This is a genomic window from Pseudomonas sp. LB-090624 (assembly GCF_003205205.1).
Classification (GTDB): domain Bacteria; phylum Pseudomonadota; class Gammaproteobacteria; order Pseudomonadales; family Pseudomonadaceae; genus Aquipseudomonas.
This window is the reverse complement of record NZ_QJRL01000019.1, coordinates 1-57,671: the sequence shown is the minus strand read 5'-3', so window position 1 is coordinate 57,671 and position 57,671 is coordinate 1. Positions and strand designations below refer to the sequence as shown.

The 57,671-nt window shown below is 63.3% G+C and carries 39 protein-coding genes (1 of these 39 running past the window's edge); 8 read left to right on the top strand and 31 right to left on the bottom strand.

What is annotated here, in order from left to right; all coding sequences use genetic code 11:
- Both DMX11_RS17610 and DMX11_RS17605 read right to left on the bottom strand, forming a co-directional pair.
- On the bottom strand, positions 1 to 969 hold the beginning of the coding sequence (locus DMX11_RS17610) for a non-ribosomal peptide synthetase (protein ID WP_110745661.1). 2,421 nt of this gene lie to the left of the window's left edge; 969 of the gene's 3,390 nt are visible here — the first part of the coding sequence; its start codon is at positions 967 to 969; its stop codon lies beyond the left edge, outside the window.
- The gene (locus DMX11_RS17605; RefSeq protein WP_110745660.1) at positions 969 to 16,661 is read right to left on the bottom strand and encodes a non-ribosomal peptide synthase/polyketide synthase; all 15,693 of its coding nucleotides are present in this window, start codon (positions 16,659 to 16,661) and stop codon (positions 969 to 971) included. The genes DMX11_RS17610 and DMX11_RS17605 overlap by 1 nt, the downstream gene beginning before the upstream one ends.
- 250 nt (positions 16,662 to 16,911) lie before the next feature.
- Here DMX11_RS17605 and DMX11_RS17600 point away from each other — a divergent pair, with 250 nt between their 5' ends.
- On the top strand, positions 16,912 to 18,108 hold the full coding sequence (locus tag DMX11_RS17600) for a PepSY domain-containing protein (RefSeq protein WP_110745659.1): 1,197 nt from the start codon (positions 16,912 to 16,914) through the stop codon (positions 18,106 to 18,108).
- The gene (locus tag DMX11_RS17595) at positions 18,105 to 18,647 is read left to right on the top strand and encodes a thiamine pyrophosphate-binding protein (protein ID WP_110745658.1); all 543 of its coding nucleotides are present in this window, start codon (positions 18,105 to 18,107) and stop codon (positions 18,645 to 18,647) included. The genes DMX11_RS17600 and DMX11_RS17595 overlap by 4 nt, the downstream gene beginning before the upstream one ends.
- 24 nt (positions 18,648 to 18,671) lie before the next feature.
- Here DMX11_RS17595 and DMX11_RS17590 read toward each other — a convergent pair whose 3' ends face one another.
- From DMX11_RS17590 to sdhC, 11 genes are all read right to left on the bottom strand, one after another.
- Complete coding sequence (locus DMX11_RS17590) at positions 18,672 to 19,421, bottom strand: DUF599 domain-containing protein (protein WP_110745657.1); 750 nt, start codon at positions 19,419 to 19,421, stop codon at positions 18,672 to 18,674.
- A 231-nt stretch (positions 19,422 to 19,652) separates the two neighbouring features.
- Positions 19,653 to 20,966 carry a branched-chain amino acid transport system II carrier protein gene (brnQ, locus tag DMX11_RS17585; protein WP_021784851.1) on the bottom strand — a complete coding sequence of 438 codons (1,314 nt, stop codon included), beginning with the start codon at positions 20,964 to 20,966 and terminating at the stop codon, positions 19,653 to 19,655.
- A gap of 383 nt (positions 20,967 to 21,349) precedes the next feature.
- Positions 21,350 to 22,234: a succinate--CoA ligase subunit alpha gene (sucD, locus tag DMX11_RS17580; RefSeq protein ID WP_003254203.1), complete on the bottom strand. Its 885-nt coding sequence runs from the start codon at positions 22,232 to 22,234 to the stop codon at positions 21,350 to 21,352.
- Entirely contained in the window at positions 22,234 to 23,400 is a 1,167-nt protein-coding gene (gene sucC, locus DMX11_RS17575) for an ADP-forming succinate--CoA ligase subunit beta (RefSeq protein ID WP_003254205.1), read from the bottom strand. Before sucC ends, sucD begins: the two co-directional genes overlap by 1 nt.
- Positions 23,401 to 23,572: 172 nt before the next feature.
- Entirely contained in the window at positions 23,573 to 25,009 is a 1,437-nt protein-coding gene (gene lpdA / locus DMX11_RS17570; protein ID WP_110745656.1) for a dihydrolipoyl dehydrogenase, read from the bottom strand.
- A gap of 93 nt (positions 25,010 to 25,102) precedes the next feature.
- The gene (odhB, locus tag DMX11_RS17565) at positions 25,103 to 26,326 is read right to left on the bottom strand and encodes a 2-oxoglutarate dehydrogenase complex dihydrolipoyllysine-residue succinyltransferase (RefSeq protein WP_110745655.1); all 1,224 of its coding nucleotides are present in this window, start codon (positions 26,324 to 26,326) and stop codon (positions 25,103 to 25,105) included.
- Between the two features lie 42 nt (positions 26,327 to 26,368).
- The gene (locus DMX11_RS17560) at positions 26,369 to 29,200 is read right to left on the bottom strand and encodes a 2-oxoglutarate dehydrogenase E1 component (RefSeq protein WP_110745654.1); all 2,832 of its coding nucleotides are present in this window, start codon (positions 29,198 to 29,200) and stop codon (positions 26,369 to 26,371) included.
- A gap of 246 nt (positions 29,201 to 29,446) precedes the next feature.
- Positions 29,447 to 30,151 (bottom strand): succinate dehydrogenase iron-sulfur subunit, encoded by a 705-nt coding sequence (locus tag DMX11_RS17555; protein ID WP_012315348.1) that lies wholly within the window; start codon positions 30,149 to 30,151, stop codon positions 29,447 to 29,449.
- An 11-nt stretch (positions 30,152 to 30,162) separates the two neighbouring features.
- Entirely contained in the window at positions 30,163 to 31,935 is a 1,773-nt protein-coding gene (gene sdhA / locus DMX11_RS17550; RefSeq protein ID WP_110745653.1) for a succinate dehydrogenase flavoprotein subunit, read from the bottom strand.
- A gap of 3 nt (positions 31,936 to 31,938) precedes the next feature.
- On the bottom strand, positions 31,939 to 32,307 hold the full coding sequence (gene sdhD / locus DMX11_RS17545; RefSeq protein ID WP_008091903.1) for a succinate dehydrogenase, hydrophobic membrane anchor protein: 369 nt from the start codon (positions 32,305 to 32,307) through the stop codon (positions 31,939 to 31,941).
- Positions 32,301 to 32,687 (bottom strand): succinate dehydrogenase, cytochrome b556 subunit, encoded by a 387-nt coding sequence (sdhC, locus tag DMX11_RS17540; protein WP_008091902.1) that lies wholly within the window; start codon positions 32,685 to 32,687, stop codon positions 32,301 to 32,303. Before sdhC ends, sdhD begins: the two co-directional genes overlap by 7 nt.
- Before the next feature lie 352 nt (positions 32,688 to 33,039).
- On the opposite strand from sdhC, the gene gltA reads away from it, so the two are divergent.
- Positions 33,040 to 34,329, top strand: a complete 1,290-nt coding sequence (gene gltA, locus DMX11_RS17535; protein ID WP_003254218.1) for a citrate synthase — start codon at positions 33,040 to 33,042, stop codon at positions 34,327 to 34,329.
- Positions 34,330 to 34,445: 116 nt separating this feature from the next.
- Here the strand turns inward: gltA and DMX11_RS17530 are convergent, their stop codons facing one another.
- The 9 genes from DMX11_RS17530 to DMX11_RS17490 form a co-directional block, all read right to left on the bottom strand.
- Positions 34,446 to 35,051: an START domain-containing protein gene (locus DMX11_RS17530; RefSeq protein WP_110745652.1), complete on the bottom strand. Its 606-nt coding sequence runs from the start codon at positions 35,049 to 35,051 to the stop codon at positions 34,446 to 34,448.
- A 33-nt stretch (positions 35,052 to 35,084) separates the two neighbouring features.
- The gene (locus DMX11_RS17525) at positions 35,085 to 35,339 is read right to left on the bottom strand and encodes a YkgJ family cysteine cluster protein (RefSeq protein ID WP_110745651.1); all 255 of its coding nucleotides are present in this window, start codon (positions 35,337 to 35,339) and stop codon (positions 35,085 to 35,087) included.
- Positions 35,340 to 35,468: 129 nt separating this feature from the next.
- Positions 35,469 to 35,951: a hypothetical protein gene (locus DMX11_RS17520; protein WP_110745650.1), complete on the bottom strand. Its 483-nt coding sequence runs from the start codon at positions 35,949 to 35,951 to the stop codon at positions 35,469 to 35,471.
- A 64-nt stretch (positions 35,952 to 36,015) separates the two neighbouring features.
- The gene (locus tag DMX11_RS17515) at positions 36,016 to 37,458 is read right to left on the bottom strand and encodes a PLP-dependent aminotransferase family protein (RefSeq protein WP_110745649.1); all 1,443 of its coding nucleotides are present in this window, start codon (positions 37,456 to 37,458) and stop codon (positions 36,016 to 36,018) included.
- Between the two features lie 196 nt (positions 37,459 to 37,654).
- Positions 37,655 to 38,467 (bottom strand): OmpA family protein, encoded by an 813-nt coding sequence (locus DMX11_RS17510; protein WP_110745648.1) that lies wholly within the window; start codon positions 38,465 to 38,467, stop codon positions 37,655 to 37,657.
- On the bottom strand, positions 38,464 to 38,817 hold the full coding sequence (locus tag DMX11_RS17505) for a DUF4398 domain-containing protein (RefSeq protein ID WP_110745647.1): 354 nt from the start codon (positions 38,815 to 38,817) through the stop codon (positions 38,464 to 38,466). Before DMX11_RS17505 ends, DMX11_RS17510 begins: the two co-directional genes overlap by 4 nt.
- Positions 38,818 to 38,826: 9 nt before the next feature.
- Positions 38,827 to 39,648 carry an ABC transporter substrate-binding protein gene (locus DMX11_RS17500; RefSeq protein WP_110745646.1) on the bottom strand — a complete coding sequence of 274 codons (822 nt, stop codon included), beginning with the start codon at positions 39,646 to 39,648 and terminating at the stop codon, positions 38,827 to 38,829.
- A 75-nt stretch (positions 39,649 to 39,723) separates the two neighbouring features.
- Positions 39,724 to 40,653 (bottom strand): electron transfer flavoprotein subunit alpha/FixB family protein, encoded by a 930-nt coding sequence (locus tag DMX11_RS17495; protein WP_110745645.1) that lies wholly within the window; start codon positions 40,651 to 40,653, stop codon positions 39,724 to 39,726.
- On the bottom strand, positions 40,654 to 41,403 hold the full coding sequence (locus DMX11_RS17490; protein ID WP_110745644.1) for an electron transfer flavoprotein subunit beta/FixA family protein: 750 nt from the start codon (positions 41,401 to 41,403) through the stop codon (positions 40,654 to 40,656).
- 532 nt (positions 41,404 to 41,935) lie between these two features.
- Here DMX11_RS17490 and DMX11_RS17485 point away from each other — a divergent pair.
- Complete coding sequence (locus DMX11_RS17485) at positions 41,936 to 43,618, top strand: electron transfer flavoprotein-ubiquinone oxidoreductase (protein WP_110745643.1); 1,683 nt, start codon at positions 41,936 to 41,938, stop codon at positions 43,616 to 43,618.
- Between the two features lie 72 nt (positions 43,619 to 43,690).
- Here DMX11_RS17485 and DMX11_RS17480 read toward each other — a convergent pair whose 3' ends face one another.
- From DMX11_RS17480 to DMX11_RS17455, 6 genes are all read right to left on the bottom strand, one after another.
- Positions 43,691 to 44,092 carry a type II TA system antitoxin MqsA family protein gene (locus tag DMX11_RS17480; protein WP_110745642.1) on the bottom strand — a complete coding sequence of 134 codons (402 nt, stop codon included), beginning with the start codon at positions 44,090 to 44,092 and terminating at the stop codon, positions 43,691 to 43,693.
- A gap of 2 nt (positions 44,093 to 44,094) precedes the next feature.
- The gene (locus DMX11_RS17475) at positions 44,095 to 44,391 is read right to left on the bottom strand and encodes a type II toxin-antitoxin system MqsR family toxin (RefSeq protein WP_110745641.1); all 297 of its coding nucleotides are present in this window, start codon (positions 44,389 to 44,391) and stop codon (positions 44,095 to 44,097) included.
- Between the two features lie 94 nt (positions 44,392 to 44,485).
- Positions 44,486 to 45,811 carry an MFS transporter gene (locus DMX11_RS17470; RefSeq protein ID WP_110745640.1) on the bottom strand — a complete coding sequence of 442 codons (1,326 nt, stop codon included), beginning with the start codon at positions 45,809 to 45,811 and terminating at the stop codon, positions 44,486 to 44,488.
- Positions 45,812 to 45,882: 71 nt separating this feature from the next.
- The gene (locus tag DMX11_RS17465; RefSeq protein WP_110745639.1) at positions 45,883 to 46,362 is read right to left on the bottom strand and encodes a histidine kinase; all 480 of its coding nucleotides are present in this window, start codon (positions 46,360 to 46,362) and stop codon (positions 45,883 to 45,885) included.
- 167 nt (positions 46,363 to 46,529) lie between these two features.
- On the bottom strand, positions 46,530 to 47,006 hold the full coding sequence (locus tag DMX11_RS17460) for a sigma-70 family RNA polymerase sigma factor (RefSeq protein ID WP_110745638.1): 477 nt from the start codon (positions 47,004 to 47,006) through the stop codon (positions 46,530 to 46,532).
- 122 nt (positions 47,007 to 47,128) lie between these two features.
- On the bottom strand, positions 47,129 to 48,754 hold the full coding sequence (locus tag DMX11_RS17455; RefSeq protein WP_110745637.1) for a twin-arginine translocation signal domain-containing protein: 1,626 nt from the start codon (positions 48,752 to 48,754) through the stop codon (positions 47,129 to 47,131).
- A gap of 182 nt (positions 48,755 to 48,936) precedes the next feature.
- On the opposite strand from DMX11_RS17455, the gene DMX11_RS17450 reads away from it, so the two are divergent.
- The 4 genes from DMX11_RS17450 to DMX11_RS17435 all read left to right on the top strand — a co-directional run bounded on the left by DMX11_RS17450 (position 48,937) and on the right by DMX11_RS17435 (position 53,806).
- Positions 48,937 to 50,283, top strand: coding sequence for a dipeptidase (locus DMX11_RS17450; RefSeq protein ID WP_110745636.1), 1,347 nt, complete (start codon positions 48,937 to 48,939; stop codon positions 50,281 to 50,283).
- Positions 50,284 to 50,299: 16 nt separating this feature from the next.
- Positions 50,300 to 51,589, top strand: a complete 1,290-nt coding sequence (locus DMX11_RS17445; protein WP_110745635.1) for an aminotransferase class V-fold PLP-dependent enzyme — start codon at positions 50,300 to 50,302, stop codon at positions 51,587 to 51,589.
- Positions 51,590 to 51,653: 64 nt separating this feature from the next.
- A complete protein-coding gene (locus DMX11_RS17440) occupies positions 51,654 to 52,775 on the top strand; it encodes a cupin-like domain-containing protein (protein WP_110745634.1) in 1,122 nt (373 codons plus the stop codon).
- 74 nt (positions 52,776 to 52,849) lie between these two features.
- The gene (locus tag DMX11_RS17435) at positions 52,850 to 53,806 is read left to right on the top strand and encodes a siderophore-interacting protein (protein WP_110745633.1); all 957 of its coding nucleotides are present in this window, start codon (positions 52,850 to 52,852) and stop codon (positions 53,804 to 53,806) included.
- A gap of 40 nt (positions 53,807 to 53,846) precedes the next feature.
- On the opposite strand, the gene DMX11_RS17430 is transcribed toward DMX11_RS17435, so the two are convergent.
- The 3 genes from DMX11_RS17430 to DMX11_RS17415 all read right to left on the bottom strand — a co-directional run bounded on the left by DMX11_RS17430 (position 53,847) and on the right by DMX11_RS17415 (position 57,598).
- Positions 53,847 to 55,238 carry an aspartate aminotransferase family protein gene (locus DMX11_RS17430; RefSeq protein WP_110745632.1) on the bottom strand — a complete coding sequence of 464 codons (1,392 nt, stop codon included), beginning with the start codon at positions 55,236 to 55,238 and terminating at the stop codon, positions 53,847 to 53,849.
- Positions 55,239 to 55,595: 357 nt separating this feature from the next.
- Positions 55,596 to 56,918 (bottom strand): ATP-binding protein, encoded by a 1,323-nt coding sequence (locus DMX11_RS17420; RefSeq protein ID WP_110745630.1) that lies wholly within the window; start codon positions 56,916 to 56,918, stop codon positions 55,596 to 55,598.
- Complete coding sequence (locus tag DMX11_RS17415; RefSeq protein WP_110745629.1) at positions 56,915 to 57,598, bottom strand: response regulator transcription factor; 684 nt, start codon at positions 57,596 to 57,598, stop codon at positions 56,915 to 56,917. The genes DMX11_RS17420 and DMX11_RS17415 overlap by 4 nt, the downstream gene beginning before the upstream one ends.
- Between the last annotated feature and the right edge of the window lie 73 nt (positions 57,599 to 57,671).

Sequence of the window (57,671 nt, the reverse complement as noted above, 5' to 3'; positions counted from 1 at the left end):
AGCGATGGGCACACCCACGCGAATGTCCTGCTGCCCGCTGTAGCGCTGCAGCAAGGCCTGGAACGCGGCCAGTAACAGCACGAACAAGGTCACCCCTTCGTGGCGGGCCAGGTCTTGCAGGCGTTGGCACAGTTCGGCCGGCAAGCTGAAGTCGTGCCGTGCGCCGCGGTAGCTCATCAGCCCCGGGCGGGGCCGATCGGTGGGCAGTTCCAGCACCGGCTGCTGGCCACCCAACTGCGCTTGCCAATAGGCCAGCTGCCGCTCGCGCTCACCGGCCTCCATCCAGCGCCGTTGCCAGATGGCATAGTCGGCGTACTGGATGGGCAGGGGCCGAACAGCCACGGCATGCCCTTGGCAGCAGGCACTGTAACCCTGCAGCAGTTCATCGACCATGACCTTCAGCGACCAGCCGTCAGCGGCGATGTGGTGCACCACCAGGCTAAGCACATGGTCCTCGGCCGCCAGGCGCAGCAACGCCACGCGCAACACGGGGCCGTGTTGCAGGTCGAACGGCTGCTCCCGGTGGGCTTCGACGAAGGCTTGAACCTGCGCCTGCTCATCGCCCACACCGCGCTCACTGCATTCGATCGCTACCGTCAGCTGTGGGGCGATTCGCTGGCGCGGGCCACCGTCGCGGCTGTCATGGGTGAACGTGGTGCGCAAGCTCTCGTGCCGCGCCAGCAGCGCATCGAAACTGCCTTGCAAGGCCTGCAGGTTCAGCGGGCCATGCAGGCGCAGGCTGACCCCGATGTTGTAGGCAGTGCCCTGAGGCTCCATCTGCCACAGGAACCATTGGCGCTCCTGGGCAAACGACAACGGCACCACGGTGGTGTCGTCGCGCACCAGCGGAATGGGCAGGTTGGCCGGGGACACGCCCTCTTCAAGCATTTTCTGCAAGTATTGGCGACGCTTTTCCAGCGGCAGATTGATGAAGCGCTGGGCAATTTTCGTGGCGACTGCGGTGTCCATCACACGTCCTCCATTTCGTCCAGCAGAGCCGACAGCTTGCTGAGTGTTTGTGTGTCCGCCGGCGCAGATGCCTGGGCCAGCTGTTCGGCGAAGCTCGCCAGGGTTGGGTGCTGGAAAATCAGTTGCGGGGTCAGGCTCAGGCCGAGTTCCAGTTGCACCCGCGAAACCACGCTCACGGCCAGCAATGAGTGGCCGCCCAGTTCGAAGAAGTGGTCGTCCAGGCCCACTTGCTCAAGCTTGAGCACGTCCTGCCAGATGGCTGCCAGCTGCTGTTCAAGCTCGCTGCGTGGGGCGCGATAACCGTGCTGCAACAGGCTGGCATCGGCCTTGGGCAGGGCCTTGCGGTCGAGCTTGCCGTTGGCTGTCAGTGGCCATTGGTCGAGCAGCAGCAGGTGCGCCGGGACCATGTAGTCCGGCAGCGCTTCCTTCAACTGTTCGCGCAGCTGCGCGCGCAGCCCGGCCTGCTGCTCCAGCGCTACCTCGGCAGCGGGGATCAGGTAGGCCACCAGCTGCTGGCCGGTCGCGCCTTCCTGGGCCAGCACCAGGGCCTCGCGCACCTGCGGCTGGGCCTGCAGGCGGGCTTCGATTTCACCCAGCTCGATGCGGAAGCCGCGGATCTTCACCTGGTGGTCGATGCGCCCGGCGTATTCGATCACCCCGTCGGCGTGGTAGCGCGCCAGGTCACCGGTGCGGTACAGGCGCCCGCCAGGGGCACCGAACGGGTCCGGCACGAAGCGCGTGGCGCTCAGGTCGCTGCGCTTGAGGTAGCCGCGCGCCAGGCCGGCGCGGCCGACGTACAGCTCGCCGATGCAGCCTTTGGCTACCGGGTTCAGGTCGCCGTCGAGCACATACCAGGACAGGTCGGGGATCGGCACGCCCATCGGGCTGCTGGCCGCCTTGCCCAGGTCGGCCAGCGACAGCGGCCGGTAGCTGACATGCACGGTGGTTTCGGTGATGCCGTACATGTTCACCAGCTGCGGCTGGCGGTCGCCGAAGCGCTCGAACCACGGTGCCAGGCTGTTGACGTCCAGCGCCTCGCCCCCGAACACCACGCTGCGCAATGCCAATGGCCGCTGCGGCTCGGCCGTGGTGGCCACTGCCATCAGTTGCTTGAACGCCGACGGGGTCTGGTTCAGCACCGTGACCTGTTCATCGGCCAGCAACTGGTAGAAGGCCTCGGGCGAGCGGCTGGTGTGCTGCGGCACAATCACCAGGCGCCCGCCGTAGAGCAGGGCGCCGAAGATTTCCCACACCGAGAAGTCGAAGGCATAGGAGTGGAACAGGCTCCACACGTCGTCGCTGCCGAAGCGGAAGTCGGCGTCGGTGGCCGTGAACAGGCGCAGCACGTTGCGCTGCGGCAACAGCACGCCCTTGGGCTTGCCGGTGGAACCGGAGGTGTAGATCACATAGGCGAGGTTGTCCGGGCTGACGGTGACCGGCGAGCAGGCCAGCGGGTCGGCCTGGCTGCTGTCATCGTTGCTTTCCAGACTGAGCACGCGCACGCCTGCCGGCACCGGCAGGCTGGCCAGCACCTGGGGCTGGGCCAGCACGCGCTGCAGGCCGCTGTCTTCGATCATGTAGGCCAAACGGTCGGCCGGGTAGGCCGGGTCCAGCGGCACGTAGGCACCGCCAGCCTTGAGGATGGCGAAGATGCCAACGACCATGTCCAGGGAGCGCTCGGCAGCCAGGCCGACCAGCACGTCAGGCCCGACCCCGTCGTCGACCAGGCGCCGGGCCAGGGCGTTGGCACGCTGGTTGAGCTGGGCATAACTCAGGGCCTGGCCCTCGCAGGTGACGGCGATGGCATCGGGGGTGCGCTGCACCTGGGCCTCGATGCGGCTGTGCAGGGCCTGATCGGCCGGGTGCTCGGCGGGGGCCGGGTTCCACTGGGCGAAGGTGGCCTGCTGCTGTTGCGCATCGAGCAGCGTCAGGCTGCCCAGCGCCTGGTGCGCCGTGGCCTCGACAATCTGCTCGAGCAACTGTCGCAGGTGCCCAGCCAGTTGTTCGACCTGCACGGCAGCGAAGCAGCCACGGTCGTAGCCGAAGGTCACCGACAGCGTCTCGCCCTGGTTGACCGCCAGGGTCAATGGGTAGTTGGCCTGCTCATGGTTGTGCACCGCATCGAAACGCAGCCCCTCGGGTGCCGTTTGCTGGAGGATCTCCGAGACCGGGTAGTTCTCGAACACCATGATGCTGTCGAACAGCCCCTCGCCGCCGTGACCGGCCCAGCGCTGGATCTCGAACAACGGCGTGTGTTCGTGTTCACGCAATTGCAGGTTGAGGCTTTGCAACGCTTGCAGCCATTGCACCACGGGTTGTTCCGGGCGCGGGCTGGCAACCACCGGCAAGGTGTTGATGAACAGCCCGATGTGCGCTTCGACGCCGCGCAGCTCGGCAGGACGGCCCGCGACGGTGACACCGAATGCGACCGCCGCCTGCCCGGTATAACGCTGCAACAGCAACAACCAGGCCCCTTGCATCAAGGTGTTGAGCGTGACCTTGTGCTGCCGGGCGAAATCGCTGAGCTGGCGGGTTTGCTGGCGATCACGCAGCAATACAACCTGCCCCTGCCCGGCTACGTCGGCTTCGGCCAATGGCTCGCCGGTCGCCAGGCTGCGGCTGAGCAGTGTGGGCTGTTCCAGGTCCGCCAGGCGGGCTTTCCAGAACTGCTCGCTGGCCTGCGCATCCTGGCGCTGCAACCAGCCGATGTAATCGCGGTAGCGCCCTGCCGGCGCCGCTGGGCGAGGCTCGCCGCGGGCCTGGGCGCCGTATTGTTCGAGTACCTCCCCCAGCAGCTGCGAATAGCTCCAACCGTCCATGAGGATGTGGTGGTTGGTATCGATCAGGTGGTAGCGATCGTCGCCAATGCGGATGACCTGGATGCGTTGCAGCGGCGCCTTGCCCAGGTCGAACCCGCGCAGGCGTTCGGCGTTGGCCAACTGGTCGAGCGCGGTGGACAGCTCCCGCCGCTCGCGCCAATCCTGGTACACCAGCGCCACGGCCAGGTGCTTGTGAATGACCTGCAACGGTTGCTGCTGGCCCTGCCACAGCACACTGGCGCGCAGCACCTCGTGGCGGTCGTAGACTGCCTGCCAGGCGGCCCGCAGCCGTTCGGCATCCAGCCCCTGCACATCGGCACGCATCTGGTTGATGTAGTCACCACTGCCCTGCTCGTACAGCGAGTGGAACAGCATGCCTTGCTGCATCGGCGACAGCGCGTAGATGTCTTCGACTTGCGCCGCCGGTACCGGCAACGCATCGAGCTGGGCCTGGCTCAGGCCCGCCAGCGGGAAGTCCGAAGGTGTCATGCCCTGCTCACCGGCCTCGTTGGCCTGCAGGCAATGCTCGACCAGGCTGCGCAGCTCGCGCCCGTAATCGTCCGCCAGGTGTTGCACGGTCTGTTCGTCGAACAGGTCGAGGCTGAACGTCCAGCCCATGCGCAGCTCGCCGCCATAGACCTGGCCATTGAGGCTGAGCCAGTTTTCCAGCGGCGCGTCAGCGCTCTGTTCGGCGCCGACGCCCAGCCGGGAAGGTTGCAGCAAGGCATCACCGGCGCCATCGAAGCTGGCGTCGAACTGCCCCAGGTAGTTGAAGGTGATGCGTGGTGTTGCCAGGCTTTGCAGGGCCTGACGCTGCTCGTCACTGCCAAGGTAACGCAGCACACCGTAACCCAGGCCTTTGTTGGGGATGGCGCGCAACTGCTCCTTGACCTGCTTGATCGACGCGCCCAGCTCGCCCTCGACGCGCAGGCACACCGGGTACAGGCTGGTGAACCAGCCGACGGTTCGGCTGAGGTCAAGGTCGGCGGACAGTTCTTCGCGGCCATGCCCTTCCAGCTGAATCAGCGTCGCGGCCTGGCCGCTCCAGCGACCCACCACGCGCGCCAGCGCAGTCAGCAGCAAGTCGTTGACCTGCGTACGATAGGTGGCCGGAGCCTCTTGCAGAAGCTGCCGGGTCACTTCGCGGTCAAGTTGCGTGCTGACCGTGCGCGCACGTCGGCGTTGTTGCCCAGCACCCGGGTGGTCGCAGGGCAGCTCGGCGTGGTCGTGCTGCAACTGCGCCTGCCAGTACGCCAGCTCGCTGCCAAGCCCTGCGCTGCCAGCATAGGCTTGCAACTGCCCGGCCCAGTCCCTGAGCGAACTGGTCTTGGCCGGCAGCACCACCGCTTGGCCCGCCACGCATTGACGATAAGCACGCTGCAGGTCTTCCAGCAGGATCCGCCAGGACACCCCGTCGACCAACAGGTGATGGATCACCAGCAACAAGCGCTGGCACTCGCCCGGTTGCGTTACCAGCACCGCACGCACCAGGTCGCCGCTGCCCAGGCACAGGCTGGCCTGGGCCTGGTCGCACAGAGCCTCCAGCGCCTGCGCATCGGCACAGTCACGCTGCCACAACAGCGCGTGGCGCACGTGCGCTTCGCCGAAGCTGGCGCGCCAGCCCTGTTCGCTTTCGTCGAACTTCAGGCGCAAGCCGTCATGGTGCACCACCAACTGGTGCAGGGCGTGTTCCAGCCGGTCGGCATCCAGCGGCTGCAGGGCGTCCAGCAGCACCGACTGGTTCCAGTGATGGCGCTCGGGAATAGCCAGCGCGAAGAATTCGGCCTGGGCCGGCAGCAGGTGCAGCTCACCGCTGACCGGGCCCTGGTCGATCTGCTGCTGAGCGGCACCCCGCCGAGCGACACGCGCCAGGCCCTGTACCGTCTGCTGCTCGAAAACATCTTTGGGGCTGAAGGCGATGCCGGCCTGGCGGGCGCGCCCGACCACCTGGATGGAAACGATCGAATCGCCACCCAGTTCGAAGAAGTTGTCGTCCAGCCCCACCTGCTCAAGCTTGAGCACGTCCTGCCAGATCGCGGCCAGCTGCTGCTCCAGTTCACTGCACGGGGCAACATAGGCCTGGCGTGCCTGACTCATGTCCGGCAGCGGCAGCGCCTTGCGGTCTACCTTGCCGTTCGGCGTCAGCGGCAGACGCGCCATCAGCACCCAGTGCACAGGTACCATGTAGTCGGGCAGACGGGCTTTCAGGCTGGCTTTGAGCTGTTGCTTGAGCGCGTCGGCAGCCACAGCGTCATCCGCCACGCAATAGGCCACCAACTGCGGCCCGTTGGCGCCGGGCTGGGCCATCACCACCGCCTCGCGTACCTGATCGCTGTCGAGCAACGCGGCTTCGATCTCGCCCAGCTCGATCCGGAAGCCGCGGATCTTGACCTGGTGATCGACCCGGCCGACGTACTCCAGCACGCCGTCGGCACGGCGCCGGGCCAGGTCGCCAGTGCGGTACAGGCGCTCGCCGGGCGCCCCGCAAGGGTGCGGAATAAAGGCCTGGGCAGTACGCAGGGGGTCGCCGACATAGCCACGGCCCACGCTGGTTCCTGCCACGCACAGCTCTCCGGTGACGCCCAGCGGCGCCAGCTCCAGCGCGGCGTCCAGCACATACAGGCGGTTGTTGTCGGTCGGGCTGCCAATGGGCAGGTACACGCCTTGCGTGCTCGCCAGGTCGACCCGGAAGAACGCCACGTCATCGGAACATTCGGCCGGCCCATAGGCATTGACCAGCCCGACATCGGGATAGCGCTGCAACCATTGACGAGCGAGCTCCGGCGCCAGCGCTTCGCCAGTGGGCAGCATCCAGCGCAGCGACGGCACGGCAATGGCCGGGGCCTGGAACATACCCTGGATCAACGACGGCACACTCTCGAGCACACTGATGCGCTGCTCGCGCACCTGCTGCAGCAAGGCTTCGGGATCATGGGCCAGTTCGTTTGGCACAATCTGCACACAGCCGCCAAACAGTGGCGCTGCAAGGAACTGCCACACCGAAATGTCGAAGCTCTGCGACGCGGTCTGGGCGATCACGTCGTCCGGCCCCAAGCCCAGGTAAGGCACCTTGCTCAACTGGTTGTTGAGCATGCCCGCCTGCTCGACCATCACCCCTTTGGGCTGCCCAGTCGAGCCCGAGGTGTAGATCACGTACGCCAGATGCTGCGGGCCACTGTAGCGCTGCGGATCGTGCTCGGCGCTGCCAGGCCGGTCGAGGGTTTCCAGCACCAGCAGCTGCGGCCGCCGTGCTTCGTCCAGTGCGTCCAGCAAAGCCTCGGCCTGCGCCTGGCAAGCCTCGGTGCAGAGCAACACCGGGGTGCGGCTCAAGGCGACGATATGGCTCAGGCGTTGTTGTGGCAGCCCAGGGTCCAGTGGCAGGTAGCCGGCGGCGGCCTTGAAGGTGCCCACCATCATGCCCAGCAGCTCAAGGCTGCGCTGCGCCAGCAATGCCACCGGCTGGTCAGGCCCGACCCCCAGCGCAATCAGCCCATGGGCCACACGGTTGGCACGGCGGTTCAGCTCGCTGTAGCTGTACTGCCGGTCGCCGCAGCGCGCAACGACCGCCTGCGGGGTACGGGCCACCTGCGCTTCGAACAGCTCGGCATAACTGTGCTGCAGCGGGTAATCGGCAGCCGTCTGGTTGACGTGCTGCAACAGCCCCTCGCGGGTGGCAGGAGCTACCAGGCAGAACGCGCCCAGGCAGCTGTCCAGCGGCAAGCTCAGGCACTGCTGCAGCACATGCTGGAAGTTGTCGGCCAGCGCAGCCAGCGCCGGGCGCTGCAGATGCTCCAGCGCATGGCTGTAGTGCAACTGCAAGGTCTGCCCTTGGCTGATCGACAGGGTCAGCGGGTAATGCGTCTGTTCGCGGCTGTAGACCTCGCCGAAGCTCAAGCCTGCCGGGGCACCCTGCTGCAGCGCTTCGGAAACGGGATAGTTCTCGAAGACCAGGATGTTGTCGAACAGGGCCTCGCCGCCCTGCCCGCTCCAGCGCTGGATGTCGAACAGCGGGGTGTGTTCGAACTCGCGCATGGCCACGTTTTGCGCCTGCAGCTGCTGCAGGAATTGCGCGAACGGCAGCTGCGGGGCCGGGCTGGCAGTGACCGGCAAGGTGTTGATGAACAGGCCCACCTGCTGCTCGATGCCCTTGAGCGCCGCCGGGCGCCCGGCAACCGTGGCCCCGAACGTGACGCTGTCCTGCCCGGTATAGCGTTGCAGCAGCAACAGCCAGGCACCCTGCAGCAAGGTGTTGAGGGTGACCTTGTGTTGGCGCGCCAGTGCCACCAGCTGCCCGGTGGTGGCGGCATCGATCACCTGCACATGCTCAGCGTAGCCCTGCCCGGCTTCGGCCTGGGCCTCGTAGGCAATGGCCTGCGCCAGGCGGGTGGGCCCTTGCAGGTCGCGCAGGCAGTCTTTCCAGAACGCTTCACCGGCAGCGGCGTCCTGCCGGCCCAGCCAGCCGATGTAATCGCTGTAGCGGCTGGTGACCGGTGGCAATGCCGAGGGCTGCCCGTCGCCCAGCAAGGCGTACTGGTGCAGCACTTCGCCCAACAGCTGGGAGTTGCTCCAGCCATCCATGAGGATGTGATGGCTGGTATAGAGCAAGTGCTGTCGGGCCGGACCAGTGCGCACCAGCGCCAGGCGCAGCAACGGTGCCTGGCTGAGGTCGAAGCCCTGCTGGCGCTGGTCGAGTGCCAGTTGCTCGAGGGCAGCCTCAAGGCCTTCGCGCCCCTGCCAGTCGTGCACCACGAACGGCAGTTCAACGTGTTTGCGTACCACCTGCAGGGCCTGCTCGTGCTCCCAGTGGAACTGCGTGCGCAAGATATCGTGGCGCTGCAGTACAGCCTCCCAGGCACGGCGGAAACGCTCGACATCCAGGCCGGCGACATCGACGCGCATCTGGTTCACGTAGTCCCCCGCCTGCTGCTCGTACAAGGCGTGGAACAGCATGCCCTGCTGCATCGGCGCCAGCGGGTAGAGGTCGGCGATCTCGGCCGCGGGCACTGGCAGTTGGTCCAGCTGGGCCTGCGACAGGCGCGCCAGCGGGAAGTCGGACGGCGTCACACCGCACACCCCCGGTGTGCAGCAGTGCTCGATCAACGCCTGCAATTCGCGGGTGTAATCTGCGGCCAGGCGCTCAAGGGTGGCGCTATCGAACAGCTCGCGACTGAACGTCCAGCCCAGGCTCAGCTCACCGCCGTACACCTGGCCATTGAGGCTCAACAGGTTGCCCAGCGGCGCCTGCGCGTCGTGATCGGCGCCCTTGTCTTCCTTGGCCGGCACGAACAGCGCTTCGGCCTGATCGAAGCTGCCATCGAACTGGCCCAGGTAGTTGAAGGTGATTTCCGGCAGCGGTACATGGCCCAATTGCTGGCGCGCCTCGGCGCTGCCCCATTGGCCCAGCACACCGAAACCGATGCCGTTGTCGGGAATGCTGTGCAGGTGCTGCTTGACCTGCTTCAAGGTGTGGGAACGCTCACTGGGCACCGCCAGCTTCAGCGGGAACACCGTGGTGAACCAGCCGAGCGTGCGGCTGAGGTCCAGGTCGTCGAACAGCGCTTCACGGCCATGACCTTCCAGCAGCACCGACACTTCGTCGCGCCCGGTCCAGCCTGCAATCACCCGCACCAAGGCTGCCAGCAGCAGGTCGTTGACCCGTGTGCGGTAGGCGGCCGGCGCCTCGCGCAGCAGCCGCTCGGTCCAGGCGCGGTCCAGGCGGCTGTAAACCGTGTGGGCGTGGCACTGCTGATTGGCTGCGGCCAGGTCGCTGACCTGCCGGTGTGGCAGTGCGGCGCGCCCCTGCAACTGCTCGCACCAGTAGCCAAGCTGGCCCTGCATGTGCGCTGCATGCCCCTGCAAGCGCTTGGCCCATGCCTGCATGGAATGGCTCTTGGCGGGCAGGTTCGGCTGGTTACCCGCAAGCACGGCAGCGTAGGCCTGTTGCAGGTCCTCCAGCAGGATGCGCCATGACACCCCATCCACCACCAGGTGATGAACGACCAACAGCAAGCGCTGGCTGCCGTCCGCCAGCGTTGCCAGCAAGGCACGCAGCAATGGCCCGTTTTCCAGGTCAAGGCTGCGCTGCGCTTGCTCGAGCAAAGTGTGCAACCCACCTTCATCATCCGCCGCGGCCTGCCACAGCAGTGCCGCCTGGGCGCACTGTGCAGGGCTGCGGTAGCGCGCCTGCCAGCCGTCATCGGCGGGCGCAAAGCTCAGGCGCAAGGCATCATGGTGCTCGACCAGGGCGTGCAGGGCCCGCTCCAGATCAGCAGCGTTCAAAGGCTGCCGTGGTTCAAGCAGGATCGACTGGTTCCAGTGGTGACGTGCCGGAATCTCCTGGGCAAAGAACAGCTGGTGCACCGGTAGCAGCACCTGCTCGCCACTGAGCGGCCCCTGGTCGGCTTGCACCTCGCATGCGCCAACCTGGGCAACGCTGGCCAGTGCGGCCACGGTCTGATGCTCGAACAGATCACGGGCACTGAACAGCAGGCCGTCCTGACGCGCCCGACTGACCAGCTGGATCGAGATGATCGAGTCCCCCCCGAGCTCGAAGAAGTTGTCACTCACGCCCACCTGCGGGAGCTTCAGCACGCGCTGCCACAACGCGGCAAGACGCTGCTCCAGGGCATTGCGTGGCGCCACGTAGGCCTGCTGCAGGGCGCTGAAGTCGGGTGCCGGCAGTGCTTTGCGGTCGAGCTTGCCATTGGGCAGCAACGGCAGTTGCTCCAGCACCAGCCAGTGGGTCGGCAGCATGTAGTCCGGCAGGCTCTGGCGCAGTGCCGCCTTCAGCTGCTCGCGCTGCTCGGCCGGCCCGTGTGCGGCAATGCTATCGGCCAGCACCAGGTATGCCGCCAGCTGCTTGCCGCTTGGGCCGTCGACGGCTACCACCACGGCCTCGCGCACCTCGGCGCAGGCCAGCAGGCACGCCTCGATTTCGCCCAGCTCGACGCGGAAGCCACGGATTTTTACCTGGTTATCGATCCGCCCCAGGTAATCGAACTGCCCGTCGGCGCGCAGGCAAACCTGGTCACCGGTGCGGTACAGGCGTGCACCCTCGGTGCCAAACGGGTCGGGCACGAAGCGCTCGGCCGTCAGCCCCGGGCGTCCCAGGTAGCCACGGGCCAGGCCGGCACCGCCCAGGTACAGCTGCCCGGCCACGCCTGCTGGCAGCAGGCCCAGGGCGGCGTCCAGCACACACGCACTGCGCTCGCCGACAGGCTGGCCGATCGGTGCATAGGCGCTGTCGCAATGATCCCCGGCGCGGGTACGCCAGACCATCGGCGTGACCACGGTCTCGGTGGGGCCATACCCATTGATCATCACCTGGGGTTGCAGGCTTTGCTGCACCCGCTCGTAAGTCGCCCGCGGCATGGCATCGCCGCCAAAGCTGTAAAGACGAACCGGTGGAGGGTTACCGGCATGCGCCGCATGCTCGGCCAGCTGTTGCAGGTAAGCCGGCGGGAATCCGGCCATGGTCACCCCATGCCGGCGTATCTCCTCGTAGGTGCGCTCGGGGCTCCACAGCTCATCGTCGCGCAGCAGCAGGCTGCCACCCATGACCAGCGAGGTCAGCCAGCGTTCATGAGCACCGTCGAAGGCAAACGACAGGAAATGCAGCTCACGGTCCGCCGGGGTCATTTCGTACCATTGGCCCGTGGCCAGGCAGTGCATGGCCAGCGGCCCGTGTGCGACCGCAACGCCTTTGGGCTGGCCGGTAGAACCCGAGGTGTAGATCACGTAGGCCAGGTTTTGCGGGCTCAATGCCACGGTGGGCGCATGGTCGGCGCCCGGCTGCTCAACCCGTTGGTCGAGCAGCAGCGTACGCATGCCGGCCGGCACTTCCAGGCCCGGCAGCACCCGGCTGTGACTGAGCAACAGGTCGATGCCGCTGTCCTGCATCATGTAGGCCAGGCGCTCTGCCGGGTACTGCGGGTCCAGCGGCAGGAACGCGCCCCCGGCCTTGAGAATGCCCAGCAAACCGACAACCATGTCGAGCGAACGCTCCAGGGCGATGCCCACCAGCACGTCGGGGCCGACACCCAGCGCCCGCAGGCGGTGTGCCAGCTGGTTGGCCCGGGCCTCGAGCTGGCCGTAGCTCAGTTGCTGGTCGCCGACCAGCAACGCTACCGCTTGCGGTTGGCGCTGGGCCTGTTCGGCAATCAGCTGGTGGACCGCCCCCGGCGCGGCCGCGAGCCCCGCCTGTTGCCAGCCCTGCAACAGTGCCGCCTGCTCCTGGGGCGCCAACAACGGCAGCTCGCCGACAGCCTGGGCTGGGTCGGCGGCAAGGCCGCGCAGCAAGTTGCACCAGTGCTCAGCCATGCGTTGCAGGGTAGCGGCTTCGAACAGCTCGGCAGCGTAGAGGAACGACACGTTGATCGCCGCGTCGGTCTCTAGTGTTTCCAGGGTCAGGTCGAATTGCGCGGTGCCACCCTGCAGGGTCATTTCTTCGGCATGCAAACCTGCCAGGCTGGTGCTGCCAACCTGCTGGCCGGCAATGCTGAGGTGGTTGTACATCACCTGGAACAGCGGGTTGCGGTCCAGCGAGCGTTGCGGGTTCAAGGCTTCGACCAGGCGGTCGAACGGCAGGTCCTGATGCGCCTGGCCGGCCAGCGCCGTGGCCTTGACCTGGCTGAGCAGCGCCGCGCCGCTCATGGCCGGGTCGACTTCGACGCGCATGACCAGGGTATTGACGAAAAAGCCCAGGACGTTTTCCAGCTCTTGCCGGCTACGGTTGCTCACCGGTATGCCGATGCGTACATCGGGCTGTTCGCAGTAGCGTTGCAACAACAGGGCAAAAGCCCCGAGGAACAGCTGGAACAGGGTCAGCTCATGCTCACGCGCCAACTGCCGCAAGCGCTGCGCCAGTTCGCTGTCCAGGGCGAACGCGACCCGCCCCAGGCGGTGGTCTTTCAGCGCGCTGCGCGGGTGGTCGATTGGCAGCTCGAGGATGGGCTGCTCGCTCCCCAGCTGCCCGCGCCAGTAGTCCAGTTGGCGCTGGAGCTCGCCCTGCTCAAGCCAGTGCTTGTGCCAGGCGGCGTAATCGGCGTACTGGATCGGCAGCTTGGCCAATGCCGGCGCTTCGCCCCGGTGCAAGGCCTGGTACAGGGCAACGAACTCACGCACCATCACGCTCATCGAACCACCATCGGAAATGATGTGGTGCAAGGTGACCACCAGCAACTGGTCCTGCTCGCCCAACTGCAGCACCTTGGCGCGCCACAACGGGCCGGTGCCCAGGTCGAACAGCCGCTGGGTCTCGGCCAGTACCTGAGCCTGTATGTGTGCCAACCCGGCCGTTGCCGGCAGTTGGTCCCAGGCCAGCGGTAGTTCACCCGCAGGCTGGATGCGCTGCAGCAACACGCCATCGCGCTCGACGAACGTCGTGCGGAAGGCTTCATGGCGTTCGCAGAGGATCGCGAAGGCCTGGGTCAATGCGGCACGATCCAGTTCGCCACGCAGGCGCACGACCATAGGTGTGTGGTAGGCGGTGCTGTGCGGCTGCATCTGCCAGAACAGCCATTGCCGCTGCTGGGCGTGCGACGCGACCAGGGGCTGGTCACGCGGCACCGCTGCGATCGGCTCGACGTGCTGCGCGCCAGCGCCCAGTACCTGTTCGGCAAAGCCCTGCAGCGAGTTGCTTTCGAAAAGGCTGCGCAACGGTACGTCACGCCCCAGGATGCGCCGGACCCGGGCGATGATCTGCGTCGCCAGCAGGGAATGCCCACCCAAGGCGAAGAAGTTGTCATCAAGCCCTACCTGGGCGACGTTCAGCACGTCCTGCCAGATCAGCGCCAACTGCTGTTGCAAGGTTGTCTGCGGGGCACGGTAGGCCTGTGCCGGGCCTTCGTCAGGCACAGGCAAGGCACGCAAATCGAGCTTGCCGTTGAGTGTCAGTGGCATGGCGGGCAATGCCATGAAGCGGCTCGGTAGCATGTAGTCCGGCAACTGTCTGGCCAGCGCCGCTTGTGCGTCGGCAAGCACCTGCGAGGCGTCGGCCTGGCTGTCGGGCACCACGTAGGCGACGATACGGGCCGCGCTGCCAGTGCCGTGGATAACGGCCACGGCGTCGTGCACACGGGGCTGGCGCTTGAGGGTGTCGGTGATTTCCCCCAGTTCGATGCGGTAACCGCGAATCTTCACCTGATGGTCGACCCGCCCCAGGTAATCGACCTGGCCGTTCGCCAACTGCCGCGCCAGATCGCCGGTTCGGTACACGCGGCTACCGGCGGCCCCGAACGGGTTGGGCACGAAGCGTTCAGCGGTCATCGCCGCGCGACGGTGATAGCCTCGCGCCACCCCTGCACCGGCAAGATACAGCTCGCCCTGGCAACCGGTGCTCAGCGGTTGCAGCGAAGCGTCCAGCACATAAGCCTGCATGTTGGCCAACGGCCGCCCAAGCGGCACACGCCCCGTCGCCGATGGCGCCTCGACCGCATCGGCGAGCGCGCCTACGGTGGTTTCGGTTGGGCCGTAATGGTTGAACAGCGTGCAGTGCGGGGCCAGCTGCGCCAGTTGGGCCATCAGCCCGCCGGGGCAAGCCTCGCCGCCCAGCACCAGCGCACGCTGCGGCAGTGCCCGGGCCGGGTGCGGGCCATCGAGCAATGCCTGCAGATGGGAAGGGACAATTTTCAGCACGTCCACCGCGTGTGCGTGCATGTAGGCGGCGAAACGCTCGGCGTCCAGGCTGATGTCCAGGGCAATCACATGCAGGCAGCTGCCGCTGCACAGTGCGCCGAACAGGGTGGTATGGCCAAGGTCGGCCGCCAGCGTGGAGACCACCGCCATGCTCGCAGCCTGGCCCAGCGCAAGGCGCTGCAGTGCCGCCTGGACGTAGTTGGCCAGGGCGCCATGGCTGATGGTGACACCCTTCGAACGCCCGGTAGAGCCCGAGGTATAGATGGCATAGGCCAGGTTATCGGCATTCACCCGCGCAGGCGGAGCCGCTGTGCTGAAGCGCGCCAGCGCCTCTGCAACCTGGTCGAGCACCAGGTAACGCACAGGTGTGTCCTGCGGCAGGCGTGGCAGCAGCGCCTGCTGGGTCAGCAGCAGCTGCACACCGCTGTCGGCCAGCATGTAGGCCAGGCGCTCTTGCGGGTACTCCGGGTCGAACGGCACATAGGCACCACCGGCCTTGAGGATCGCCAGCAGGCCAACGATCATCTCCACCGACCGTTCGACGGCAATACCGACCAGTACTTCAGGCCCGACGCCCCACTCGATCAATTGGTGCGCCAGCTGGTTGGCATCGGCATCGAGTTCGGCATAGCTCAGTTGCCGGTCGCCGAACACCAGTGCCGGGGCCTGGGGCTGCTGCGCCACCTGCGCGGCGAACAGCGCAAGTACGCTGTCGACAGCGAACTCGCTGGCTGCCGGTTGGCTGGCCTGCAATAGCCGCTGCCGCTCGCCGGCACCCAGCAGCGGCAAGTCGCCGATGGCCGCCAGCGGGTCAGCGGCCATGGCCTGCAACAGGTTCAGCCAATGGCCCGCCATACGTTCGATGGTGGCCGGGGCAAACAACTCGCTCGCATAGGTGAATGCGGCCTGCACTTGGCCGTCCCGCTCCACCGTATCGAGGGTGAGCTCGAACTGCACACTGCGCTCGTGGCGCTCCAGTACTTGCAGCTCAAGGCCTGATTCGCTGCGTAAGGCGCCGATGTCGGCGACGTTCGCCTGATGGTTGTGCAACACCTGAAACAACGGCGTATGGCTGAGGCTGCGCTCGACTTGCAGGCCTTCGACCAAACGCTCGAACGGCAAATCCTGGTGGCTCTGGGCCGCGCGGGTGGTTTCGCGGATATCGGCCAGCAATTGGGCGACGGACATCTGCGGGTCGAGCTCGGTGCGCAACACCTGGGTGTTGACGAATACGCCAATCAGCCCCTCGACTTCATCGCGATTGCGGTTGGCGACCGGCACCCCGACACGGATGTCCTGCAGGCCACTGTAATGTTGCAAAAGCAGCTTGAAGCCGGCCAACAGCACACTGAACAAGGTAACCCCTTGCTGACGCGCCAGGCCCGACAGTCGCTCGCTGAGGCCCTGTGGCACCGCGATGGCCAGGCGCTGCCCCTGGCGGCTGGCTTGCAGCGGCCGGGGGTAGTCGGCAGGCAACTGCAATACCGGATGCTGGTCGCCCAGCTTGGCCCGCCAGTAGGCCAGCTGTCGCGCTTGCTCCCCAGCCTCCAGCCAGCGCCGCTGCCACAGCGCGTAGTCACTGTACTGAATGGGCAACTCAGGCAGCTCCGGCGCCTGCCCGCTAACCAGGGCATCGTAGCCGTGGACGAATTCCTGGATGAGGACGTTCATCGACCAGCCATCGGCGACGATATGGTGCAAGGTCAACAGCAGCACGTGCTCCTGGGCCGCCAGCTTCAGCAAGCGCACACGAAACAGCGGGCCGTGCTGGAGGTCGAAAGGCATACCGGCTTCGTCCCGCACGGCCTGCGCCACAGCGGCGTCACGGGCCTCGCCGGCCAGCGCCTGGAGGTCGTGTTCGTCTATGACGATGGCCGCTGGCTGCACCACTTGCACCACGTCGTCGCCCTGAGCCTGGAACACGGTGCGCAGGGCCTGGTGACGCTGCAGTAGCTGTTCGAACGAACGCTGCACCGCAGAGATGTCCAGCGCCCCTTTCAGCACGACCGCACTGGGCAGGTTGTAGGCGGCACCGTGGGGGTCCAGCTGCCACAGAAACCACATGCGTTGCTGGGCATAGGACAGTGCGTGGCGATCGTCGACGGCGACGTCTGCAGGGATCGGGAATTGTGAAAAGTCGATACCCTCGCTGGCCAGGGTTTCGAGAAACAGCCGCCGCTTTTCCACCGGCAGCTCAATGAAACGGCGGGCGAGCTTCAGGGACTTCTCAACATTCATCTGGTTTCATCCGTGCACATTGGTTTCGAGTAACAACTCGGCTATCCCTACGAAACGGATGGAGCATCGGGAAAATTAACCGCGTACGGCCGCCGGCAAAGGCTGGCGCGGGCGGCCCTGAAGGTGCTGCACACGACCAGCGGTTTTCCGGTTTGCCGACGCTCGCGCGTCATAAGGGTACCGGCGGGAATTTCCTCATACCGCGAGGGATCGACGCGCAAGCCACCCAAACCACAAGGCACCGGCCCCTATGTCCAAGAAGTCACGCTCGAAACTCTGGTTCCTGGTTCACAGTTGGCTGGCCCTGCCCATCTGGTTCTTCGTGCTGATCGTCTGCTTCACCGGCACCCTGGCAGTGGTCAGCCAGGAACTGGTATGGCTGGCCAAACCGGAGATACGCGCGGCGAAGCCGAGCGATGATGCGCCACTGCTGACTTACGACCAGGTGCTCAAGGCCCTGCGTGAAGCCCGCCCCGATCTGGATGTGCAATACATCATGCGCCCGGACGAGTCGCACTTCGCGCTGCAGGTGCAGGTGGTGCAACCGGACAACACCACCCAGAACCTCTACGTGAACCCCTATACAGGCAAGATCCAGGGCATCAGCCCGTCCTTCGACTTCCGCCAGTTCACCCGCGCCCTGCATGGCTGGTGGCTGGTGCCTTTCGGCAACGGCTACCCGTGGGGGTGGTACCTGGTCTCGCTGCTGGGCTTGCCGATGCTCGCCTCGCTGGTCACCGGCCTGGTTGTCTACAAGCGCTTCTGGAAAGGCTTTCTCAAACCTACCCTGCGCTTGCACCAGGGTGCGCGCATCTTCTGGGGTGACTTCCATCGGCTGAGCGGTATCTGGTCGATCTGGTTCATTGCCGTGATCGCGATCACCGGCACCTGGTTCCTGATCCAGGCCTTGCTGGCCGACAACCACATCTCCATTTCAAGCCGCGACGTACCCGCCGTGGTCGCCCGCGAGGACGTACCGCTGCTACAACCTGGCGAGGCGCCCAGGCTGGTCAGCCTGGAGCATGCCATCGAAACGGTAGCGGCGCAGATCCCCGGCTTCGAGGCGTACTTCGTGCGCCTGCCCGGCAATGCCTACGACACCTTCAACATCCGCGGCCGCGGCTGGTACCCGCTGATGTACCAGAGCGCGAGCATCAACCCCTATACCGGCGTGGTCGCCACCTCGCACACCCTGGATGATCGCACTTCGCTGGAGTTCGTCACCGAATCCATGCGCCCGCTGCACACAGGCGATTTTGGCGGGCTCTGGGTCAAGATGATCTGGTTCTTTTTTGGCCTGGTGCTGACCTTGATGGTGCTCAGCGGGCTGCTGATCTGGAGCAAACGCACCGCCCAGGCCACCGCTGCGGCACTGAAACGCAAGCCGCGTGCCGCCCGAGCGAGCACCGCGACCCCCGCCGCGCACCTGAAGGAGACCACGCCATGAGCCATGCCACCCAAGCCGAAGCACCTTCTGCCGCACGCCGCTGGTGGTTGAAATGGCGCTTTCACCTGAACATTCTGCTGATACTCGTGCCCCTGGGTTTCATGCCCAGATATTTTGCTGACCAGGCGTTGTTCAAAGGTGAAGCCGGGCTGGGTGAACGTGAGGCGGGCGTGGTCGCAGTGGGCCCATGGAGCCTGCGCCTGGCCGAGTTCCGCGCTGCGGCGCCGCGCCAGGAAGGCCCGGCCGGGTACTTCAAGAGCTTCAGTGCGGCGTTGTGCAGCCACTGTATAGGCGAGGTGAAGGCCACCTACCTGCGGGTGGGCAAGCCACGCAGCCTGCGCGCGGCCGGGAGCATCTTCTTTGGTTCACCGTACAGCATGGGGGCTTCCGTCCCGGTCCCTGCAAGGACCCAACCCAACGCTGAACTGTGGATCACCATGGAGGGCTGGGATGGCAGCGTGCACCAGGCTTCGATCCCCCTCAGCCAGGCCTCGCCGGCGACGGTAGCCTGGCTGCAGGCGCAGGCTGACAGCCGCTAGGGAACGTGGCGCCTGCTGCTCCACTCAAGCGCTGCCAGCAGCGCTTTCTTTGCCCGCGTCCGTGGGGGCACTTTCAGTGGGCGTGAAGACCATGACTTCCAGTACATCGGAATGGAACTCACGGCGGTACAGAATCAACACCACGCCCACGCTCACCACCATGAACAGCCAGGGGCTGATGAACCAGGTGAGCAAGGCCATGCCAAAGTAATACGAGCGCAAGCCCAGGTTGAACTGGTTCGCCGCCAGTGACAGTACCCGCGCGGCACGTGAGGCGAATGCCTTGCGCTCCAGCTCATTGACCAGCCGTTCACCAATCATCGGCGCCGACCCCACCAGTACAGCAGCAAAGTTGTACTGCCGCATGCACCAGCTAAAGGTGAAGAACGCATAGACGAAGACCATGGCCAGGCACAGCAGCTTCATCTCCGACATGCCCTGCGAGGCCTGCTGCACCAGTGGCAGATCGGCCAGCAGCGACAGCGCCCGGTCGGAGGCGCCAAGCACGGTGAGAATGCCGGCGAGAATGATCAGCGTGCTGGAGGCAAAGAACGAGGCGTTGCGCTCCAGGTTGCCGATCACACTGGCATCGGCAATGCGGTTGTCGCGCAGCAGCATGCGGCGCATCCAGTCTTCGCGGTACAGGTGCAGTACGCTGGCCAGGCACGCAGTGTCACGCCCCTTCCAGATGGCATAGCGGGTATAACCCCCCCAGCACAGGGCGAACCAGGCGAGGGCTAGCAGGTTGGTGAGGTTGGTCTGAATGAAGTTCATGCAGGGTTACCGAAAGGGCTATGTGCCTCAAGGATAGGGACCGGATTTCGACGCTGGCAAGCGGCAAAAGGCACACCTGCACACTGAAAAAACCTCGCCTGCTGCGAAAAGCCCGCTGCCAGCAAGCAAAAAGCCCCGCATCCTTTCGGATACGGGGCTTTCCAGTTTCCACCCTTGGCGCGCACCCTTCGGCTTGTGGCCGGTGCCGCCCTCAGGCTTCGACGTACCAGGTCAGGCCAGCGCCTCGCGCGGCTTGCCGAGCATGCGGTCGCAGGCCACGGCGCCCGCCAGGGTCACCACCGAAGGCACCAGCCAGGCCATGCCGGCATCGCTCAATGGCAGGTGCGCCATGAAGTCTGGCAACACATGGGCAAGGCTGCTGCCCTTGATCGCGTCGACCATGCCGAACAGCAGCGACACCAGCATCACCGGCGCCAGGATACGGGTTGGCGAGTTCCACAGGTCCTTCACGAAGCTCAAGCCGACCACCACGATGCACGGTGGGTAGATGGCGGTGAGCACCGGGATCGAGAACATGATCAGCTTGGTCAGGCCCAGGTTGGAGATCAGCAGCGAGAAACCGGCAAGGATCACCACCAGCGCGCGGTACGACAGCGGCAGGATCTGGCTGAAGTACTCGGCGCAGGCGCAGGTCAGGCCAACCGCAGTCACCAGGCAGGCCAGCGCGATCAGCACGGCGAGGAAGCCGCTGCCCAGCGAGCCGAAGGTGTGCTGTACGTAGGCATGCAGCACCGCGGCACCGTTGGTGGCATCAGCGGCGATATCGTGGCTGGTGGCACCCAGGCGGAACAGGCTGATGTATACCAGCGCCAGGCCGACACCGGCGATCAGGCCAGCGATGATGGCGTAACGGGTGATCAGCTTCGGCGACTCCACACCGCGCGAGCGGATGGCGTTGACGATGACAATACCGAATACCAGGGCACCCAGGGTATCCATGGTCAGGTAGCCGTCGGAGAAGCCCTTGGAGAATGCTGCGGCGGCATAGGCCGGCTGTGCGTCACCAATGGTTCCGGCTGGCAGCGCGAAGGCAGCGATGCCCAGCACGGCCAGGGCGATGATCTTCAACGGCGCCAGGAAGCGGCCGACGGTATCGAGCAGCTTGCCCGGGTACATGGACACCGCCAGTACCACGGCGAAATACACCAGGCTATAGATGAACAGCGCCAGCGGGCTCTCACCGGTCAGCGGCGCAACACCCACTTCGAACGACACGGTCGCGGTACGCGGGGTAGCGAACAGCGGGCCTACCGACAGGTAGCACACGGCCGCCAGCAAGCCACCGAAGAACTTGCCGATCGGGCTGCTCAGGGCGTCCATGCCACCACCGACCTTGGCCAGGGCGACCACGGTGATGACCGGCAGGCCGACGGCAGTCACCAGGAAGCCCAGTGCCGCCATCCATACATGCGGGCCAGACTGCAGACCGACGATAGGCGGGAAGATGATATTGCCTGCACCCACAAAAAGCGCAAACGTCATAAAGCCAAGCGCCAGGATATCCTGGCCTTTGAGAACTTTCATTTAAGGTAGTACCACACTGCTGAAATCGGGATTCGAGAGGGGATTTCCCTTTGGATGAGGGGAAATGCTGCCCGGCTTGATAGGCCAGACCCGTTTAGCGTGTCGTTCCCTTTTGGGGTACGGGCACAGAGTGAGCGCGTAATGTAACTGTTTTGTCAGTCAAACGCACTGGCACAGTGCTGCTTGTCCGATGTGCGTACATGTTTGTCGTCTGTGCGACCGATGACAGGGGGAATTATCCTCGGATTGAAACATTCGTCTGCGTGAAAATTCCTATCAAGCCTATCGAAGAATCCCTATCGCCAGCACCGACCTACAGAAACCCCACAAACGACAAAGGCCACCCGAAGGTGGCCTTTGTGCGCGTGGGGGGTGTAGCAGTATTACTTCTTGGCTTCCCAGCCAGTCAGCTCGGCCAGGGCCTTGCCGATGTCAGCCAGCGAACGCACGGTTTTCACACCAGCGTCCTGCAGGGCGGCGAACTTCTCGTCCGCAGTACCCTTGCCACCGGAGATGATGGCGCCAGCGTGGCCCATGCGCTTGCCCGCAGGTGCGGTAACACCAGCGATGTAGGAAACGACAGGCTTGGTGACGTGGGCCTTGATGTAGGCCGCGGCTTCTTCTTCAGCCGAACCGCCGATCTCACCGATCATCACGATCGCTTCGGTCTTCGGGTCTTCCTGGAACAGCTTCAGGATGTCGATGAAGTTGGAGCCTGGGATCGGGTCACCGCCGATGCCGACGCAGGTCGACTGGCCGAAGCCGGCGTCGGTGGTCTGCTTGACCGCTTCATAGGTCAGGGTGCCGGAACGCGAAACGATACCGACCTTGCCTGGCAGGTGGATGTGGCCAGGCATGATGCCGATCTTGCACTCGCCCGGGGTGATGACACCTGGGCAGTTAGGGCCGATCAGGGTAACGCCCAGCTCGTCGCACTTGACCTTGGCATCCAGCATGTCCAGGGTAGGAATGCCTTCGGTGATGCAGACGATCAGCTTGATGCCGCCGAAGGCCGCTTCCAGGATCGAGTCCTTGCAGAACGGGGCCGGTACGTAGATGACCGAAGCGTCAGCGCCGGTAGCTTCCACGGCTTCCTTCACGGTGTTGAACACCGGCAGGCCCAGATGGGTGGTGCCACCCTTGCCTGGCGTTACGCCGCCGACCATCTTGGTGCCGTAGGCGATGGCCTGTTCGGAGTGGAAAGTACCCTGCGAGCCGGTGAAGCCCTGGCAGATGACTTTGGTGTCTTTATTGATCAGGACGCTCATTACTTGCCCTCCGCAGCTTTGACAACTTGTTGAGCAGCGTCGGTCAGGCTGGTTGCCGCAATGATGTTCAAACCGCTTTCTGCCAGTACTTTAGCGCCCAGTTCGGCGTTGTTGCCTTCGAGGCGAACGACGACCGGAACTTTAACGCCGACTTCTTTCACTGCACCGATGATGCCTTCGGCAATCATGTCGCAACGAACGATGCCGCCGAAGATGTTGACCAGAACGGCCGCAACATTGCTGTCGGACAGAATGATCTTGAACGCTTCGGTAACGCGCTCTTTGGTAGCACCACCGCCAACGTCGAGGAAGTTGGCTGGCTTGCCGCCGTGCAGGTTGACGATGTCCATGGTACCCATGGCCAGGCCGGCACCGTTGACCATGCAGCCGATGTTGCCTTCAAGGGCAACGTAGTTCAGTTCGAACTTGGCAGCGTGGGCTTCACGGGCGTCGTCCTGCGACGGGTCGTGGAAGGTCTTCAGCTTAGGCTGACGGTACATGGCGTTGGCGTCGATGTTGATCTTGGCATCGAGGCAGTGCAGGTCGCCATCGGCCTTGATCACCAGCGGGTTCACTTCCAGCAGTGCCAGGTCGTGATCCTTGAACAGCTTGGCCAGGCCAACGAAGATCTTGGCGAACTGTTGAACTTGCTTGCCTTCCAGGCCCAGCTGGAACGCCAGCTCGCGACCCTGGAACGGCTGAGCGCCGACCAGTGGGTCGATGGTGGCCTTGAGGATTTTCTCAGGCGTTTCGTGAGCGACTTTCTCGATGTCCACGCCACCTTCGGTGGAAGCCATGAACACGATACGGCGGCTCGAACGATCGACTACAGCGCCCAGGTACAGCTCTTTGGCGATGTCAGTGCAGGATTCGACCAGAATCTTGGAGACGGGTTGACCGTTGGCATCAGTCTGGTAGGTAACCAGATTCTTGCCCAACCACTGTGCAGCGAACGCCTTGGCGTCTTCTTTGCTGCGAACCAGCTTGACGCCGCCCGCCTTGCCGCGACCACCTGCGTGAACCTGGGCTTTTACAACCCACTCGTTCCCGCCGATCTTGTCGCAGGCTTCTGCAGCTTGCTCAGGGGTATCGACTGCGAAACCCTTGGAAACTGGCAGGCCGTATTCAGCGAACAGCTGCTTACCCTGATACTCGTGAAGATTCATGCTTTTTACCGTCTTCGTTAGGTACTGCGCTTCGGCGCTGCGCCATCACTGGCGCCGCACCACCTGTGACCGTTGACCCCGGGTTATCCCATGTGATCCGGTCCGGCGGACGTTCCGCGGTGAGTCATGCACGCAAGACTCACGACGGGCTGCCCGCCGTGGTTTCTTATGATTAACGCTTCTTACGGTTGGCCACGTGAATGGCGCCGCCATTCACTGCCAGCGCTGCTTCATGCAACGCTTCGGACAGGGTTGGATGGCTGAAGACCATCATGCCCAGGTCCTCGGCACTGGTGCCGAATTCCATTGCGATTGCACCCTGCTGCACCAGTTCGGCAGCCGATGGGCCAATCACGTGTACACCCAGGACGCGGTCGGTCTTGGCATCGGCGATGACCTTGACGAAACCGCCGGTGTCGTTGGCTGCCATCGCACGGCCGCTGGCCGCGAACGGGAAGGTGCCTACGTTAACCTCAACACCCTCAGCCTTCAAGGACTGTTCGGTCTTGCCGACCCACGCGATTTCCGGGTGGGTGTAGATGACCGAAGGGATCAGATCGTAGTTCATCTGGGCCTTGTGACCCTTGATGCGCTCAACCACCATGATGCCCTCTTCCGAGGCCTTGTGGGCCAGCATCATGCCACGCACCACGTCACCGATGGCGTATACGCCCGGTACGCTGGTGGCGCAGTGATCGTCGACGAAGATGTAGCCACGCTCGTCGATGGTCACGCCGCTGTCGGCAGCCAGCAGGTCGGTGGTCACCGGGCGACGGCCGACCGCAACGATCAGCTTGTCGAAGGTGATCTTCTGCTCGCCTTCGGCGTTGGTGTAGGTGACTTCGACTTCGTTGCCGTTGACTTTCGAGCCAGTGACGCGAGCGCCCAGCTTGATGTCCAGGCCTTGCTTGGTCAGGGTCTTCTGGGCTTCTTTCGACACGGCAGTGTCGGCCGCCATCAGGAAGGTGTCCAGGGCTTCCAGGACGGTCACTTCAGCACCCAGGCGAGCCCATACCGAGCCCAGCTCCAGGCCGATCACGCCAGCACCGATAACGCCCAGACGCTTTGGTACGGCCTGGAATTCCAGGGCGCCAGTGGAGTCGACGATGACATTCTGGTCGACCGGAGCCGGCGGGATGTCGATCGGGCGCGAGCCGGAAGCCAGGATCACGTTCTCGGCTTCGATGACTTCGGTGGTGCCGTCAGCCTTGGTGACTTCGACTTTCTTGCCAGCCAGCAGCTTGCCGTGGCCCTGGATCGAAGTAACGCCGTTGGCCTTGAACAGGGTGGCAACGCCACCGGTCAGGTTCTTGACGATGCCAGCCTTGCGGCCAACCATCGCGGCCACGTCCATCTTCACTTCGCCAGTGGAGATACCGTGGACGTTGAAGCTCTCTTTGGCTTCCTTGTATTTCCAGGAGCTGTCCAGCAGCGCCTTGGAAGGAATGCAACCTACGTTCAGGCAGGTGCCGCCCAGGGCCAGCTTGCCCTCGGCGTCGGTGTACTTCTCGATACAGGCAGTCTTCAGACCAAGTTGTGCGGCCTTGATGGCAGCCACATAGCCGCCTGGGCCTGCACCGATTACCACTACGTCGAATTTCTGGGTCATAAAAGATTCCTTATCAGCTACAAGCTACAAGCCGCGAACCGCGCGGCATGGCTTCCTGCGAAGCCAGGCCCGGCACGGTACGCAGCCAGAGGGTTAGATGTCCAGCAGCAGGCGAGACGGATCTTCCAGCAGGTTCTTGATGGTGACCAGGAAGGTTACCGCTTCCTTGCCATCGATCAGGCGGTGATCGTAGGACAGCGCCAGGTACATCATCGGGCGAATCACCACCTGGCCGTTAACGGCCATCGGACGCTGGATGATGTTGTGCATGCCAAGGATCGCGGCCTGCGGCGGGTTGACGATCGGGGTCGACATCATCGAACCGAATGTACCGCCGTTGGTGATGGTGAACGTGCCGCCGGTCATTTCTTCGATCGACAGTTTGCCGTCACGGGCTTTCTTGCCGAAGGTGGCGATGCCGTTCTCGATTTCAGCCAGGCTCATCGACTCGGCGTTGCGCAGTACCGGTACCACCAGGCCACGGTCGCTGGAAACCGCAACACCCACGTCGGCGAAGCCGTGGTAGACGATGTCGTTGCCGTCGATCGAGGCGTTGACAGCCGGGAAGCGCTTCAGGGCTTCGGTGGCGGCCTTGACGAAGAACGACATGAAGCCCAGGCGTACGCCGTTGTGGGTCTTCTCGAACAGGTCCTTGTACTTCGAGCGCAGGGCCATGACTTCGGTCATGTCCACTTCGTTGAAGGTGGTCAGCATGGCCATGTTCGACTGAGCTTCGACCAGACGCTCGGCGATCTTGGCGCGCAGACGAGTCATCGGCACACGCTTCTCGGTGCGATCGCCAGCGGCAAGCACGACCGGTGCGGCAGCAGCGGCAGCAGGCTTGGCAGCCGGTGCAGCGGCAGGTGCGGACTTCTTGTTGGCAACAGCAGCAACCACGTCTTCCTTGGTGACGCGACCGCCTTTACCGGTACCGGCAACGGTAGCCAGGTCGATGCCGTTCTCTTCGGCCAGCTTGCGTGCAGCCGGGGCAGCGATCGGGTCGTCTTCGCCTGCGTCGGCAGCAGCCGCGGCCGGAGCAGCAGCAGGTGCGGCGGCAGCGGCTGGCGCGGCAGCAGCACCGCCTTCAACGATCGAACCCAGCAATTCGTCGGACAGGACGGTATCGCCCTCGCCCTTGACGATGTCGCCCAGCACGCCGTCCGCGGTGGCCAGTACTTCCAGCACCACCTTGTCGGTCTCGATGTCGACGATCAGCTCGTCACGCTTGACGGCTTCGCCCGGCTTCTTGTGCCAAGTGGCAACGGTGCCATCGGCAACCGATTCCGGGAAGGTTGGGGCTTTGATCTCGATAGCCATTATCTGTGTTTCCTTAAATTCGGTTTCAGGTGCGCGAAGGCGTTAGACAGTGAAGGCGTCTTGCAGCAGTTTTTCCTGCTGTTCGGCGTGCTTCGAAGCGTAACCACAGGCTGGCGCGGCGGAAGCGTCGCGGCCGGCGTATTCCAGGACCAGTGCCTTGTTGTGGCGGCCCAGGATACGGCGCATGTGGTGCTGGCTGCTGTACCAGGCGCCCTGGTTCATCGGTTCTTCCTGACACCACACTGCATGCTTGAGGTTGGTGTAAGGCGCGAGGATTTCGACCAGGTCGTCCTCCGGGAACGGATACAGCTGCTCGATACGCACGATGGCAATGTCTTCGCGGCCTTCGGCACGGCGTTTTTCCAGCAGGTCGTAGTAGACCTTGCCGCCGCACAGGACCAGGCGCTCGACTTTGGCCGGATCGAGGCTGTCGATTTCCGGGATCACGGTCTGGAACGAGCCTTCTGCAAGGTCCTCCAGGGTCGAAACGGCCAGCTTGTGGCGCAGCAGCGACTTCGGTGTCAGGACGATCAGCGGCTTGCGCAGCGGACGGATGACCTGGCGACGCAGCAGGTGGTAGATCTGTGCCGGGGTAGTCGGTACGCACACCTGGATGTTGTGCTCGGCGCACAGCTGCAGGTAACGCTCCAGACGCGCGGAGGAGTGCTCCGGGCCCTGACCTTCATAGCCGTGTGGCAGCAGCATGGTCAGACCGCACAGACGGCCCCACTTGTGCTCGCCGCTGGTGATGAACTGGTCGATCACCACTTGTGCGCCGTTGGCGAAGTCGCCGAACTGGGCTTCCCAGATCACCAGCGCGTTCGGCGTGGTGGTGGAGTAGCCGTATTCGAAGGCCAGTACCGCTTCCTCGGACAGGAACGAATCGTACAGGTCGAAACGGGGCTGGCCCGGGAACAGGTTCTGCAGCGGGATGTAGGTGCTGGCGTCCTTCTGGTTGTGCAGCACCGCGTGACGGTGCGAGAAGGTGCCACGGCCGATGTCCTGGCCGGTCATGCGGATCGGGTGACCTTCGAACTGCAGGGTGGCGTAGGCCATGGTCTCTGCATAACCCCAGTTGATCGGCAAGCCACCGGCCTGCATCTTCTGACGGTCTTCGTAGATCTTCGACACCTGACGCTGGACCACGAAACCTTCCGGCAGCTCGAGCAGCTTGGCCGACAGGTCTTGCAGGGTCTTGAGGTCGAAACGGGTGTCGTGACGCGCGGTCCAGGCATGGCCCAGGTATGGACGCCAGTCGACGAACAGCTCGCGGTTCGGCTCCTTGACCAGGCTTTTCACCACGTGCAGGCCGTTGTCCAGCGCGTTGCGGTACTCGTCGATCTTGGCCTGGGCGCGCTCGGCGTCGATACGGCCTGCCTGGATCAGTGCATCGGCATACAGCTCACGGGTGGTGCGCTGCTTGGCGATCTGCTGGTACATCAGCGGCTGGGTGCCATTCGGCTCGTCGGCCTCGTTGTGGCCGCGACGGCGGTAGCAGACCAGGTCGATGACCACGTCACGCTTGAACTGCATGCGGTAATCGATGGCCAACTGGGTGACGAACAACACGGCTTCCGGGTCATCGCCGTTCACGTGCAGGATCGGCGCCTGGATCATCTTGGCCACGTCGGTGGCGTACTCGGTAGAGCGCGCGTCCAGCGGGTTGCTGATGGTGAAACCAACCTGGTTGTTGATCACGATGTGCACGGTGCCGCCGGTCTTGAAACCGCGGGTCTGCGACATCTGGAAGGTTTCCATGACCACGCCCTGGCCGGCGAATGCTGCGTCGCCGTGGATCGAGATCGGCAGCACCTTGTCGCCGACGGTGTCGTTGCGGCGGTCCTGACGGGCGCGCACCGAACCCTCGACCACTGGCGAGACGATTTCCAGGTGGGACGGGTTGAACGCCATGGCCAGGTGCACTTCGCCACCGGTGGTCATCACGTTCGAGGAGAAGCCCTGGTGATACTTCACGTCACCGGAGCCCAGCTCGTTCATCTTCTTGCCTTCGAACTCGTCGAACAGCTCGCGCGGGTTCTTGCCGAAGGTGTTCACCAGCACGTTCAGACGGCCACGGTGGGCCATGCCGATGACGACTTCCTTGGTGCCGTAGGAGCCGGAACGCTGGATCATTTCGTCCAGCATCGGGATCAGGCTCTCGCCACCTTCAAGGCCGAAGCGCTTGGTGCCTGGGTACTTGGTGCCCAGGTATTTCTCCAGGCCTTCACCGGCAGTGACGCGCTCGAGCAAGTGAGCCTGCACGTCAGCGGAAAACTCCGGACGGCCGCGCACGCTTTCCAGGCGCTGCTGGAACCAGCTGCGCTGCTCGGAATCGACGATGTGGGTGAATTCGGCGCCAATGGTGCGACAATATGTCTTCTGGAGTGCATCGAAGATGTCGCGTAGGCTCGCCTCCTCTTTGCCGATGAACAGGTCGCCGGCACGGAAGGTCGTATCAAGATCGGCATTGGTCAAGCCGTAGTGATTGATCGACAGGTCTACGGGCGCAGGGCGCTGCCACAACCCCAACGGGTCGAGCTTGGCAGCCTGATGGCCGCGCATACGATAGGCCTGGATCAGTCGCAGAACTTCAACCTGCTTCTTCTCGTGTTCACTGCTCACGCTCCCGGCGGACACCGGTTGGGCGCGGCGCTGGTTCTTTGCCAGCAGTACGAAATGGTCGCGGATTGTCGAGTGCGATACATCAGTAGCGGTGCTGCCGTCGGCTGGCAACTTCTGGAAGTAAGTGCGCCACTCTTCTGGCACAGCGTTAGGGTCGTGCAGGTAGAGCTCGTAGAGCTCTTCCACATATGCAGCGTTACCACCTGAAAGGTGGGCGCTATCCCACATGCGCTGCATCACGCTTTCTTGCATGCTTGGTCACCCTCGATTAGGGGACTGATCGGCGAGAGCCACAGCAAACCTGGAAAAGTCCGAAAACAGCGACTGAACCACGCCACCTGGATCCTGCTGATTTTCCGGGTACCAGCCCGGAAAGCCCCTGCTGGTCTCATATCTTCATAGGTAATGAACGCGGGCTTTGTGGGCCCTTGTTCGGGTTTTACCTCAGTGCGGGCTCACCACCCGCACCTCGGCATACTGCAGGTACAACGCTTTGAATCAGGTGCCGCTTTGCAGCAGCATGTTACGTACGTGACCGATTGCCTTGGTCGGGTTCAGACCTTTCGGGCAAACGTTTACGCAGTTCATGATCCCGCGGCAGCGGAATACGCTGAACGGGTCATCCAGGGACGCCAGGCGCTCCTGGGTCTTGGTGTCGCGGCTGTCGGCCAGGAAGCGGTAGGCCTGCAGCAGCGCAGCAGGGCCCAGGAACTTGTCTGGGTTCCACCAGAACGACGGGCAGGACGTGGAGCAGCAAGCGCACAGGATGCACTCGTACAGACCGTCCAGCTTGTCGCGGTCTTCTGGCGACTGCAGGCGCTCGATGGCCGGGGCCGGGGTATCGTTCTGCAGGAACGGCTTCACCTTCTCGTACTGCTTGTAGAAGATGCTCATGTCGACCACGAGGTCACGAATGACCGGCAGGCCTGGCAGCGGGCGCAGAACAAGCTTGTTGCCCTTGACCACACCCGACAGCGGGGTGATGCAGGCCAGGCCGTTCTTGCCGTTCATGTTCATGCCGTCGGAGCCGCAAACGCCTTCACGGCAGGAGCGACGGTACGAGAAACCCTCGTCCTTTTCCTTGATCAGTGCCAATACATCCAGCACCATCAGGTCTTTACCGCCGGTATCGACGTCGAACGACTCCATTTTTGGCGCCGAGTCGGTGTCTGGGTTGTAACGATAAACTTCGACTTTCAACATAGCAGCCACCCTTAGTAAGTCCGGACTTTTGGTTCGAAGGCTGGAACAGTCTTCGGCGCAAAGTTGACGCCGCGCTTGGCAACGCGCTTCTCACCCGGGTAGTACAGGGTGTGGCACAGCCAGTTTTCGTCGTCACGGTCTTCGAAGTCTTCACGGGCGTGAGCGCCGCGGGACTCTTTACGGGCTTCGGCCGCGATGGCGGTAGCTTCGGCGACTTCCAGCAGGTTCTGCAGCTCCAGCGCTTCGATACGCGCGGTGTTGAAGGCCTGGGACTTGTCGTTGATCTTGACGTTGGCGATACGGTCACGCAGACCGGCCAGCTGCTCGATACCCTTCTGCATGTATTCGCCAGTACGGAATACACCGAAGTAGTTCTGCATGCAGCTCTGCAGCTCACGCTTCAGGCTGGCAACGTCTTCACCGCTGGTACGCTCGTTGAGCTTGTTCAGGCGGTTCAGGGCAACATCGACGTCGGTGTCGCTGGCGTCGCGGTATTCCACGCCTTCGGTCAACGCCTTTTCCAGGTGCAGGCCGGCAGCACGGCCGAATACCACCAGGTCGAGCAGCGAGTTGCCGCCCAGGCGGTTGGCACCGTGAACCGATACGCACGCCACTTCACCTACGGCGAACAGGCCCGGGATGATGTGGTCTTTGCCTTCGGCGTCCATGGTGATGGCCTGGCCGTGAATGTTGGTGGCAACGCCGCCCATCATGTAGTGGCAGGTCGGAACCACTGGTACCGGCGCGACCACAGGGTCGACGTGGGCGAAGGTCTTGGACAGTTCGCAGATACCTGGCAGGCGGCTGTGCAGCACTTCCTCGCCCAGGTGGTCCAGTTTCAGCAGTACGTGGTCCTTGTTCGGGCCCACGCCGTTGCCGGCGATGATTTCCTTGACCATGGAACGGGCAACCACGTCGCGGCCGGCCAGGTCTTTCGCGTTCGGCGCGTAACGCTCCATGAAGCGCTCGCCGTGGGCGTTGATCAGGTAACCACCTTCACCGCGGCAACCTTCGGTGACCAGTACACCGGCGCCGGCGATGCCGGTCGGGTGGAACTGCCACATCTCGATGTCCTGCACCGGCACGCCTGCACGCAGGGCCATGCCGATACCGTCACCGGTATTGATCAGGGCGTTGGTGGTGGACGCGTAGATACGGCCTGCACCGCCAGTGGCCAGCACGGTGGCCTTGGACTTGATGTACAGGGTTTCGCCGGTTTCGATGCAGATGGCGATCACACCCACGAATGCGCCGTCCTGGTTCTTCACCAGGTCAACTGCATAGTATTCGTTGAGGAAGGTGGTGCCAGCTTTCAGGTTACCCTGGTACAGGGTGTGCAGCAGCGCGTGACCGGTACGGTCGGAAGCGGCACAGGTACGGGCAGCCTGGCCACCCTTGCCGAAGTCCTTGGACTGGCCGCCGAACGGGCGCTGGTAGATACGACCGGTTTCGGTACGCGAGAACGGCAGACCCATGTGGTCCAGCTCGAAGACCGCAGCCGGGCCTTCCTGACACATGTATTCGATAGCGTCCTGGTCACCGATATAGTCGGAGCCCTTGACGGTATCGTACATGTGCCAGCGCCAGTCGTCGTTCGGGTCGGCCGAAGCGATGGCGCAGGTGATGCCGCCCTGGGCGGATACGGTGTGCGAACGGGTCGGGAAGACCTTGGTGACTACGGCAGTCTTGTGGCCGCCTTGAGCCAGTTGCAGCGCAGCGCGCATGCCGGCGCCGCCACCACCGATGATGATGGCGTCGAAGGAAATGGTTGGAATGCTAGCCATGGATCAGATACCCCAGAGAATCTGCACACCCCAGACGAAGTAAGCGAACATCGCAACGCCGCATACCGCCTGGAACAGGAAACGAATCGCAGTTGCCGACTTGCCGAACGACATAGGCGTCAGGTAGTCGGTTGCAATGGTCCACATGCCGACCCAGGCGTGGGCGCCCAGGGCAACGAGGGCCAGCAAGCTGAAGATTCGCATCGCGTTGTTGGAGAACAGACCATGCCACTGGGTGTAGTCGATGCCTGGGTGGGCGACCACGTAGCCGATCAGGAAGATGAAGTAAGCCGCGAGAACGACCGCAGAAACGCGCTGCGCCATCCAGTCATAGAGGCCCGAACGCGACAGGTTCGTGACATTGGTTACCATACCCAAACTCCCACCAGAACGATCAGCACCACGGAGATGACGATCACGATTTTCGAGCCCAGCTTGCCGCCTTCCAGCGTCTCACCGATACCCATGTCCATGATCAGGTGACGAACACCTGCCACGAGGTGATAAAGCAGGGCGGACAGCAGGCCCCAGGTCACGAACTTGGCCAGCGGGCTGGTCAGACACGCCTTCACTTCGCCGAAGCCTTCCTCGGAACCCAGCGACTTGCCCAGTGCATAAAGCATGATGGCAAGGCCGATGAACAGGATGACGCCGGAGATACGGTGCAGGATGGACGTGTACGCAGTGACAGGGAGCTTGATGGTCCTTAGGTCTAGGTTTACAGGTCGTTGGCTTTTCACGGCTTTTTTCACACTGAAGAGCCCCTAGCGAATCAGGGCAAAGTTGTTGGTAAGTGTACTGGTCAGGTACCCACCACCCAGGGAACGGCGACCCCCAGCAGTTCGGGCTTGCAAGCCCCTGGCGGTCGGGTGCCGAGTATAGACAGTTAGGCTGCTTATGACAACGTGACGGGGTAGCCCAAATAGCGCATTGCCTTTAACGAACAAAAGGCGTAAATGGGCGAGAATTTCGGGAAAAATCAGGCTTGAATGCCTGATTCAACAAGCCTTTAGGCAAATTGACATCTGAATTTATCCCTCTATAGTGGTGCGGGCCCTGCGTGGGGGGTCTGTCTGATGATTTCAAGCATTAATAGGAGGCCACATGGCTGACAAAAAAGCGCAGTTGGTCATCGAGGGCGCTGCCCCCGTCGAGCTGCCCATTTTAACCGGCACCGTTGGTCCTGATGTAATCGACGTCCGCGGGTTAGGGGCCACTGGTCACTTCACCTTCGACCCTGGTTTCATGGCGACTGCCTCGTGCGAGTCGAAGATCACCTACATTGACGGCGACAAAGGGATCCTGCTGCACCGCGGCTACCCCATCGAGCAACTCGCCGAGCAGTCCGACTACCTCGAAACCTGCTACCTGCTGCTCAACGGCGAACTGCCGAATGCCGAGCAGAAGGCCCAGTTCGTCAGCACCGTGAAGAACCACACGATGGTTCACGAGCAGCTGAAGTCCTTCTTCAACGGCTTCCGTCGCGACGCTCACCCAATGGCGGTGATGTGCGGCGTAGTCGGCGCCCTGTCGGCGTTCTATCACGACTCCCTGGATATCAATAACCCGCAACACCGCGAAATCTCCGCGGTGCGCCTGGTCGCCAAGATGCCGACCCTGGCCGCGATGGTTTACAAGTACTCCATGGGCCAGCCGATGATGTACCCGCGCAACGACCTGTCGTACGCGGAAAACTTCCTGCACATGATGTTCAACACCCCGTGCGAGATCAAACCGATCAGCCCGGTGCTGGCCAAGGCAATGGACCGGATCTTCATCCTCCACGCCGACCACGAGCAGAACGCCTCCACCTCCACCGTTCGTCTGGCCGGCTCGTCGGGTGCCAACCCGTTCGCCTGTATCGCCGCCGGTATCGCCGCACTGTGGGGCCCGGCCCACGGCGGTGCGAACGAAGCCGTACTGACCATGCTCGATGAAATCGGCGATGTCTCGAACATCGACAAGTTCATCGCCAAGGCCAAGGACAAGAACGACCCGTTCAAGCTGATGGGCTTCGGTCACCGCGTGTACAAGAACCGCGACCCGCGCGCCACCGTGATGAAGCAGACCTGCGACGAAGTCCTGCGCGAGCTGGGCATCAAGAACGACCCGCAGCTGGAACTGGCCATGCGCCTGGAAGAGATCGCCCTGACCGATCCGTACTTCATCGAGCGCTCGCTGTACCCGAACGTCGACTTCTACTCGGGGATCATCCTCAAGGCGATCGGCATTCCGACCAGCATGTTCACCGTGATCTTCGCCCTGGCACGTACCGTGGGCTGGATCTCGCACTGGAAAGAAATGCTCTCCAGCCCGTACAAGATCGGCCGCCCGCGCCAGCTGTACACCGGCGAGCAGAAGCGCGACATCGTTGCCCTGAAGGACCGCAAGTAAGCTTTCATGGCCGAACGCGAAAAGGCTGCCCTCGGGCAGCCTTTTTTATTACCTTTTCCGTGCTGGACTCTTCGTGGGCTTGCCGCGAGGAGACCAGGAAAGACGACGCAAGACCGTCAGTTTTTCTCAGCCCGCTCACGCAGCCCTTTCAGGGTATTGAACGGCGCGTCCACCACGAACTTGTTGGCCACCATCGCCGGCACGCTGCCACCCGGCTCGGTGTGCACCTGGTAGGTCACTTCGGTGCTGTCGCCTTTGGGCACCAGCTTCCAGAAACCCTCGACCTTTGCCACCCGCACAAAGCCCTTCTCTTCCGGAACATACGTCGGCTCTTCGACCAGGTTACGAGTCAGGCTGCCATCAGCCCCCTTTACCGTGGTGATATGCAGCACGGAATCCCGCGGAGTCACCGGCCAAGGCGTATTGAACTGGGTGTAGGTCCAGCTTTGGTCACCCTCGTGCTTGAGCAGCTTCTGCGACTTGCATTCGTGAATCCAGGCACAGGCACCGGCCACGTCTTCCTGCAGAGCCTGCACCTTGGCCAGCGGCGCCTTGATCAAGGTAACACCCTGGTAAGCCTTGTACTTGGAGCCCGCCACCTCACTGAGGGATACCTTGATCCCCTCCTCGTCCTTGGCCACTTGCCAGTTCTCGGCCCAGGCCGCCGGTGCCAGCAGAACACCCATGCCACACAACAGTGCAATACGCTTGAACGATCTCATCATGTTTATCCTTGTTTTCGAAGATCCAGCCTGTCACGCCGCCGTTATCTGCTCCCACCAGCCAAGAATCCTGATTGCCTCGTCACGGTCGCTGCCGCAGACCTCGATATCCGCCTTGAACCCGCCACACACCGCCGGCCGTTCCGGCTTGCCGAACAGGTCGCAGAGATTGGCAGCAGTCAGGTGCAGGCAGCGCTCGCCAGCCGGCTTGCCATTGGGCATGCGCGGCATTGCAGAAGTGATGGACGGGGCGATGCAGCAGGCACCACAACCCTCACGGCAGTTCATGGCTATTCACCAAAATCAGGACTCCCTGGAACGAAACGGGACGAACGCCCCTGGATAGTAACCGCTCAAACAGGCGTTTGAAATTACTGGCACGATGAAATCTGCCGTGACTCGGCAGTCAGTTTCCGCCTACTGACGATACTCGAAATCGATGGCCGCCCCTTCCACGTCATGACGGCTGTCATTGCGCAGTTGCAGTTGCATCTCGTTGTTGATCAGCCGGCCATTGAGCTGGAACGGGCTGTCACTGGTCTGGGGATTTTCACTGAACATGGGCGGCAGCAAAGGTTTGCGCCGCTGGATCGGCGAAGGTGTACCCACGTTCGGTTCTAGGCTGTTTACCATATCGGCGGGCAAGCTGAGATCCAGCTTTGCCTTGGGCAAGGGCTTGGCAACTGCCTTGCGGACCGGCTTGCGCACCTGCTTGGCCTTGCCCTTGCTGGCCGGTTTTGCCGCCGGTTTCTGCACAGGCCTGGCTGCCGATTTATTCTGCACCTGCTTGCCTTGGCTCGCCTGTACCTGGCCTGCCGGCTGCGCCGCCAAGGCCGGGCTGCCCGGGTAGCAGAACGGTGCAAGACACAGGATCAGGATGAAGTAGCGCAAAGCATTCATGGCAAAAGGACAGACTGACCGGAAAGATGCGTATGCTCCCTGTTCCACAAGCCGCTGGCAAGCCTTACAAAAGTGTGAGCGCAGGCTCCCTGCACAACTGCTGCGCCAGCAAGCCGAGCGTTATCACTGCCCGCTCGGCTTCCTTGTTCCACGGGATGCCACAATTGAGGCGGATACAGTGGTTGAACTGTTCCGTGTTACTGAATATCAGCCCCGGCGCAATACTGATGCCTTGCTCCAGCGCCCGCACATGCAACTCCTGGGTATTGACCCGCCCAGGCAGGCTCACCCAAAGGATGAACCCCCCGGTTGGCCGGGTCATCTGCGTTCCCTCGGGAAAGTGCTGCTGCACCGCCAGCTGATAGGCACTGAGGTTCTTGCGATACTCCTGGCGAATGTAGCGCAGGTGCCGGTCGTAGCCGCCATTTTCCAGGTAGGCCGCAACGCCCATTTGCGTCACGCTGCAGGCCGAATGGGTGGTAAACGTTTGCAGACGCTGAATCTCGTCCTGATAGCGCCCGGCGATCATCCAGCCCACGCGCACCCCTGGCGACAGCGTCTTGGAAAAACTCGAGCAGTAGATCACCCGGTCAAGGCGGTCGAATGCCTTCAGCGCCTTGGTCTTACCCTGCTCGAACATCAGTTCGCCGTAGATATCGTCCTCGATGATCTGGATATCGAAGTCCGAGGCAAGGCGCAGCAACTGTTTCTGCCGCTCCTCAGGAACCGTGCCGCCCAGCGGGTTGCTCAGACGCGCTGTCAGCACCAGGGCCTTGATCGACCACTGGTTGGCGGCCAGCTGCAAGGCTTCGAGGCTGATACCGGTGGACGGGTCGCTGGGGATCTCGATCACTTTCAGGCCCAACAAGTCAGCCAACTGCAGCAAGCCGTAATACGTGGGCGACTCGGCGGCAATCAGGTCACCGGGGCGGGTCAGCACACGTAGCGACATCTGCAAGGCATCGACGCAGCCATGGGTCACGATCACTTCCCGCGGGTCGACCAGGACGCCGGCATCGCGCATGCGGATGGCGATCTGCCGGCGCAGCGGCTCGAAACCCGGGCTGAACATGTAGCTGAAGGCACGCGGGCTATGGAAGCGTGTCACCTTGGCAATCTGCTGGTGCAGGGCGCGCACCGGCAGGTAGTCGACATGCGGTACCGCAGCGCCGAACGGGAACACACCGTCGCGACGCGCCTCGGTCAGCACCTGTTGGATGATACTGGCACGCGTGACCAGACCGGGGCGCTCGACCCGGGCGATGTCCGGGGTTGGCGCAGTCAGGGCTGGGGTCTGGTGCACATAGTAGCCGGACTGCGGCCGCGCACGGATAAGGCCTTGGTCTTCGAGGTTGGCATAGGCCTGCAACACCGTGGCGTGGCTGACGTTGAGCTGGGCGCTCATCTTGCGCACGGAGGGTACCCGCTCGCCTGGCTGGTAGACACCACGACGGATGTCATCGGCCAGTTGCTGGGCGATACGCTGGTACAGCAGCAGGTTGGTCATGGCGGGATCTCAACGCGCGGACGGACTCGTTATTCTTGTGCGACACACTGACGGTAGAGGATACCGTAACAGTTGCAAAGTGTACTGGGACAGATGGCGTGGCTGCCACAACATCTTAGGCGGCTGCAAGATCGAGCGCCGCCCGCGTGCCGCTCGATCTCACAGGTGCCGACAGCACCGAGGCTAACACCCACCCTCAGCGCGCTGGCGCAAGCTTGCCCTTTTCATCGGAGAACACGATCTCGACCCGACGGTTCTGCGCCCTGCCCCGCTCCGAGGCATTGGCCTCGATTGGGTACTGGTCGCCATAGCCTTCAACCTGCAGGCGCTTTTCGTCGATGCCCAGATCCACCAGCATGTCGGCCACCGACTGCGCCCGGTCGCGCGACAGCTTGATATTGTCCTCAGGAGCACCGGTGCTGTCGGTATAGCCCTCGATACGCACCACCCGACGCGGGTTCAGCTGCAGAAACTGCACCAGCTTGAGCACGGTACGGCTGGCCGAGTTCTTCAGGTCGGCACTGCCGGTGTCGAACAGCACATCACCCAGGGTCATCACCAGACCACGGTCGGCCTGCTCCGAGGCCAGCGCAGCAATCTGCGACTCGACCCACTTGCCCTGTTGTTGCACGCTGGCGAGCTTGGCCTCACGCAGCGCCAGTTGCAGGCGCTGACGCTCGAGGTCGAGCTTGGCCCGGCGTTCCTGACTGAGGGCCAGCTTGGCATGCTCGCTGGCAATCTCGCTGTAGCGCTGGCTGAGGTAAGCGTAGTGACGCACATCCGAACCGGTGCCGATATAGCTGGACAACCGCTCGGCACGTGCCAGCGACTCACCTGCGCGAATCACGTCACGCGGCGCACTGCGCAGCACATCGGAATCATCCTTTACCTTCTGGAAGGCGGCGCTTGCCTCATCCAGGGCGGCACTGCTGCGCTGGCTGGCGCAACCCTGCAACCCTGCCGCCAGCACCAGCAATGCCAGTGCGGCCAACGGTGTACGGCAGGTCATGGCTGCACCTCCAGTTGCTTGCGCAGGCGCTTGACCCGCGACTGCAGCAGCTGCAGCTGCTCTTCGCTCTTCTGGTTCAACACCTGGGCCTCGGCCAGGCGCGCATCCAGCTCGGCCTGCTCGGCGCGCATGCGCGCATCGCGGTAGTCTTCAGTCAGCATGTTGCTCTTGGCACGGGCCAGTTTGTCTTCCGCCAGCTTCAGCGTTTCGACCTGCTCAGTGGCACCGACGGCCCTGGCCTGCTCCAGCGCCTGCTCGGAAATGCGCATCTGCTCGTCCGGGGCCGGGTCATTGGCGCAGCCAGCCAGGCCGAGCACGGCCAGGGCAAGGATTAGTGGTTGGATTCTCACGCGATATTCCTAGTGTTTGGGGGCGTCCACCGGTACCTGCAACTGCGCCTTCCAGCGTTCGACATTTCGCTGCAGTACCGCCTCGGTCGCACCTGAGATCGGCAATTCTGTCAGTTTTTTCGCCAGTTGCCCACGCAACCAGCTGTCATTGCAAGCCGAATTGTGCGACAGCGCCAGGTAAAGACCCGGGCGGTCCACCGGCAGGCCGCGGGCGATCAGATCATTGCTCATGCCCAGGCTCTGGGCCATGGCCATGCCGGAATAGCGACCAGCCAGCACATAATCAACCTGGCCAAGCACCAGTTTCTGGAACGCCTGGGTCAGGTTCTGCGCCGGCACCAGCTTGAGCTGGGTCTTGGCAAAGGCGGTGAAGGCCGGGGTCAGGCGTGCGCGCTCGGACAGGCTGCCCTGATACTTGGCCAGGTCGGCCGGGCCATCGAAGGTCAGTTCGGCATCGTGACGGGTCCATACCAGGTATTCGTTGAGCTGCAACGGCGGGTGGATATAATCCAGCGCGGTCAGTTGCTCGACCTGCATGGGCGTGTCGAGCAGCAGGTCCATACGCCCGCTGCGTACCTCTTCCAGCGCCTGATCACGGCGGCCGGCGCTCAACACTTCGACCTTCACACCCAGCTCACCCGCCACCTGACGCAACAGGTCAACGTTGGCACCGATCAGGTGCTTCGGGTCTTTTGGGTCCAGCCACGAATAGGGCGGCGCATCCGGGCTGCCGGTTGCCACCAGGCGCTCGCACTTGCCTGCAGCCATGGCCAGTGGTGACAGCAACAGCGCCACACATGCCAGCACCCTGCCCGTTCCGCGCAACGTCATCCCTCACCCCTCAAGCCATAAAAAAACCCGACCCTCAAAACGAGGGCCGGGTTCTTTATAAGTGAAGCAGGCGGATCAGACCAGCTTTTCCAGCTCCGGTACCGCTTCGAACAGGTCAGCGACCAGGCCGTAATCAGCCACCTGGAAGATCGGCGCTTCTTCGTCCTTGTTGATCGCAACGATCACTTTGGAGTCTTTCATGCCGGCCAGGTGCTGGATGGCGCCGGAGATACCAACAGCGATGTACAGCTGTGGCGCAACGATCTTGCCGGTCTGGCCGACCTGCATGTCGTTCGGCACGAAGCCGGCGTCGACCGCAGCGCGCGAGGCACCGACAGCAGCACCGAGCTTGTCGGCCAGGCTGTACAGATGCTTGAAGTTATCACCGTTGCCCATGCCGCGGCCGCCGGAAACGACGATCTTGGCAGCGGTCAGCTCTGGGCGGTCGGACTTGGCCAGCTCTTCACCAACGAATGCAGAGATACCGGCGTTGTGCGCAGCACCAACCGCTTCAACGGCAGCGGAGCCGCCTTCGGCCGCCACGGCATCAAAGCCGGTGGTCCGCACGGTGATGACCTTGACCGCAGCGCTCGATTGCACGGTGGCAATGGCGTTACCGGCATAGATCGGGCGCTTGAAGGTGTCGGCGGATTCGACCGAGATAATCTCGGAAATCTGGTCGACGTCCAGCAGCGCGGCAACACGTGGCAGGATGTTCTTGCCGTTGGTGGTAGCCGGGGCCAGCACGTGGCTGTAACCCTTGGCCAGCTCGACGATCAGCGGCGCGACGTTTTCCGGCAGGACGTGGGCGTAGGCAGCGTTATCAGCCACCAGCACTTTGGCAACGCCAGCGATCTTGGCAGCGGATTCGGCAACGCCACCGACGTTCTGGCCGGCGACCAGCACGTGCACATCACCACCGATCTTGGCAGCTGCGGCGACAGTATTCAGGGTGGCCGGGGCTACGGCACCGTTCTCGTATTCAGCGACAACCAGGATAGTCATTTAGATTACCTTCGCTTCGTTCTTCAGCTTCTCGACCAGTTCGGCCACCGATTTGACCTTGATGCCTGCGCTGCGGGCAGCCGGGGCTTCGACTTTCAAGGTCTTGTTGGTGGAGGCGAGAGAAACGCCCAGATCGTCAGGCTTGACGGTCTCCAGCGGCTTCTTCTTGGCCTTCATGATGTTCGGCAGCGACGCGTAGCGTGGCTCGTTCAGGCGCAAGTCGGTGGTAACGATGGCTGGCAGGTTCAGTGCAACGGTCTGCAGGCCGCCGTCGATTTCACGGGTGACGTTCAGCTTGTCGCCAGCCACTTCAACCTTGGAGGCGAAGGTGCCCTGGGCGAAGCCGGTGAGCGCGGCCAGCATCTGGCCGGTCTGGTTGTTGTCACTGTCGATGGCCTGCTTGCCGAGGATGACCAGCTGCGGCTGCTCCTTGTCGACAACGGCCTTCAGCGCCTTGGCCACAGCCAGGGAGTTCAGTTCGTCAGCGGCTTCGACCAGGATGGCACGGTCGGCACCCAGGGCCAGGGCGGTACGCAGTTGCTCCTGGGCAGTGGTCGGGCCGACGGAAACGACGACGATCTCGGTCGCAACGCCTTTTTCCTTCAGGCGTACGGCTTCTTCCACGGCGATTTCGCAGAAGGGGTTCATGGACATCTTGACGTTAGCAAGGTCGACGCCGGAGTTGTCCGCCTTGACGCGAACCTTGACGTTGTAGTCGACCACTCGTTTGACAGCTACAAGAACCTTCATGGATTCCTCGTTACTCTCCGGTGAATAGATAGTCGCCTGGGGCCATGCCCGGCGATGCGCGTGGGTACAAGGGCACCTCTAAAAACGTACCGGGAAGCAGCATCTTCACTGTGACCGAACAGTCTTGTCCGGACTCTTGCGACAAATACTCACGGGTCATTTTCTGTCGTGGCGTGTAAACTCCACTACAAACCGGCCTAAGCCCGCAAAACCCTGCTCCACACCTGGTCTTTAGAGGTGTACCTGCGCCCGGCTGCAAGCCTACGGCGAACGTAAAACCGCTCGTATCTTGACCGTAACACCCAATCCGGTCAATACGGCAAATCGGTCACCCTCCAGCCGCGTTCCTGTGATTTTACTGGCCTGCGGCAAATTCAAACAAACGTTTGTATTGGACCCGCCAAGTGGTGTAGATATAATGCGCGGCCAAGACAAAACGGTGTAGTCCGTCATTTGCGCAGCTACAGTTTCGCTCCCGTGATGAGCCACTGCGCGCAAGCACCCATAAGACAAAGCAACAGCACGAGCCTTGATGAGTAGGAGAGAACCAGTGGAACGCGAATACATGGAATTCGACGTGGTCATCGTCGGCGCCGGCCCGGCGGGCCTGTCCGCCGCCTGCCGCCTGAAGCAGAAGGCCGCCGAAGCCGGTAGCGAAATCAGCGTCTGCGTGGTGGAAAAAGGCTCTGAAGTCGGCGCCCACATCCTCTCTGGCGCAGTGTTCGAGCCCCGCGCCCTGAACGAGCTGTTCCCCGACTGGAAAGCGCTCGGCGCACCGCTGAATACCGAAGTGAAGCGCGACGACATCTACGTGCTCAAGGATGCCGGCAGCGCGACCAAGGTGCCTGACCTGTTCGTGCCCAAGACCATGCACAACCAGGGCAACTACATCATCTCGCTGGGCAACCTGTGCCGCTGGCTGGCCCAGCAGGCCGAGAACCTCGGCGTGGAAATCTACCCGGGCTTCGCCGCCCAGGAAGCGCTGTTCGACGACAACGGCGTGGTTCGCGGCATCGTCACCGGCGACCTCGGTGTCGACCGCGAAGGCAACCCGAAAGACGGCCTGTATACCCCGGGCATGGAACTGCGTGCCAAGTACACCCTGTTCGCCGAAGGCTGCCGTGGGCATATCGGCAAGCAGCTGATCAAGCGCTTCAACCTCGACAGCGAGTCCGACGTCCAGCACTACGGCATCGGCTTGAAGGAAATCTGGGAAATCGACCCGGCCAAGCACGAACAAGGCCTGGTGGTGCACACCGCCGGCTGGCCGCTGGACGTGATGGCCAAGGACAACACCGGTGGCTCGTTCCTTTATCACCTGGAAAACAACCAGGTGGTGGTCGGCCTGATCGTCGACCTGTCCTACGCCAACCCGTACCTGTCGCCGTTCGACGAGTTCCAGCGCCTCAAGCACCACCCGGTGATCAGCCAGTACCTCGAAGGCGGCAAGCGCATCAGCTACGGCGCCCGCGCCCTGGCCAAAGGCGGCATCAACTCGCTGCCGAAAATGGTCTTCAATGGTGGCGCGCTGATCGGTTGCGACCTGGGCACCATGAACGTGGCCAAGATCAAGGGCAGCCATACCGCGATGAAGTCCGGCATGCTTGCCGCCGAAGCAGTGGCCGACGCATTGATCGCCGGTAGCGAAGGTGGTGATCAGCTGAACAGCTATGTCAGCGCCTTCAAGGCCAGCTGGCTGCACGAAGAACTGTTCGCCAGCCGCAACTTCGGCCCGGCCATGCACAAGTTCGGCCCGCTACTGGGCGCGGCGTTCAACTATGTCGACCAGAACTGGTTCGGTGGCAAACTGCCGTTCACCCTGCACGATACCAAGCCGGATTACGCTTGCTTGAAGCTGGCCGCCGACTCGCAGAAGATCGATTACCCGAAACCAGACGGCAAGCTCAGCTTCGACAAGCTCAGCTCGGTATTCCTCTCCAGCACCAACCACGAAGAAGAACAACCCTGCCACCTGAAGCTGACCGATCCAAGCGTACCGATCGCCAGCAACCTGCCCCTGTACGACGAGCCTGCTCAGCGCTACTGCCCGGCAGGTGTATACGAAGTGGTCACTCAGGAAGACGGCAACAAGCGCTTCCAGATCAACGCGCAGAACTGCGTGCACTGCAAGACCTGCGACATCAAGGACCCAGCCCAGAATATTACCTGGGTCACCCCTGAAGGCGCTGGCGGGCCGAACTACCCGAACATGTAAGGCCCCTGCCCTTGTGGCAACAAAAAGCCCCCGGCCCTCATGGGCCCGGGGGCTTTTTGTTGGCTGCCATTATCAGGCAGTGCGCACTTCCTCGAAGAGTTCTGGATGGCGATCCAGCAGCTTGAGCAGTTTCACCAACGCCACTGGCGGTGTGGTCTTGCCGTTTTCATAGCGGGAGAACGCATTGACTCCACCACCGAAAATTTCCCCCGCTTCACGCTGGTCGAGGTCGAACTTTCTGCGCATGGAGGCAATAAAGGAAGGATCCACAACATTTGCGTTGACCTGGCGCTCGAATGCCGTCATCAAGTGACTGACGCGCATGGCTTCATCATGACTCAGTACACATTCACCACATGCGGAGCAGTAATCGCCACTTACCTCAGGGATCACTGTCATCTCGCCTTTGTAGCTATAGGGCATGCCCTGAATGTCAGGTGCAAGCTCCGAGCCGCCGCATATTGGACATCTCATGGTTACAACTCCTTGAAAGACACGATGAGCACGTCGTCTACCACGGACAATTTCAAATAAACGTACCCAATTGCTGTAAGCGGGCGATAAACATCCTGCCAAACCCGGTGGTCAATATGGCTGTTCATGCTCTTGTAGAAATCAGTGCGCTTCAAGCTGGTGATCACCTCAAGCATGCCCGGAAAATCCATTCCCAGCGCCTTGGCGCCTTTCAATGCTGCACCCGTAGGACGGATTCGCCTTGCCGCAGCCAGAGCTTTTACCCGCTCCAGCGGGCAATGAGGCATTCTCTTTTCCATGAGAAATTAACCTTCCAGGTTAAATTTGGCTAATAGGTTATTCCAATAGCCCCCACCTGGAAGTCTGCCCCAGTGTCCCGCAGCCGTTACCGGCTCATTTGTCGCCGCACATGACCGGCATCGGCTCCGCCGCAAACACCAATGGCTCACGACGCCCGAAATACAGGGCCGTCAGCAGCCCCACCGCCCCCATGATCAGACAAAACCCGACACACACCCATGGGCTCCACGGCATCAGCGCAATCAGCGCCAGCGGCGTGGTGCTGGCCCACAGTGCGTAAGCCACGTTGTAGGTGAAGGAAATCCCCGAAACCCGGATCTCGGCCGGGAACAGCCCGACCATTACCGAGGGCACCACCCCCACCACGCCACAGCTCAACCCTGCCAGCGCATACGCCAGCCAGGTCATCCCCCACTGCCCCACCAGGCTGGCGTACAACGCGCCGATACCCAGCGGCAGCAATAGGCTGTAGAGCATCAGCGCGCGCCAGGCACCCACACGGTCGACCAGCAGCCCGGCCAGCACGCAGCCGATGTTGAGGAAGACGATGCCCACGCTGCTCAGAGCGAAGGTGTACCCGGCACTCATGCCGAAACGCTGCTGCATAACCGTCGGCGTGATCACCACCAGCACCACCACCGCCGAGGTCAGCACACAGGTCAGCAGCGCGGCGGGGATCAGCGCCCGGCGGTGCTCGCCCAGCACGCGTCGCAACGGGAACGTCACAGGTTGCGCCTGGCGCGCGCGCAGGGCGAGAAACACCGGTGTTTCACTGAGCCAGCGGCGCAGCCACACCCCCATCACACCAAACACCCCACCCAACAGGAACGGGTAGCGCCAGGCGTAATCGAGGATTTCCTGCGGGGTGAACAGTTGCGCCAGCAAGGTCGCGGTCAGCGCCCCCAGCAGGTAGCCGAAGGTCAGCCCGGCCTGCAGAAACCCCAAGGCATAGCCGCGTCGCCCGTTTGGGGCATGCTCGGCGACAAAGGTCCACGCGCTGGGCACCTCCCCGCCTACAGCAGCCCCCTGGAGGATACGCAGGGCCAACAGGACCAGCGGTGCCGCGTAGCCAATGTCGGCGTAGGTCGGCATCACCCCGATCAGCAGGCATGGCAAGGCCATCATCAGGATGCTCAGGTTGAACACCCGCTTGCGCCCCAGGTGGTCGGCGAAGTGCGCCATCAAGATGCCGCCTAGCGGCCGCGCCAGGTAACCGGTGACGAAAATGCCGAAGCTTTGCAGCAGGCGCAGCCATTCGGGCATTTCGGGTGGAAAGAACAGCTGGCTCAGGGTCAGCGCAAAGAACACGAAAATGATGAAATCGTAGATTTCCAGCGCGCCGCCCAGCGCCGCCAGGCCCAGAGTCCTGTGGTCGCCGCGGCTGAACCGGGGCGGGCGAGCGGTATCGATGGCAGTCATGGCAGTGTCCGCAAATCGGCAAAGCGCAAGAGCATAACAAATCGCTGCCCGGTTGCCCGCTGGCGGCTTGGCTAGCGGTTGAACACCGTGTGCGCGAAGTTGGCCCGTGGCCGTGGCCTGACAGCATTGGCAGGCGCGTTGCCCGGCAGCGGCAACTTGCCCACCAGCAGGGGGGCATCGATGATTGCCATGAACGTCTCCAGCGCCTCGCTATCGGGCGCCTGCGGCAGGCTCAGGCTGACGGCCTGGCGCTCGGTTTGCGGCACCGCAGGCACTTTCAACTGGCTGGAGTGGTACAGCAGGGCGTGCTGGATCTGGGTGCTGACGCGACAGAAGCGCGCCAGGTCGACGCCGGCATGGCTGGCCAGTTCGATATTGCCCAGCAACAGGTTGAAGGGCTGCAAGGCGCACAGCACCAGGCGCTGTAGCTCCTCGAAACTGTCCACTGGGGCTATCCGGTAATAGCCCAGGCCATTGAGCAACCGCTCCATCTGCAAGCGCTGGCACGGGTGTTCATCGGCGATAAGAATGCGCAGGGTCTTGTTTGCCATGGGCGGACCTGGGCAGCTGGGTAATGGGCACGCTCCATGACCATACTGCGCCAGTGACGGCGACTGCCAGAGTAACGCAGGCAGCGGTCTTCTTTGATAGAAGCCGGAAAAGCCGCATAAATCAAGTGATTGACTGACGGAATTTGCATTCGCCTTTAGCCAGGCAATCAGGATTCCCACTGCCGCATGCGCACCCGGCAGTGCTTCATGGCATTGACGATGTGCTTTTCCACCAGGCTGCGCGAGATGCCCAGGCGCTCGGCGATCTGCAGATGTGACAAGCCTTCGATCTTGCGTAGCAGGAAGCTTTCGCGGCAGGGGCCGGTCAGTTCGTCAAGTGCCCGCTGCATCAGGGCCAGGCGCTGATCGAGCTGCAACTCCTGCGCTAGCGCCGGCACGTGCCAGCACTCATCACTGTCCAGAACCTCCAGCGGCTCGGCCTGACGCACCAGATGGCGACGATGGCGGTCTACCAGCAGGTTCAAGGCGGTGCGGTACAGGAAGGCGCGCGGATGCTCGATCTGCCCGTTGTCCGTTCGCTCCAGTACCCGCAGGTAGGCATCGTGGGCAACATCCTCCGCCGCCTGACGGTTACCCAGGCGCGCGGACAGGAAACTCACCAATTCACGATAGTAACGTTCCACAACCACACCTGGAATCGTCCTGCACCCCCACGCTGGGGCCGATGCAGAACTGAGTGATATCAGCGCGCGATCTTACAAAATATAATGATTCTCAGCAACGCATGCTTGCACTGCGTTTACCGTCAGCCCGACGCCTGCACGAGTTTCAGATTGCGGGCGTACCAAGGCCGCTGCGGCACCCGTGGTCGCAAGCGGGCAAAGAGGTCTTCGTTGCCGTATATGATGCGCAACGCCAGCTTCATGGTTTCCGGGTCCATCTCGACACTTCGACCCGGCCGCAGGCCCGGCACCGTGGAGCAGCCATGGGTATCGGGGCCAAGCCATGGGTCCGCCACCTCCACCCAGCGCCCGGGGGCGAACCAGGATACGCCGTTCACCTGCAGGCGACGGATCTCGCCCGGGTGGATCCGCTCATGGGCGCGAAACCAGTCGTCGATCCGGTCGTCGATCCAGCCATGGAAATGCCAGAACACCGGATTTACATGTGACGAGAACGGGTCGCCGAGAAAGTCGTTGCGCGCCTCGAACCAGCGCTCGGCAAAATCACCCGGCGTACGTGCGGCGGGCACCGGCATACCGTTGGACGGGTCGCGCGGCACCGCTGCCCAGCGCATGTGCAACCAGTCATGCAGGCCCAGCTCCAGCTCTGAGCCGAACTGCCCCAGGGTCAGCTTGCCCAGGTAATCCGGGTCACTGTATCGCGACTCCCAGACCTGGAAGTTGCCATGGAAGGTGTCTGGGCTCTTGATGGCGCGTACCCACTGGGTGTATTCCGGGTCGTCATGGGCCAGCCAGGTGGGTGGCAGGGCGTTGCCGTCGTGGTTGTCGTAGTACCGCGCAAACCCGATGCGGTCACGCTCGAGTTCCGGCTGAGGCAACGGGAACCGGGCCCACGAGGGCAGTGCCTGCAGGGCCCTGGCACTGCCAAGCATGTGCCGGTGCATGAACAGGAAGTCCTCTCCGGAGCCGTTGCGATCCTTGTGTCGGCCACGTGCATCACGCTCCTGGCCACGCGGCCCGGGCTGCCAGCCCAAGCCACGCAGGGCGGACTGCTTGTCTTCTTCCAGCTTGTGCCATTTGTCCCGTGAAGCGTGCCAGAGCTGGTGGAACAGCCGGTGCTCCGGTGCAATCAGCCAAGCCAGCAACTGTGGCGACAGCGGTGTACGTTCGCGAGCCTCCGGGAAGGGGCGCTTCAAGGCCAGGAAGCCATTGTCCAGCACAGGCAGTGACAGGGCGCGGTCCAGGGCCGAGACACGGCCGTTGAGCGTTGCCGGCCCGGCATTGCCAAAGGCGCCCCAGACCTCATCGATCACGACATGGCATTCATAGCGCGCCTGCCCGGCACCGGGCTCGGTTGAAAACAGCCGCCAGCGCAACGTCCCGGGCTTGTCCGTCAGCAAGTCACCCATGACCCGGTAACGTGGTTCCTGCTCACTGCGCAGCCGTTCGGCGGTGTCCAGGTAGCCGCGCAGCCCCCGGCCATTGCTGGCGACATCCAGAAACAACTCCAGCTCGCCGTCGGGCAGGCCCTGCAGCTGGGCATCCTTGCCCTGTGCAGTCCAGCGCCAGACACCCCGCAGGATGTCGCCCAGCTGCTGCAGGCGGGTATCGGCCAACTCGACAACAGCCTCGCCAGGCGTTTCCGGAAACGCCTCGACATCCCGCTGGCGCTGCACATACAGCGCACCAGGCACTGCTACGCCCGTCAATGCCACAGCGGCGATGAACCCGCGTCGAGAAATCGTCATTGCCACTACCTGTGCCTTCATTGCGGCCATGGAGCACGGCCCGTCCAAGGCTAGAACGTTGTACCTGCGCTGAAATTTAGCGCCGCGGCCGGGGCGGCTAAATTTCCTTCGTGTCGACTCGTTCACCCCAGGTAGCGGCGGCCCCTGTGCCATCCCTCGACGGTGAACCTACTGAGACCAAGATGACGACACCACGCTGGAAAAAAGCCCTGTACATCAGCCTGGCTGCGGCAGTCGCCGCGGGTGCCGGTCTGGCTGCCTGGTACCATTTCGCGACCCCTGGCGGTTACCCCCGGGAGGTGGTTCGTCAAGCCAACGACTTACAGGAACGCATCCTCTCGTTCGACAGCCATGTCACCTTGCCGCTGGACTTCGGCAACGAAGGCAGCGAAGCCGACAAGAATGGGCCGGGCCGCTTCGACCTGGCCAAGGCTGCCCAAGGGCGGTTGTCTGGCGCGGCGCTGACCATCTTTGCCTGGCCCGAATCCTGGACGGGCGCAAACAGCCCGCATCGCCCCACGCCTGGCTTCGTCGAGGCGGCCCGGCATACTCAGGAGGTGCGCTACAACGCGATCACCGCGATGGTGCGCGACTTCCCTGAACGCGCTGCGGTTGCCTACACCCCTCAGGACATGCGGCGCTTGCACGGCGAAGGCAAATTCGCGGTGTTTCTGAGCATGCTCAATGCGTATGCGCTGGGGGACGACATCGACCAGCTCGACCGCTGGGCGGCACGCGGGGTGCGCATGTTCGGCTTCAGCTATGTCGGCAACAACAGCTGGGCCGACTCGTCTCGTCCCCTGCCATTCTTCAACGACACCGTCGATGCACTCGATGGCCTGTCCCCAATCGGCAAGCGCGCCGTACAACGGCTCAATGACCTGGGCGTGATCATCGATGTCTCGCAGATGTCCACCAAGGCACTGACCCAGGTCCTCCAGATCAGCCGTACACCAGTGGTGGCCTCGCACTCCGCACCGCGGGCCATGGTCGATATCAACCGCAACCTGTCCGACAAGGAAATGCAACTGATCAAGGATGGCGGCGGTGTCGTGCAACTGGTCGCGTTCTCCAGCTACCTCAAGCCGCTCAGCGCGCAAACCCAGGAAAAGCTCAATACCTTGCGCGCACGCTACGCCCTGCCGCCACTGGCAGACCTGAACTACGCGCTGATGCCAGGTGACCCGGTCATTGCCGGCTGGCCGGAGCAGAAAGTCGGGCAGTACGCCAATGAGCTCTACGCAATCCTCGATCAAGAGCCCCCGGCGACGCTGAAGGACTACGGTGATGCCATCGACTACACCGTGCGCAAGATCGGCATAGACCACGTAGGGATCAGCTCTGACTTCAACGAAGGCGGTGGTATCGACGGCTGGCACGACGCCAGCGAGGCACGCAACGTAACCGCCGAACTCATCACCCGCGGCTACTCGGAAGCCGACATCGCCAAACTGTGGGGCGGCAACTTCCTGCGCGTCTGGGAACAGGTGCAGAGCGCCGCCCACGGCACCGAACCCTCTCAGCGCTAAGCCATCGAGCACCTTCATGAACGACCGCCGCACCTTTCTCAAACAGGCTGGCATCCTTGCCGCCAGCCTGCCGCTTGCCGGCCAGCTGCTACCGGTTGCCGAGGCGGCCACGGCGATCCCGAGCGCCGGCAACCAGCGTTGGGCCGATTTTCGTCGCCTGTTCGAACTCGACCCCAACTATGCGCACTTCGCCAATTTCCTGATCACCTCTCATCCAAAGCCGGTACGCGAAGCCATCGAGGCCCTGCGTGCACGTTTCGACCGTCACCCGGCGCGAATGGTCGACTGGGATGCCCAGTCGGAGTGGAAACACGAGGCGGAGGTACGCCAATGGGCGGCACGCTACCTGGAGGTGGCGCCACGCCAGATTGCCCTGACGGGCAGCACTACCGAGGGCCTGGGTTTGATCTATGGCGGCATCAAGCTGGCGCCCGGCCAGGAAATCCTGACCACGGTGCACGAGCACTCCGCCGCCCGACAGACCATGAACTACCGCAGCGCCCGCGATGGCAACCCGGTACGCAGGCTGCGCCTGTTCGAGCAGCCCTGGCAGGTGAGTACCGACCAGGTGCTGGGCACCTTGCGTGCGGCCATCTCCCCGCAAACGCGGGTGCTGGGTATGACCTGGGTACATTCAGGCAGCGGGGTCAAACTGCCGGTTGGCGAAATCGGCGCGCTGGTACGCGAAATCAATCAGAACCGGGATGAGCGCGACCATATCCTGTATGTCATCGACGGGGTGCACGGGTTCGGTGTCGAAGACATGCGCTTCGCTGACCTGAACTGCGACTATTTCATCTCCGGCACCCACAAGTGGATGTTCGGCCCGCGCGGTACCGGCATCATCTGCGCTGCATCCTCGGCGCTGGGGCAGCTGCACCCGAGCATCGCCACCTTCTCCGAAAACGAAGATTTCGCCACCACCATGAGCCCGGGCGGCTACCACGCCTTCGAGCACCGATGGGCCTTGGGCAAGGCATTCGAATTGCACCTGCAAACCGGCAAGGCAGCCGTGCAGGCGCGTATCCACGCCCTCAACGAATACCTGAAACAACAGCTGGAAAGCCTGCCCGCCATCGAACTCGTGACCCCGCGCAGCAGCACTCATTCAGCGGGTTTCACCTTCTTCCGCGGCAAAGGCCAGGACGCCGACGAACTGGCCAGGTACCTGACGAGCCAACGCATCGTCGTCGACGCCGTTTCGCGCGATGCCGGGCCAGTGGTGCGCACTGCGCCGGGCCTGTTGAATACCGAAGCGGAAATCGACCGACTGGTCGACGTGCTGCGCCAGCGCTTGCGCGCTTGACAGGCCGCGCCAGGCATCGCGATCCCATGCCAAACCTGCACAACGACAACCGACGAGGCTTACCGTGGACTTTCAGCGCATACTCGAAAAACTGTTCGTCAATGCCCATGCCGTCGGTATCGAAGGCGTGTTCCAGTTCGACTTCGGCCAGGGGCTCGCCTACTGGTCGGAGGTATGCGACAACCCATGCACGGGGGGTGGCCGGCATGAGGCTCCGGACGTCACGATCGAAGTGGCCCAGGATGACTTCCTCGGCATCATGGCGGGCGCTGTCGACGTAGAGGAGCTGTTCGCCAGCGGACGCCTGAAAATAACCGGCAACATGGGCCTGGCGACCCTGCTGCCGCAGGTTATCAGCAGCGCGCGGCAGGGCACGACCGCCAGCAAGGCCGCGATGAACCAGCGCTACCCCACGCCAGGACGCTACAGCGAGGAGGTCTCGGCAGCCCAACCCGTGCTGCATGAGGTACAACGCCTGTCACGGGCCGAAATGCCGCCGTCGCGGTTTCACCATGAACACCTTTCAACGGGCGTGCCAGTGGTGCTGAGCGATGCCCTTGGCGACTGGCCGCTGTTCACCATGGGCCGTGACGCCTCGCTGGCCCACTTTGCCGAGCTGCAGGGCATCACCCGGCATGGTGACTACGTGAAGAAGACTTTCTCTACCGACCGCGACTTCCGCGCCACCTCCATGGCCGACTTCATCGCTTCGCTCGACAAGCCGGCCAAGCCCGGCGAGCCGCCCGCCTACATGGGCAACAATATCGTGCCGGAGAAGCTGCAGGCCCTGATCCGCTACCCGGACTACTTCGATCGCCAGCGCTTCATTCCACCGCGCATCTGGATCGGCCCCAAAGGCACCCTTACACCCCTGCACCGGGATGATACCGACAACCTGTTCGCCCAGGTCTGGGGGCAAAAATCGTTCATCCTGGCAGCACCGCACCATCGCGCCGCACTGGGCACCTGGTCAACCAGCCCGAAGGGCGGCCTGGACGGCTGCGACTTCAACCCCGATGCCCCCGACTACGAGCGCTTCCCCGAAGCCCGTGAAGTGCCCTTCTTGCGCGTGGTATTGCAGGCCGGCGACTTGCTGTTCCTGCCCGAGGGCTGGTTCCACCAGGTAGAGTCGGTGTCCACGTCGCTGTCGGTGAACTTCTGGGTAGATTCCGGCCGCGGCTGGTAACCGGCGATCACGGCAACCTAATTCGCGGGGCCAACAGCTCGTCCACAAAGAAACACCCCTGCAAAAGGCCCCGCATGTCCAGCCTGACCCAAACGCTGCAACAAGGCCTGCGCCGCTTGCTGGGCAGCCGCCCGGCCGCCAGTGCCTATCGCCTGTTCGACCTGGTGCTGCACCAGCGAATCGAACTGAGCCCATCCTTCGTGCGCATGGTGTTCAAAGCCCCCGAGGTGGCCCAAATGACCACGCGTGCGCCCGACCAACGGGTGAAACTGTTCTTCCCCGGCCCGGATGGCTCACTGCCCAGGTTGCCCGACAGCCAGCACTGGAAAACTGCGCTGGAAGCGCTGCCAGTGGCCCGGCGCCCGGTGATGCGTACCTACACCATTCGCGCCCTGCGCCGCGAAGCACATGAGGTGGACGTGGATTTCGTAATGCACGGCGTCAACGGTCCGGCTTCGACCTGGGCGACTCACGCCCAGGTGGGCGACCGCTTGCAGATGCTGGCCCCGCACCTGGCCCATGAAGGCCAGCTGGGCGGCTATGAGTGGAAGCCACCCGCAGGGGTGCGCAGCGTGTTGTTGGCCGGCGATGAAACGGCACTGCCGGCTATCGCCGGCATTCTCGAATCCCTGGCACACGACGCGGCGGAGCTCAACGTAGAGGCCTTCATCGAAGTCCCCCTGGATGCCGACTGCATCGCCCTGCAACACAGCCCGGCCACCCGCGTGCACTGGTTGCCCAGGGACGTGCTGCGCTGCGCGCACGGCCAGGGTCTGCTGCATGCCGTGAGTGAACTGGCCAGCCTGCCACAAGGCCATGCCGCACCAGGCATGCGCCTGAAGGAAGTGGATATCGAGAAACGCATACTGTGGGAACAGGCCAGCAGCACCGGCAGCGCATTTTACGCCTGGGTGGCGGGAGAGTCGGCGACCGTGATGGCCATACGTCGGCACCTGATCAAGGAGCGAGGGTTGCAGCGCGAGTGCCTTACCCTGATGGGCTATTGGCGGGCCGGGCGGTCCCTGGGTTGAGTTGGCACAGCCGGGGCCGCAAAGCAGCCCCGGCAATTGGTCAGACTGCCGCGATCAACGCCTCGGCAAAGCGCTGCGCCACCTCATCGACCTGCTCGCCGCTGATGATCAAGGGCGGCAGGAAGCGCACCACCGCGCCATGCCGCCCGCCCAGCTCCAGGATCAACCCGCGCTTGAGGCACTCGCGCTGCACCTTGGCCGCCAGCTCATGGTTGGCCTGCGGGTAACCCAAGGCATCCCGTTTGCCTTGTGGATCCACCAGTTCCACCCCAAGCATCAAGCCACGCCCGCGAACATCACCCAACTGCGGATAATCCCGTTGCAACTGCAACAGGTGCTGGCGCAAGCGCAGCCCCATGGCCTCGGCATGCTCCGGCAGGCGGTGCTCGACCAGGTAGTTGATCACCGCCGACCCCGCCGCCATGGCCATCTGGTTGCCACGGAAGGTACCGGCATGAGCGCCCGGCTTCCAGGTGTCCAGCCAGTCGCGATACACCACTACCGCCAGCGGCAGGCTGCCGCCGATTGCTTTGGACAATGTCACCACGTCGGGCACGATGCCGGCGTGCTCGAAGGCGAACATCCGTCCGGTACGGCCGAAGCCGCTCTGGATCTCGTCGACAATCAGCGCCACGCCCGCCTGCTCGGTAATGCGCCGCACGCCCTTGAGCCATTCGATGTCAGCCGGAATTACCCCGCCCTCACCCTGTACCACTTCAAGGATCACGGCGGCAGGCAGCGGTACACCGCTTTCAGGGTCGAGCAGCAGGTTTTCCAGGTAATGCAGGTTGGCCTTCACACCGGCCTCACCACCCAGGCCGAACGGGCATCGGTAATCGTACGGGTACGGCATGAATTGCACGCCATTGCTCAGCAGCGCACCCAGCGGCTGCTTGGGGCCATGGCTGCCCATCAGGCTCAACGCGCCTTGGCTCATGCCGTGGTAAGCCCCCTGGAAGGCCAGTACGGTGCTGCGCCCTGTTGCGCCACGTACCAGCTTGAGGGCCGCTTCCACGGCGTCAGTACCGGTCGGGCCGCAGAACTGCACCTTGGCCTGCCGACGCAGGGCCTCGGGCAGGATGCCGAACAGGTCCTGGACGAAGCGGTCCTTGACCGGGGTGGTCAGGTCGAGTGTATGCAGCGGCAGTTCGTCAGCCAGCACGCGCTGGATTGCCTCGATCACTGCCGGGTGATTATGCCCCAGGGCCAAAGTGCCAGCGCCGGCCAGGCAATCGATGAACTGGCGGCCTTCGACATCTTCGACATGGATACCACGGGCGCGCTTGAGCGCCAGTGGAATGCGCCGCGGGTAGCTGCGGGCGTTGGACTCTTGTTGCTGCTGGCGCTGCAGCAAGGGTGAATCGGTGAATTCGTACAGGGGCTGCGGCGCGCTGGCCGGTGCGACCTGGGCAAGGCTGGAAGCGGTGGACATGGGTGAATCCTCGCAAGCAAGCGAATGGGCAGTTATCGCTTTGAAAACGCTTGAGTGCGGGGAGGATTTAGCGGTTGTTGCGGGATTTATTTGGATCTGTGCCGGCCCTTTCGCGGCTGAACCCGCGTGTGTCTTTATGGGGATTGATCACTGCGCGATCGAGGAAAACTTCCCAAACACGGTGCATGGCGCGGGCTGCGCCCGTGTTCGCGGGGCAAGCCCGCTCCCACAGTGATTGCGCTAGATTCGAGAAACTGAGCAAGCCAGTTGTTTCCCCAGGTACTGCATCAGCCTCAAGCCTGCGGGGTACCTGTGGGAGCGGGTTCACCCGCAAAGCGCCCGGACAGGCGATAAACATCAAGGCCTAGTCCGCGCCGGGACTTGCAACAGCACCCGCAACCCGTCACTACGGCTGTCGAACCTCAGGCTACCGGCACACCGCTGCACGATCGCCTGCACAATCGCCAACCCGAGCCCGCAACCCCCACTCTGCCCATTGCGCCAGAAGCGCTCGGTCAAATGCTCCAGGTCCGCGTCGGCAATTCCAGGCCCGTGATCGCGGACCATGAACCCCACCTGCCCGTCGGCCATCTGCACGTCCAACTCAACCGCCTCGTCACCGCCATGACGCAAGGCGTTGTCCAGCAGGTTGCGCAGTGCTGCCACCGCCAACGGTGCCGGCATGCCCAGGTAGATTTGCGTAGCCTCCTCAGGCAGACGCAGCACGATACGCCGGTTGTCGCCGCCGCCGGCATCCTGCATCGCCTGCCGCGCCACCTGCTCGGCACTGCACTGCACGCCATCCTCGAACGACAAGCTGCCTTCTACCCGCGCCAGCATCAGCAACTGCTCAAGCGTGCGGTGCATGCGGTCGGTGCCCTGCTCGGCATGCTCCAGCGCCTGCTCGCGCACTGCACCGTCGGTCATGCGCGCCACCTGCAGGTGGGTCTTGATCGCGGTCAGCGGGCTGCGCAGTTCATGTGCAGCATCGTCGGTCAGGCGCCGCTCACGCTCGATGGTCTGGGCAATGCGCAGAAACAGCTGGTTCTGGGTCTCCAGCAACGGCTGCAACTCGCTGGGCATGCCTGCCACCTGCAGCGGCTCGACACTGTCCGCACGCCTGCGGCGCAAGGCATCGCGCATGCGGTTGAGCGGCTCCAGGCCCTTGCCAAGGCCAATCCACAACAGCCCCAGGCTGCCGAGCAGGGCCATCAATACCGGCGCCGAAGCCGCCAGCAGAATCGACTGGTTCAGCGCCTCGCGTTCCATGTGCCGGTCGGCCGTGGTGATGCGCACATCGCCATGGTTGTAGGTGAAGGTGCGCCACAACGCATCGTCGATGGTCTGGTCACGGAAGCCACTGCGCTCGTCATCCATGGCGCCATCATGCTTGTGGTTGCTGGCGAGGATCTCGCCACGCAGCGAGCTGACCTGGCAGGCCATGCCGTCCGGCACGCTGAACTGGTCGGCAGAAAAGTGCGCTTCGCCGCCCTTGGCGGTCAGCGGTTGCGGCAGCTGGTCGATCAGCCCGGCAACCATCCGCGCCGAAGCCACCAGGCGCTGGTCGAGGGAAAACATCATCTGCTGGCGCAGGTCACGCAGCATCCACGCAGCAGCCAGCACCCAGATGATCACGAAGGCACTGCCCAGGATAAGGCTCAGGCGTACCCGCAGGCTCATGATGCGGCCGCCTCCGGCGCTTGCGCCGGGCCCAGGCGATAGCCGAGGCCGCGCACGGTCTCGACGATACCGTTGCCGAGCTTGCGCCGCAGGTGATGGATATGCACATTCAGGGCATTGCTCTCGACTTCGTCGCTAAAACCGTAGACGCAGTCTTTCAGTTGCTCGCTGGACAGCACCCGCCCAGGGTTCTGCAGCAGCGCCTGGAGCAGGGCCTGCTCACGGCGGGACAGGTCGACATGCTGCCCCGCCAGGGTAGCCTCGCAGCTGCTCGGGTCATACCGCAGCGGGCCGTGCTCGATCACGTTCACCGCGCGCCCGGCCACCCGTCGCAGCAAGCTATGCAGGCGCGCGGCAAGCTCGCGCAGGTCGAAGGGTTTGAGCAGGTAATCGTCGGCACCGGCCTGCAGGCCATCGACACGATCGGTGACGGCATCCCGGGCAGTGAGCACCAGTACCGGCAGTGTCTCGCCTTTCTCGCGCAGGCGGCGCAGCAGCTTGAGGCCGTCTTCGTCGGGCAGGCCGAGGTCGAGGATCATCACGTCGAACTGCGCGGCCTGCAGCATCGCCCGCGCCGCGGCAGCATTGCCCACCCGGTCCACGGTCAGGCCCTGAGCGGTGAGGCCGGCGCAGATGCCGGCGGCGATCAGGTCGTCGTCCTCGCAGAGCAGAACGTGCATGGTGGGGCTCCCGGAGTGGTGTGGCTGGTATTGCACCTTGGGCGGATTAAGGGGGGATTATGGACCTTTTGTG

What these genes read in the sequence shown, in the direction of transcription:
- DMX11_RS17605 (WP_110745660.1), bottom strand. Translation starts at nt 16,661, where the DNA reads ATGAATGTTGAGAAGTCCCTGAAGCTCGCCCGCCGTTTCATTGAGCTG.
- DMX11_RS17600 (WP_110745659.1), top strand. Translation starts at nt 16,912, where the DNA reads ATGTCCAAGAAGTCACGCTCGAAACTCTGGTTCCTGGTTCACAGTTGG.
- DMX11_RS17595 (WP_110745658.1), top strand. Translation starts at nt 18,105, where the DNA reads ATGAGCCATGCCACCCAAGCCGAAGCACCTTCTGCCGCACGCCGCTGG.
- DMX11_RS17590 (WP_110745657.1), bottom strand. Translation starts at nt 19,421, where the DNA reads ATGAACTTCATTCAGACCAACCTCACCAACCTGCTAGCCCTCGCCTGG.
- brnQ (WP_021784851.1), bottom strand. Translation starts at nt 20,966, where the DNA reads ATGAAAGTTCTCAAAGGCCAGGATATCCTGGCGCTTGGCTTTATGACG.
- sucD (WP_003254203.1), bottom strand. Translation starts at nt 22,234, where the DNA reads ATGAGCGTCCTGATCAATAAAGACACCAAAGTCATCTGCCAGGGCTTC.
- sucC (WP_003254205.1), bottom strand. Translation starts at nt 23,400, where the DNA reads ATGAATCTTCACGAGTATCAGGGTAAGCAGCTGTTCGCTGAATACGGC.
- lpdA (WP_110745656.1), bottom strand. Translation starts at nt 25,009, where the DNA reads ATGACCCAGAAATTCGACGTAGTGGTAATCGGTGCAGGCCCAGGCGGC.
- odhB (WP_110745655.1), bottom strand. Translation starts at nt 26,326, where the DNA reads ATGGCTATCGAGATCAAAGCCCCAACCTTCCCGGAATCGGTTGCCGAT.
- DMX11_RS17560 (WP_110745654.1), bottom strand. Translation starts at nt 29,200, where the DNA reads ATGCAAGAAAGCGTGATGCAGCGCATGTGGGATAGCGCCCACCTTTCA.
- DMX11_RS17555 (WP_012315348.1), bottom strand. Translation starts at nt 30,151, where the DNA reads ATGTTGAAAGTCGAAGTTTATCGTTACAACCCAGACACCGACTCGGCG.
- sdhA (WP_110745653.1), bottom strand. Translation starts at nt 31,935, where the DNA reads ATGGCTAGCATTCCAACCATTTCCTTCGACGCCATCATCATCGGTGGT.
- sdhD (WP_008091903.1), bottom strand. Translation starts at nt 32,307, where the DNA reads ATGGTAACCAATGTCACGAACCTGTCGCGTTCGGGCCTCTATGACTGG.
- gltA (WP_003254218.1), top strand. Translation starts at nt 33,040, where the DNA reads ATGGCTGACAAAAAAGCGCAGTTGGTCATCGAGGGCGCTGCCCCCGTC.
- DMX11_RS17530 (WP_110745652.1), bottom strand. Translation starts at nt 35,051, where the DNA reads ATGAGATCGTTCAAGCGTATTGCACTGTTGTGTGGCATGGGTGTTCTG.
- DMX11_RS17525 (WP_110745651.1), bottom strand. Translation starts at nt 35,339, where the DNA reads ATGAACTGCCGTGAGGGTTGTGGTGCCTGCTGCATCGCCCCGTCCATC.
- DMX11_RS17520 (WP_110745650.1), bottom strand. Translation starts at nt 35,951, where the DNA reads ATGAATGCTTTGCGCTACTTCATCCTGATCCTGTGTCTTGCACCGTTC.
- DMX11_RS17515 (WP_110745649.1), bottom strand. Translation starts at nt 37,458, where the DNA reads ATGACCAACCTGCTGCTGTACCAGCGTATCGCCCAGCAACTGGCCGAT.
- DMX11_RS17510 (WP_110745648.1), bottom strand. Translation starts at nt 38,467, where the DNA reads ATGACCTGCCGTACACCGTTGGCCGCACTGGCATTGCTGGTGCTGGCG.
- DMX11_RS17500 (WP_110745646.1), bottom strand. Translation starts at nt 39,648, where the DNA reads ATGACGTTGCGCGGAACGGGCAGGGTGCTGGCATGTGTGGCGCTGTTG.
- DMX11_RS17495 (WP_110745645.1), bottom strand. Translation starts at nt 40,653, where the DNA reads ATGACTATCCTGGTTGTCGCTGAATACGAGAACGGTGCCGTAGCCCCG.
- DMX11_RS17490 (WP_110745644.1), bottom strand. Translation starts at nt 41,403, where the DNA reads ATGAAGGTTCTTGTAGCTGTCAAACGAGTGGTCGACTACAACGTCAAG.
- DMX11_RS17485 (WP_110745643.1), top strand. Translation starts at nt 41,936, where the DNA reads ATGAGTAGGAGAGAACCAGTGGAACGCGAATACATGGAATTCGACGTG.
- DMX11_RS17480 (WP_110745642.1), bottom strand. Translation starts at nt 44,092, where the DNA reads ATGAGATGTCCAATATGCGGCGGCTCGGAGCTTGCACCTGACATTCAG.
- DMX11_RS17475 (WP_110745641.1), bottom strand. Translation starts at nt 44,391, where the DNA reads ATGGAAAAGAGAATGCCTCATTGCCCGCTGGAGCGGGTAAAAGCTCTG.
- DMX11_RS17470 (WP_110745640.1), bottom strand. Translation starts at nt 45,811, where the DNA reads ATGACTGCCATCGATACCGCTCGCCCGCCCCGGTTCAGCCGCGGCGAC.
- DMX11_RS17465 (WP_110745639.1), bottom strand. Translation starts at nt 46,362, where the DNA reads ATGGCAAACAAGACCCTGCGCATTCTTATCGCCGATGAACACCCGTGC.
- DMX11_RS17455 (WP_110745637.1), bottom strand. Translation starts at nt 48,754, where the DNA reads ATGACGATTTCTCGACGCGGGTTCATCGCCGCTGTGGCATTGACGGGC.
- DMX11_RS17450 (WP_110745636.1), top strand. Translation starts at nt 48,937, where the DNA reads ATGACGACACCACGCTGGAAAAAAGCCCTGTACATCAGCCTGGCTGCG.
- DMX11_RS17445 (WP_110745635.1), top strand. Translation starts at nt 50,300, where the DNA reads ATGAACGACCGCCGCACCTTTCTCAAACAGGCTGGCATCCTTGCCGCC.
- DMX11_RS17435 (WP_110745633.1), top strand. Translation starts at nt 52,850, where the DNA reads ATGTCCAGCCTGACCCAAACGCTGCAACAAGGCCTGCGCCGCTTGCTG.
- DMX11_RS17430 (WP_110745632.1), bottom strand. Translation starts at nt 55,238, where the DNA reads ATGTCCACCGCTTCCAGCCTTGCCCAGGTCGCACCGGCCAGCGCGCCG.
- DMX11_RS17420 (WP_110745630.1), bottom strand. Translation starts at nt 56,918, where the DNA reads ATGAGCCTGCGGGTACGCCTGAGCCTTATCCTGGGCAGTGCCTTCGTG.
- DMX11_RS17415 (WP_110745629.1), bottom strand. Translation starts at nt 57,598, where the DNA reads ATGCACGTTCTGCTCTGCGAGGACGACGACCTGATCGCCGCCGGCATC.